Below are 40,704 nucleotides of genomic sequence, written 5' to 3'. Positions count from 1 at the left end.
TTCCTGATCGCGGTGCCGACCGGTGTGAAGTTCTTCAACTGGATCGGCACCATGTGGAAGGGGTCGCTGTCCTTCGAGACACCGATGCTCTGGGCCACCGGCTTCCTGATCACCTTCACCTTCGGTGGTCTGACCGGTGTCATCCTGGCGTCGCCCCCGATGGACTTCCACGTCTCGGACTCGTACTTCGTGGTGGCCCACTTCCACTACGTGGTGTTCGGTACGGTCGTCTTCGCGATGTTCTCCGGCTTCCACTTCTGGTGGCCGAAGATGACGGGCAAGATGCTCGACGAGCGGCTCGGCAAGATCACCTTCTGGACGCTGTTCATCGGCTTCCACGGCACCTTCCTGGTGCAGCACTGGCTGGGCGCCGAGGGCATGCCGCGCCGGTACGCCGACTACCTGGCGGCCGACGGCTTCACCACCCTGAACACCATCTCGTCGATCAGCTCCTTCCTGCTCGGCCTGTCGATCCTGCCGTTCCTCTACAACGTGTGGAAGACGGCCAAGTACGGCAAGAAGGTCGAGGTCGACGACCCGTGGGGTTACGGCCGTTCGCTGGAGTGGGCGACCTCCTGCCCGCCGCCGCGGCACAACTTCCTCACCCTGCCGCGGATCCGCAGCGAATCCCCGGCGTTCGACCTGCACCACCCTGAGATCGCCGCCCTGGAGCAGCTGGAGCACGGCCATGTCGCCGCTGCTGTCGCGGGCAGCAAGGAGGCCGGCAAGTGAAGATCCAGGGCCGCATGTTCGTGTGGCTGAGCGTCTTCGTCCTCGCCATGGCGATCGTCTATGGCGTGTGGTCGAAGGAGGCGGCCGGCACCACGGCACTCTTCATGGCCTTCGGCCTGTGCATCATGATCGGCTTCTACCTGGGCTTCACGGCCTCGCGGGTGGACGCCGGTGCCCAGGACAACAAGGAGGCCGACGTCGCGGACGAGGCCGGCGAGGTGGGCTTCTTCAGCCCGCACAGCTGGCAGCCCCTCGCCCTCGGTGTCGGTGGCGCGCTGGCCTTCCTCGGTGTCGCCGTCGGCTGGTGGCTGCTGTACTTCTCGGCGCCCATCATCATGATCGGCCTCTTCGGCTGGGTGTTCGAGTACTACCGCGGTGAGAACCGCACCCAGTAAGCACGCGCCGAGCGCACCGGGAGCCCGGACCCTCCGTCAGGAGGGTCCGGGCTCCCGCTCTTTCCGGCGGCTCCCGCCTTCGGCGCAGCGCCCGTCCCCCGTCCGGGTCAACCGCCGCGCCGAGCCGGAGAACATCTCATAGCGTGACAATATGAGTCTTTCTCCGTGCGCCCGTACCGTCGCCGGCTGCGCCCTGCTGGTGACCGCCCTCGGCGCGGGCGTCACCGCCTGCAGCTCGGACGGCAACCCGCTGTCGGCCAAGCCGTACGACGCAGCGGACCAGGTCTCCTTCAACACCCCCACCGAGAAGGGGAAGCAGGCCGACCCCGACAAGCCCCTCGAGGTGGTCGCCCGGAGCGACGACGACCGGATCACGGACGTCACCGCCCAGGACGCCACGGGTCGCCATGTGGCGGGCGAACTCGACGCCGACGGGCACCGCTGGCACAGCACCTCCCCGCTGGCCGCCAACGCCCACTACACGGTCCAGGTCAGCACCGAGGACGAGGACGGCGCGCCCGGCCGCGAGGTCCTCACCTTCGACACCAGCAAACCCACCACCCAGCAACGGCTGAAGGTCACCTTCGGCCCCAAGGACGGCGAGTACGGCGTGGGCCAGCCCGTCACCGCCCAACTCGACCACGCGGTGAGGGACAAGGCCCAGCGCGCCGTCGTCGAGCGCGCCCTGCGGGTCGACTCCGTGCCCGCCGTGCAGGGCTCCTGGTACTGGGTGAGCGACAAGGAGCTCCACTACCGGCCCAAGGACTACTGGCCCGCCCACGCCACCATCCAGGTGCACAGCAACCTGGACGGCGTCCGGATCAGCGACCGCCTCTGGGGCGCCGCGGCCGAGCCCCTGAAGCTCACCACCGGCGACAAGATCCTCGCCCTCACGGACGCCTCCGCCCACCAGATGACGGTGTACCGGAACGACAAGGAGATCGACCAGATCCCCGTCACCACCGGCAAACCGGGCTACGAGACCCGCAACGGCGTCAAGGTCGTCCTGGAGAAGCAGTACTTCGTACGCATGCGCGGCACCACGGTCGGCATCGCCGAGGGCACCTCGGACTCGTACGACCTCCCGGTCTACTACGCCACCCGGGTCACCTGGTCGGGGGAGTACGTGCACGCCGCGCCCTGGTCGGTGGGGTCCCAGGGGTACGCGAACGTCAGCCACGGCTGCACCGGCATGAGCACCTCGAACGCCGAGTGGTTCTTCGACAACGTCCGCCCGGGAGACCTGGTGAAGGTCGTCAACTCCAACGGCGAGGAGATGGAGCACTTCGGCAACGGCTTCGGCGACTGGAACATCACCTGGAAGGACTGGACCAAGGGCAGCGCCCTCACCAACACCACCCCGACCACCCCACCGGCGGACGCGGCGAGGGTCCAGCCGGCAGCCCTGTGAAACGCCCTCCAGGGCAGCCAGCCAAGGGGCGCGGGGAACTGCGCGAACGGCCCCCACCGGCCCACACTCGCGCTCACACCGCGCCCCACCCCCTCCTAGGCGCTCAGCAGCCTCTTCTTCCGCAACAAGGACGCCAGCGCCCCCGCGAACTCCACCGGCTCCACCGGCAGCGTCACAGCGGCGTCCGCCCGGCTCCACGTGGCCAGCCACGCATCCTGCGGCCGCCCGATCAGCAACAGCACCGGCGGGCACTCGAAGACCTCGTCCTTGATCTGACGGCACACCCCCATGCCCCCCATGGGCACGGCCTCGCCGTCCAGGACGCACACGTCGATCCCGCCCCTGTCCAGCTCGGCGACGACCGCCTGGGGCGTCGCGCACTCCAGGAACTCGACGAACGGCACATCGGGGGCAGGACGCCGGCCGGCGGCCAGCCGCACCTGCTCGCGGGTGTTGGAATCGTCGCTGTAGACCAGCACCGTGGCGGTCGGCTGCATTGTTCCTCCGAGACGTCAGCGTCGTACGGACAGGACCGATGCGCCGGATGCTACCCCCAGGAACTCCCCGCCAACACCTGTGGGAACACCGCTTCGATGGGCCATCCGGGCAGTACACACGGGGCGGACACTCCGAACGGCACCCCCCGGAGTGAGCGCGAGATAAGCGACCGACATAATGTCGGTCGTGGCGACAGCAACGACAGTAGATACCGGGCACGCGCACCCGTCGGTCAACCGGCCGAACCTCACCAGCGTCGGAACCATCATCTGGCTGAGTTCCGAGCTGATGTTCTTCGCGGCCCTCTTCGCGATGTACTTCACCCTGCGATCGGTGACCGGTCCGGCGCACTGGAAGGAGATGGCGAGCCATCTCAACATTCCGTTCTCCGCGACCAACACCACGATCCTGGTGCTCTCCTCCCTCACCTGCCAGCTCGGCGTGTTCGCCGCCGAGCGCGGGGACGTGAAGAAGCTCCGGGGCTGGTTCATCCTCACCTTCATCATGGGCGCGATCTTCATCGGCGGTCAGATCTACGAGTACACCGAGCTGGTCAAGAAGGACGGGATCTCGCTCTCGTCCGACCCGTACGGCTCGGTCTTCTACCTGACCACCGGCTTCCACGGCATGCACGTGACGGGCGGCCTCATCGCCTTCCTGTTCGTCCTGGGGCGCACCTACGCGGCGAAGAGGTTCACGCACGAGCAGGCGACCGCGGCCATCGTCGTGTCCTACTACTGGCACTTCGTCGATGTCGTCTGGATCGGCCTCTTCGCCACGATCTACCTGATCAAGTAGCCGGGGCCGGCTCCACGCGCCGTAGAAGCGCACTTTCCAGAAGCATCGACGCAGAAGATCCTGACACCGGGGTAATCCGTGAAAAAGCTCTCCGCACGACGACGCCATCCGCTGGCGGCGGTCGTCGTCCTACTCCTCGCGCTGGTGGGCACTGGGGGGGCCTACGCCTTTCTCGCGCCCGCGGGCAAGGCTCAGGCCGACGAGACCTCCCAGTCCCTGACGATCGAGGAGGGCCAGAAGCTCTACTCGGTCGGCTGTGCCAGCTGCCACGGCACCAAGGGTCAGGGTTCGTCCGACGGCCCCAGCCTGGTGGGCGTGGGCGCCGCGGCCGTCGACTTCCAGGTCGCAACCGGCCGCATGCCGGCCGCCACCTCGCAGGGCCCGCAGGTCGTCAAGAAGAAGAACATCTACACCCAGGCGCAGATCGACCAGCTCGCGGCGTACGTCGCCTCGCTGGGTGCCGGCCCCGAGGTCCCCACCTCGGAGCAGTACGGCTCGGACGGTGCCGACATCGCCAAGGGTGGTGAGCTCTTCCGCACCAACTGCGCGCAGTGCCACAACTTCGTGGGCGCGGGTGGCGCGCTGACGAAGGGCAAGTTCGCCCCGAACCTCGAGGGCGTAGCCCCGAAGCACATCTACGAGGCCATGCAGACGGGCCCGCAGAACATGCCGTCCTTCCCCGACACCACGCTGACGGAGAAGAACAAGAAGGACATCATCGCGTACATCGACGCGGTCAACAGCCCCGACACGGAGAACCCCGGCGGTCTCAACCTGGGCGGCCTCGGGCCGGTCAGCGAGGGTCTGTTCGCGTGGATCTTCGGTCTCGGTGCCCTGATCGCGGTCGCCGTCTGGGTCGCCGCTCGGACCGCAAAGGCCAAGAAGTCATGAGTAGCCAAGACATTCCAGAAGAGAACCTGCCCGCTGAGCAGGACCACGCGCACGGCGCCGTGAGCGTGGCGGACGAGAAGGATCCGTTCGCGGACCCGGGTCTGCCGCCCCACGAGCACCGGATCCAGGACATCGACGAGCGGGCCGCCAAGCGGTCCGAGCGCGTCGTGGCCCTGCTGTTCACGATCTCGATGCTGGCCACCGTCGGCTTCATCGCCTCGTACGTGACGATCCCGCACGACAAGTCGATCTTCGTCTTCCCGCTCGGTCACATCAGCGCGCTGAACTTCGCGCTGGGCATGACCCTCGGTACGGCGCTGTTCTGCATCGGCGCGGGCGCGGTCCACTGGGCCCGCACCCTGATGTCCGACGTGGAGGTCGCCGACGAGCGCCACGCGATCGAGGCCTCCCCCGAGGTCCGTGCCAAGGTCCACGAGGACTTCCGGCAGGGCGCCAAGGAGTCGGCGCTCGGCCGGCGCAAGCTGATCCGCAACACGATGTTCGGCGCGCTGACCCTGGTCCCGCTCTCCGGTGTCGTGCTGCTGCGCGACCTCGGCCCGCTGCCCGGCACCTCGCTGCGGCACACGGCGTGGTCGAAGGGCAAGCTGCTCGTCAACATGAACACCAACGAGCCGCTGCGTCCCTCCGACGTCGCCGTCGGCTCGCTGACCTTCGCCAAGCCCGAGGGCGTCGAGGAGGACCAGGAGGACTTCCAGAACGTCATGGCGAAGGCGGCCCTGATGATCATCCGGCTGCAGCCGGACAACATCAAGGACAAGCGCGAGCTCGAGTGGTCGCACGAGGGAATCGTCGCCTACTCGAAGATCTGCACCCACGTCGGTTGCCCGATCTCGCTGTACGAGCAGCAGACCCACCACGTGCTCTGCCCGTGCCACCAGTCCACCTTCGACCTCTCCGACGGTGCCCGAGTGATCTTCGGCCCGGCCGGTCACGCCCTGCCGCAGCTGCGCATCGGTGTGAGCGAGGAGGGCTACCTCCAGGCGCTCGGCGACTTCGAGGAGCCCGTCGGTCCTGCATTCTGGGAGCGCGGATGAGCACTTCAGAAAACTCAGAGTCCCGCGCCCGCGGGAAGGCACCGGCCGGCGAGCGCGTCGCCGACTGGGCCGACGGACGGCTCGGGATCTACTCCCTCGCCAAGTCCAACATGCGCAAGATCTTCCCCGACCACTGGTCGTTCATGTTGGGCGAAGTGTGCATGTACAGCTTCATCATCATCATCCTGACGGGTGTGTACCTGACGCTGTTCTTCCACCCGTCGATGAACGAGGTGGAGTACCACGGCAGCTACGTCCCGCTCCAGGGCCAGCTGATGTCCGAGGCGTTCAACTCGACCCTGCACATCTCCTTCGACGTGCGCGGTGGTCTGCTCATCCGGCAGATCCACCACTGGGCCGCGCTGATCTTCCTCGCCGGCATGTTCGTGCACATGATGCGCGTGTTCTTCACCGGCGCGTTCCGCAAGCCGCGTGAGATCAACTGGCTGTTCGGCTTCCTGCTGTTCGTCCTCGGCATGTTCACCGGCTTCACCGGTTACTCGCTCCCGGACGACCTGCTCTCCGGCACCGGTGTCCGCTTCACCGAGGGCGCGATCCTGTCGATGCCGATCGTCGGCTCGTACATCTCGTTCTTCCTCTTCGGCGGCGAGTTCCCCGGCCACGACTTCGTCGCCCGGTTCTACTCGATCCACATCCTGCTGCTGCCGGGCATCATGCTCGGCCTGATGGTGGGCCACCTGATCCTGGTCTTCTACCACAAGCACACGCAGTTCGCGGGTCCCGGAAAGAGCGAGAAGAACGTCGTCGGCATGCCGCTGCTGCCGGTCTACATGGCCAAGGCCGGAGGCTTCTTCTTCCTGGTCTTCGGTGTCATCGCGGTCATCGCGGCGACCACCCAGATCAACCCGATCTGGGCCATGGGCCCCTACCGCCCGGACCAGGTGTCCACCGGCGCCCAGCCCGACTGGTACATGGGCTTCGCCGAGGGTCTGATCCGCTACATGCCCGGCTGGGAGATCAACCTCTGGGGCCACACCCTGGTCCTGGGCGTCTTCATCCCGCTGGTCCTGTTCGGTCTGGTCCTCGCGGCGATCGCGGTCTACCCGTTCCTGGAGTCCTGGATCACCGGCGACAAGAGCGAGCACCACATCCTGGACCGCCCGCGCAACGCCCCGACCCGCACCGGTTTCGGTGTCGCCTGGGTCACGGTCTACATGGTCGGTCTGATCGGTGGTGGCAACGACCTGATCGCCACCCACTTCCACCTGTCGATCAACGACGTCACCTGGTTCGTCCGGATCTTCTTCTTCGCCGGACCGGTGATCGCGTTCATCGTCACCAAGCGGATCTGCCTCGGCCTCCAGCGCCGGGACCGCGACAAGGTGCTGCACGGTCGCGAGACCGGCATCATCAAGCGGCTCCCGCACGGTGAGTTCATCGAGGTCCACGAGCCGCTCTCGCAGGAGCAGCTGCACACCCTCACCGCCCACCACCAGTACGAGCCGGCCCAGGTCGGCCCGGCGGTGGACGAGAACGGTGTCGAGCGCAAGATCAAGGGGTCCGAGAAGCTCCGCGCCAAGCTGAGCAACGCCTACTACGGCGAGGACAACCAGATCCCGAAGCCGAGCGTCGAGGAGTACAAGGAGATCACGAGCGGCCACGGCCACCACTGATCGACGGCGTCGCCACGCCACGGTCGAAGGGCCCCCGTCCGTACACCGGACGGGGGCCCTTCGCGGTGCCCGCGGCTGGATAGGGTGAGTCCAGAAACCGTCTTTCCGCCGGTACGACACTCAGGAGCGGCCTTATGAGCGCTGTGACCCCCGCTGGAGGCGACACCGCGGCGGGCCGTTCCTGGCCCGGGGTGCTGAACGCACTGCTGTACGGCCAGGACCAGAGCGCCGACGCGACGGCCTGGGCGATGGACCAGATCATGCGCGGCCAGGCCACCGACGCCCAGATCGCGGGCTTCGTGGTCGCCCTGCGGGCCAAGGGCGAGACGGTCGACGAGATCAACGGGCTCGTCCGCACGATGTACGAGCACGCCAACGTCATCGAGGTGCCGGGCCGCACCGTCGACATCGTCGGGACCGGCGGCGACGGCGCCAAGACGGTGAACATCTCCACGATGTCCGCGCTGGTGGTGGCCGGCACCGGCGCGAAGGTCGTCAAGCACGGCAACCGGGCGGCCTCGTCCGCCTCCGGTGCCTCGGACGTCCTGGAGAAGCTGGGCGTCAACCTCGACCTGACCCCGCAGCGGGTCGCCGAGGTGGCCGAGGAGGCCGGCATCACCTTCTGCTTCGCCGTCAGGTTCCACCCGGCGCTGCGGTACGCGGGCGCCGCCCGCGGCCAGCTGGGCATCCGCACGGTCTTCAACATCCTCGGCCCGCTGACCAACCCGGCGCGGGTCCGGGCCCAGGCGGTCGGCGTCGCGGACCCCCGCATGGCCCCCGTGGTCGCGGGCGTCTTCGCGGAGCGCGGCAACTCCTCCCTGGTGTTCCGCGGCGACGACGGCCTCGACGAGCTGACGACGACCGCCACGTCCCGGGTCTGGACCGTCCGCGACGGCAAGGTCACGGAGGAGACGTTCGACCCCCGTGACGTCGGCATCGACCTGGTCCCCGTGGAGGCGCTGCGGGGCGGCGACTCCTCGTACAACGCGGCGGTCGCCCGCAGGCTCCTGGACGGGGAGACGGGCCCGGTGCGGGACGCGGTGCTGCTCAACTCGGCGGCGGCGCTGGTGGCCCTGGACCCGGGCCCCGGCACACTGGCCGAGCAACTGCGGGCCGGCATGACCAGGGCGGCCGAGTCCATCGACTCGGGCGCAGCCAAGCGAGCACTGGAGCGCTGGGCGGCGGCGACGCACAAGTAGGGGCACGGCTCCGGGGCTGGGGCACGGTACGGCACCGCCGGACCGCGCCGGCCGCCGCTGATCGCCGTTGCGGCGGAAAGAATCCCGAGCGTCAGCGCTCTTTGCTTCCCGCCGCAACGGCGTGCAACCAGGCACTGCCTTGTCGGCGGTGCCGAACCGGCCTCGTGCCCGTCCCGTCATCCGGACAGGAGTTGCGCGTCCGCGATCAGTTCACCTAGGTTTCTTCCCAGGTCATGAGTGACAGTCATGAGGCCCCGGCCGACTGTCCGGCAACCCTCCGTCCGTGGCGGGGTGCCCCGGGTGAAGACCAGGCCGTAGGCAGCGAGGTCTACGGCAAGCGCGGACCCCTCGTACACCAGGGGTCCTGGTCGTCGAGGAGTCTTCCGTGAGCAAGCGAATGCGATAGGGCCGCAGAGCCCCGCCTCCGCATCCCCCGCAACCCTCCTTTTCCTTTCCCGCCGTTGCTCGAGCGCGTCCGCTCGCACGGTGGATTCCAGCTGCGCTCACGGGAGTTCGCCATGTCTGTCTCCACCGCCGCCTCCACCCGTACCGTTTGTGCCCCGCTGCCCGTTCTGGGCCGGGACGTCACCGTCCCGCTCGTCACCGGCGGCGAGGTCGGCTACGCCGCTCTCGACTACGCGGCCAGCGCCCCCGCCCTCCAGCGGGTCTGGGACGACGTGGCGGCGTACGCGCCGTACTACGGCAGCGTCCACCGCGGCGCCGGATACCTCTCCCAGCTGTCCACGGACCTCTTCGAGAACGCCCGGAAGACCGTCGCCGAGTTCCTCGACTGCCGCCCCGACGACCAGCTGGTCTTCACCCGCTCGACCACGGACTCCCTGAACCTCCTGGCCCGCGCCCTCCCCGCCGACTGCCAGGTCTTCGTCTTCGAGACCGAGCACCACGCCTCGCTGCTGCCCTGGCAGGACGCCCGGGTCAGCTACCTCGACGCCCCCCGCACCCCGCGGCAGGCCGTGGCCACCCTGGAGCGGGCCCTCGCCGACCGCGACCCGCACGGTCCGGCCCTGGTCTGCGTCACCGGCGCCTCCAACGTCACCGGCGAACTGTGGCCGGTGCGCGAGCTGGCCGCCGCCGCCCACGCGCACGGCGCCCGGATCGTCCTGGACGCCGCCCAGCTCGTCCCGCACCACCGGGTCTCCGTCCGCGACCTCGACGTCGACTGGGTCGCCTTCTCCGGCCACAAGCTGTACGCCCCCTTCGGCTCCGGTGTCCTGGCCGGCCGCGCCGACTGGCTGCGGGCCGCCGAGCCGTACCTCGCGGGCGGCGGCGCCAGCCGCAAGGTCACCCGGCGCGAGGACGGGGGAGTGGCCGTGGAGTGGCACGAGAGCGCCGCGCGGCACGAGGCCGGGTCGCCCAACGTGATCGGCGCCTACTCCATCGCCTCCGCCTGCAAGGCGCTGACCGAGGCGGGCTGGGACACCCTGGTCGCCCGCGAACAGCAGCTGATCGCCGGGGTCCGCGCGGGCCTCGCCGAGATCCCCGAGGTCAAGGTGCTCTCCCTGTTCGGCGACGACGCCCCGCGCGTCGGTGTGATCAGCTTCGTGGTGGAGGGCTGGAACAGCTCCCACTTCGCCGCCGCCCTCTCCGCCGAGTACGGCATCGGCGTCCGCGACGGCCTCTTCTGCGCCCACCCCCTGGTCAGGACCCTGCTGGGGTCCGACCCGCAGACCCAGGGCGAGTGCGGGGCACCGGAGGCGGCACCGGGCGAGAAGTCGCTGAACGCGATCCGGGTGAGCTTCGGCGCGGGCACCCCGGACGAGCACGTGGAGCGGTTCGTGAACGCGGTGCGGGAACTGGTGGCCGACGGCGCCAGGTGGACGTACCGCACGGAGAACGGCCGCTGCGTCCCGGCGGTGTGATCAGCGCCCCGTAAGGGGCGCGGGGAACTGCGCGCTCAGCCATGGCGGACCCGCAGGGGACCACGATGCTTCGTGCCCGGCTACCGGCCGGTGGGGGCTTGTCGCGCAGTTCCTCCCCCAGCCTTCGGCCGGGGGCACCCCCAGCGCCCCTTGCGGGGCGCGTTGCGGCCGACGGCGCCTGTTAGCTGTCCAGGCCGATCGCGAACGCCGCCTCCAGGTCGTGCTGGGAGTACGTGCGGAACGCGACGTGCGTGTCCGTGGCCTCCACGCCCTGGATCCTGCTGATCCGGCCCGGGATGACCTCGGCCAGGTCCTCGTGCTGGTGCACCCGGACCATGGCGATCAGGTCGTACGTACCGGTGACGGAGAAGACCTCGCTGACGCTCTCCAGCGCGGCGATCTGTTCCGCGATCTCGGGGATCCGGTCCACGCTGGTCTTGATGAGGACGATCGCGGTGATCACGGCTGGTTCTCTCCCTCGGGAGCCGGAGCTGGGGCTGATCTCACTCTAGTCGTACGGCCATACCTCACCCAGGCGTAGCCGAAGCCGAGGCCGAAGCCGACCAGGTGGGCGAGGTAGGCCACGCCGGGACCGGAGGGGGCCCGGTCCAGGGCCAGCCACTGCAGGGCCGCCCAGAACGGCAGCACCACCCAGGCCGGGAACCGCAGCGGCAGGAAGAAGAGGAACGGCAGGAGACTGGTCACGCGGGCGCTGGGGAACAGGTAGAGGAATGCCCCGAGGACCGCCGAGATCGCCCCGGACGCCCCCACCAGGGACTGCTGGGACGTGGCGTTGGCCACCGCGTAGCCGAGCAGCGCGAGGTAGCCGCAGCCGAGGTAGAAGAGGGTGAACTCCACCCGGCCCATCCGTTCCTCGGTCATCGCCCCGAAGACGAAGAGGAAGAGCATGTTGCCGAGCAGGTGCACCCAGCTGCCGTGGATGAACAGCGCCGTGGCCGGGGTGAGCAGCTCGCCGGCCGGACCGTCGAACAGATCGGCCGGAACCACCCCCCAGCCCCGGAAATACGCCCGCTGCGCCGTCGCCAGGGCCGCCCCGGTGCCGTAGGAGGTGGTGAGGCCGGAGGCGGGCCCGAGGACGAAGACCAGGCAGCACACGGCGATCAGGGCGTACGTCATGGGTGCGGACGTCCCCCGCAGGCCCCGCAGGGTCCGGGCGGCCGTCGTGTTCCAGTTGCCGATCATGGACATAGAGCATGGCGTAACGGGACGCAACCACGCAGATCGCCTCGCCGCCGTGGACAGGGCGGCGTCGGGCAGCCACCAGGCCGTAGGGTACGAGCCACACGCGTCGGGACGGCGCGTCACGGACACTAGAAGGAAGCGAACAAGCCACGATGACGGTTCCCCTGCCGACCGCCTCCACGCGGTGGCGCTGCACCCTCTGCGGCAACCTCACGCGCTTCGACGTGACCCGCTCGTCGAAGGTCGTCGAGTACGTGCACCTGGACCTGGCCGGTGAGCCCAGCGTCGAGGAGCGCGAGGTGGTCAGTGAGACCATCGAGTCGGTGCGCTGCCGCTGGTGCAACGCGGTGGACCAGGTGGAACTCGTGGACAGGCCGGGCGCCGGCTCCTGAGACCGGGAGCGGCACCGCACAGGTGATGGGGTGTGACGGATGGTGGAGACCACGGGCGGGGGGCCGGGCGACGGCACCGCCGAGGTGCTTGACCGTCCGTTGCCCGACGGCGTGCGACGGCGGGTCGTGCAGATCGTCTCGGACGGGTTCGGCGGGCTGACCGTCGGCGAACTGCCCGCGCAGCTGCGGCAGTACGCCCGGTTCGCTCCCAACCGCCGGGCCAAGTTCGCCGGCAACGCCATGGCGGCCGCGCTGGAGACGGACCCCCTCTTCCGGCAGCGGATCGGGGAGAAGCTGAGAGAGGCCCAGCCGGAACTGACCGGCGCCCTGGACTCCGGCTCCCCGCCCCCGGCCGCGGACCCGCTCGACGTGGCGGCCGCGGCCTACGTACTGCGCCCCACCGACTGGGTGAAGCTGGTGACGGCGGCCGGCGAGGAGGCCCAGCGGGCGGACGCCGAGCGGGCCGGCGAGGAGAGCCGGGCCGAGCTGGAGCGGCTGCGCGAGGACCTGGACCGGGCCCGGGAGCTGACGCGGACCGAGACGGAGCGGCTGCGCGCCGAACTGGACGCGGCCAAGAAGGAAGCCGAATCGCTTCACCGCAAGCTGCGCGCGGCCGTCAGCGACGTCAGGCGCGGTGAGGCCGCGCTGCGCAAGATGCAGGGCGAACTGGAGACGGTGCGGGCCGAGGGGCAGAGCCAGGTGTCCGCCGCCGAGAGCGAGAGCCGGCGGCTCAAGGCGAGGCTCGGCGAGGTCGAGGCCGCCCTGGAGGCGAGCCGCCGGGCCGCCCGCGAGGGGCGCAGCGTCGAGGACATGAGGGTGCGGCTGCTGCTCGACACCGTGCTCGACGCGGCCCAGGGCCTGCGCCGCGAACTGGCGCTGCCACCGGTGTCGGTGCGCCCCGCCGAGACGGTGGACGCGGTCGAACCGGGCCGGATGACCCCGAAGGACATCGCGGCGCGCGCCCTGTCCGAGCACGACCCGGCCATTCTCGACCAGCTCCTCGCCCTGCCGCAGGCGCACCTGGTCGTCGACGGCTACAACGTCACCAAGACCGGTTATCCGCAGATGCCGCTCGAGAAGCAGCGGTTGCGGCTGCTCGGCCAGCTCTCCCAGCTCGCCGCGCAGACCGGTGCCGAGGTCACCTGTGTCTTCGACGGCGCGGAACTGGCCGCGCCGGTGCTGCTCGCCCCGCCGCGCGGGGTCCGGGTGCTCTTCTCGAAGCCCGGTGTCACCGCCGACGAGCTGATCCGCCAGCTGGTGCGCGCCGAGCCGCCGGGCCGTCCGGTGATCGTCGCCTCGACCGACCGCGAGGTCGCCGACGGGGTCGCGAAGGCGGGTGCGCGGCCGGTGGCTTCTGCGATGCTTCTGAAGCGACTGTCCTGAAAGGGCAACGTGCATATGCAATGCCCGAATTGACCGAACAGTCACGCAACGTAGCGTCAATCCGGCATCACGGCAGGTTAGTTATGTGCAAAGAGTGCGTTGCGTGACCAGATTTTTGGCTCCTGGGTTTGAACTGATCACAGGAGGGTCACTAGGGTCTGGGCTCGAACCTCCACACGGGTGATCACTCAAACGAAGGAGCCCGTCTCCGTGGCGTCCCATCGTCGACCCAAGCAGCCGAGCCGTGCACGCGTGACCGTGCTCACCACCGCAGCCGCGGCGGCCGTAGTCCTCAGTGCCAACGCCGCCAACGCGGCGCCCGGCGAGAAGCCGAGCAAGGACGAGGTCAAGGCGAAGGTCGACAAGCTCTACGAGGAGGCCGAGCAGGCCACCGAGAAGCTGGACGGCGCCAAGGACAAGCAGCAGAAGCTGCAGAAGGAGATCTCCACGATCCAGGACAACGTGGCTCGTGGCCAGGAGGATCTCAACAAGCTGCGGGACAGCCTCGGTTCGCTGGCCACCGCGCAGTACCGCTCCGGCGGCATAGACCCCTCCGTCCAGCTCTTCCTCTCGTCGAACCCCGACGACTACCTCGACAAGGCCTCCACGCTCGACCAGTTGAGCAGCCAGCAGGTCGAGGCCCTGAAGAAGATCCAGGACAAACAGCGCGAACTCGCCCAGGAGCGGGCAGAGGCCTCGGACAAGCTCAAGGACCTCTCCGCCACCCGTGCCGAGCTGGCCAGGCAGAAGACCGCCGTCCAGGGCAAGCTCGCCGACGCGCAGAAGCTGCTCAACACCCTGACGGCCAAGGAGAAGGCCGCGCTCGACAGGGAGCAGGCCCAGGCCGCCAGCCGCGCCACCGCCCGGGTGGACCTCGGTAACACCGGCTCCGCCTCCGGCCGGGCCGCCGCCGCCTTCGCCGCCGCCCAGTCCGTGATCGGCTCGCCGTACGTCTACGGCGCCTCCGGCCCGTCCTCCTTCGACTGCTCGGGTCTGACCTCCTGGGCCTACGCCCAGGCCGGCGTCACCATCCCGCGCACCTCCGAGGCGCAGGCCAACGCCGGTACCCGCATCTACAGCGAGAGCGACCTCAAGGTCGGCGACCTGGTCATCTTCTTCGGCGACTACCACCACGTCGGCCTGTACGCGGGCAACGGCCAGGTGCTGCACGCCCCGCACACGGGTGCCGTCGTCCGCTACGAGGCGATGAGCGACATGACCTTCGAGTTCGGCGTCCGGATCTGACCACCCCATCCGGTCACCGCGACACCCGTACGGCCGAAGATCAACTCGCTGTGGCGCCCGAACGGGGGAATCCTGTCAGCGTGATCTGACCTCCGCCCCGCCCTGACCTGCGTCAGAGGCGGGGCTCCTCGTTGTGCCCCCGTGGCGGGTCTTTGGCCGTGGTGTCCCGGCGCGGCTAGCATCGCCGCGTCCGAAGACGGAAATCGTCGGACCTACCGCCGGACGGGCGGAATGTCAGGCCTGTGGAGGCTGCGCGAGACCGACCCGCAAGGGTGGGCCGCGGCCCGTGAAGCAGGAACCCGCGGTGGTGCCGCCGAGCGGCGCGGACCGGAATTCCCCGCCCGCCGGGCGGGGGAGGGCGTCAGTGCCGGCGCGTTCCCCCGGAACCGGGGAGGACCGCCGGCCTCCGACGATCGGAAGGAGTGCGGGCTCCCTTGGGGTCTCATCGCCGTCTCGCACCGTCCGGGTTCAACCGGGGCGCCGGTGCCGCCCTCTGTGCGCTGTCGGCCGCGGCCGCCGCCCTCGGCGCGGTACCCGCGAGCGCCGCCCCGCGGACCGACACCCGGGCCGAGGTGGACCGGTTGTACCAGCAGGCCGAGGAGGCGACCCAGGCCTACGACAAGGCCGACGAACAGGCCGGCAGGCTGCGCCGGGAGGTGAACGACTCCCAGGACCGGATCGCCCGCCAGCAGCAGCGCATCAACACCATGCGGGAGGCGCTCGGTTCGCTGGCCGGCGCCCAGTACCGCGCCGGGGGCCTCGACCCCACCGTGGCCCTGCTGTTCTCCGACGACCCCGAGGAGTACCTCGACCGGGCGTCCCTCCTCGACCGCATCGACGTCCGCCGGGCCGGGCAGCTCGGCGCACTCCGGTCGGCGATGCGCGAACTCGCCCAGGAGCGCGCCGAGGCGGCCGGGAAACTCGCCGAACTGGAGCACAGCCGCCGCGCGGTCGCCTCCCACAAGGCCGTCGTGGAACGCAAGCTCGCCCAGGCCCGGACCCTGCTCAACGCGCTGCCCACCGAGGACCGCGCCGCCTTCGAGCACGCCTCCCGCGGTGACGGCCGCGCCGACCTGGCCGACCTGACCGGCGTGCTCCCCCCGGACGCCCGCGCGGCCGCCGCGATCGCCGCCGCCCGCTCCGCCCTGGGCAAGCCCTACGTCTGGGGCGCCAGCGGCCCCTCCGGCTTCGACTGCTCGGGCCTGATGCAGTGGTCGTACGCGCACGCCGGGATCCACCTGCCGCGCACCTCGCAGGAGCAGCGCTACGCCGGCCACCAGGTCCCGCTCTCCCAGGCGCAACCCGGTGACCTGGTCGTCTACCGGTCCGACGCCAGCCATGTGGCGATGTACGTCGGCAACGGCCAGGTCATCCACGCCCCCTACCCGGGCGCCCCGGTCCGCTACGACCCGGTCGGGATGATGCCGGTCTCCTCCGTCACCCGGCCCTGAATTCCGCGCCCCGCCCCGTACGATCGGAAAGTGGCTGGTCGTTGGCGGGCGTGGCGCTCAGGGGCGGTGGGGCTGTGTCTGCTGCTCCTGCCGCTGACCGGATGCGGTGGCGGACAGCCGTCGGCCGGGACGGCGACGGCGCAGGTGCAGCGGGTCCTGGACCGGCGCGCGGCCGCCGTCCTCGGCCACGACCGGCGCGCGTACGGCGAGACGGGCATCGTCGGTTCGTACGCGAACCTGCGGGCCGTGCCGCTCGCGCAGTGGAGCTACCGGGTGACCGCCGTGCACCGGGACGGCGCCGAGGCCACCGCCGACGCCCAGCTCAGCTTCCGGATCCGGGGCTACGACGCGGCGCCGGTGACCACCGCACGTACGCTCACCCTGGACCGCACCGCCGACGGCCGGTGGTACGTCACCCGTGACCGGGCCGCCGAGGAGACCGGCCAGCAACTGTGGGACCAGGGCACGGTACGCACAGTCCGGGGCACCCACAGCCTGGTCCTCGGCGTCGGCCAGTCCGAGACCGCGCTGCGCGGCTACGCCCGCCTCGCCGACACCGCCGTCCCGGAGGTCACCAAGGCCTGGGGCGGGGACTGGACCCGGCGGGTGGTCCTGCTCGTGCCCGGGTCGCTGAACGCCATGGCGCGCCTGCTCGGCGCGCCCGCCGCCAACTACCGGGGCATCGCCGCCGTCACCACCGGCGAGGTGGGGGGCTCCGGGCGGACCCCGGCGGACCGGGTCATCCTCAATCCGGAGGCGTACGCCGTCCTCGCCCCGGTCGGCCGGCAGGTGGTCCTCACCCACGAGACCACCCATGTCGCCACCCGCGCCCACACCACGTCCGCCACCCCGCTGTGGCTCTCCGAGGGCTACGCCGACTGGATCGGCTACCTCGACACCGGCCGCACCCCCACCGAGGCCGCCCCGGAACTCACCCGCGCCGTCCGGTCCGGGCAGGTACCGGCGGGCCTCCCGGCGGACAAGGACTTCGGCTTCACCGACGACCCCACCAAACTGGCCCAGGCCTACGAGGGCGGCTGGCTGGCCTGCCGGATGATCGCCGCCCACTGGGGCGAGGAGCGGCTGGGCGCCTTCTACCGCGCTGTCGGCGCCCACCCGGCCCGCGCGGGCGCGGTGGAGGACGCCCTGCGCAAGGAGCTCGGCACCACCCTGCCGGCCTTCACCGCACGCTGGCGCGCCTACCTGACGGCTCAGCTCGGCGACTGAGTGAGCTGCTCCGGCGCGGCGCCCCGCCGGACGGGCACCGGCGGGGACGGCACCTCGGTCACCGTGGACCGCCACAGCACGCGCGCCGCCGTGCCGGTCGCCGCGACCAGCAGGCCGTCGCGCAGGAGCAGCAGGGTGACGCCGTACCAGTCGCTCACCACGACGTGCGAGAAGCCGATCGGGAACTCCAGGACCGTCACGAAGGCCGCCAGCAGGACCAGCACCGCCGGCCCGGTCATCCGGCCGGCCCGGAAGCACAGGCAGACGGCGGCCAGGCCCACCAGCCACACCAGGTACTGCGGGCTGATCACCCGGCTGGTGACCGTGAACATCAGCACGGCGGTGAACGCGGCGTCCGCGAGCGTGTGGGAGCGGAAACGGGCCGCCGACAGCCGCCACAGCAGCAGCCAGCCGAAGGCGAGCACGGTGAGCAGCAGGGCCGCCGAACTCACCGCCCGCACGTGCGGGCCGAGGAATTCGATCGAGCCGTAGTGGAGCTGCACCTCGCCGTGCCAGCCGAAGTGCCGGGCGACGTGGAAGACCAGCCCGCCCAGCGACTCCACCTCGGTGCCCCGGTCCCGCTGGAAGGTCAGGAACGCGAAGGCGCCCGGCACGGTCACCGCGAACAGCGCTCCGACCGCGCCCGCCGTGAGCGCCGCCCACGCCCAGGCCCGCCGCCGTACCGCACCCACCAGGAGCAGCGCCGGCCACACCTTGACCATCGCGCCGAACCCGGCCAGCGCCCCCATGATCCGGGGACGCCGGGCCCCGGCGAGCAGCGCGGCCACCGCGACGGCGGTGACCATCAGGTCGTAGCGGCAGTACACGGTCGGGCCGAGGAGCGGGACGCCGAGCACCCAGACCCAGGCGCCGCGCAGCGTACGGCCGGGGCGCGGCCCCGTGCGGAGCAGCAGGGACAGCACCACCAGGTCGGCGAGGAGGGCCAGCACGAAGAAGGCGGTCGGGTAGGCCAGGAAGGGCAGGAGGCCGGGGGAGAGGATCGCCAGGGCGGCGGCCGGCGGGTACTGCCAGGTGACGTCGCCCAGCGGGAACGTCCCGTGCCGCAGGACCTCGTACCAGCCCTGGTAGATCACGGACACGTCGGTGGTGACGTCCGCGCCGGGGAGGACGAACACCTTGAGGACGAACAGCAGCAGCACCAGCCGGGTGACCCCCCAGACGCCGAGCAGCGACGCCAGGGCACGCTTCACGCCCTTCGTGTCCACCTGAGCCCCTGTCCTTCGGCGTGCCGTGTCCGGTCGGGCCACATGATCTCGCGCCGGCCTGTGCGGGAGCCATGAGGCACGGCCGGACACGCGGTGCGGGTAGGGTCTGCGGCGATGCACAAGACCCTCATCGTGACGAACGACTTCCCGCCCCGGCCGGGCGGGATCCAGGCCTTCCTGCACAACATGGCCCTGCGGCTGGACCCCGAGCGGCTCGTCGTCTACGCGTCCACGTGGAAGCGGAGCCGGGAGGGCGCCCTGGCCACCGCCGCGTTCGACGCGGAGCAGCCCTTCACCGTCGTACGCGATCGTACGACGATGCTGCTGCCGACGCCCGGGGCGACCCGGACGGCGGTCGGGCTGCTCCGGGAGCACGGGTGCACGTCCGTGTGGTTCGGGGCGGCGGCTCCGCTCGGTCTGATGGCGCCGGCGCTGCGCCGGGCGGGGGCCGAGCGGCTGGTGGCCACCACACACGGGCACGAGGCCGGCTGGGCCCAGCTGCCCGCCGCCCGGCAGCTGCTCGGGCGGATCGGCGAGACGACCGACACGATCACCTACCTGGGCGAGTACACGCGGTCCCGGATCGCGACCGCGCTCAGTGCGCGGGCGGCGGGCCGGATGGTGCAGCTGCCGCCGGGTGTGGACGAGAAGACCTTCCATCCCGGGTCCGGGGGCGCCGAGGTGCGGGCGCGGCTGGGGCTGACCGACCGGCCGGTGGTGGTGTGCGTCTCGCGGCTGGTGCCGCGCAAGGGGCAGGACACGCTGATCCGCGCGATGCCGCGGATCCTGGCCGCCGAGCCGGACGCGGTGCTGCTGATCGTCGGGGGCGGCCCGTACGAGGGCGACCTGCGGCGGCTGGCCCGGGAGACCGGCGTCGAGGCGTCGGTGCGGTTCACGGGGGCCGTGCCGTGGGCCGAGCTGCCGGCGCACTTCGGGGCGGGCGACGTGTTCGCGATGCCGTGCCGGACCCGGCGCGGCGGGCTGGACGTGGAGGGGCTCGGGATCGTGTACCTGGAGGCCTCGGCTACCGGGCTTCCGGTGGTGGCCGGGGACTCCGGGGGCGCGCCGGACGCGGTGCTCGACGGGGAGACCGGGTGGGTGGTGCGGGGCGGGGTCGTGGAGGAGGCCGCCGAGCGCATCGTGGTGCTGCTGGGAGACGCGGAGCTGCGGCGGCGGATGGGGGAGCGGGGGCGGCAGTGGGTCGAGGAGAAGTGGCGGTGGGATCTCCTTGCGGAGCGCCTGAAGGAGCTGCTCTAGAAGGGCGGGTCGCGGTTCGGCTGCGGGCCCGTCGTGGCTGGTCGCGCCGTTCCTCCCCCCAGCCTTCGGCCGGGGAGACCCCCAGCGCCCCCCCTTTCGGGGCGCGTTGTCACTAACTTCGCCGTAGGGCTAGGCGGAAGCGGAAAATCCGCACATGCTGCGCGCATGGCAGCAAAACTGATGCAGCGTCAGCTGACGAGACGTCACATTCTGGGCATGATCGCCCTCCAGACCGCCGCCGCGGCCGGTCTCACCCGGGTCCAGCTCCAGTCGGCGCAGGCCGCCGAGGAGGCCGCCGCCGTCGACAACGCGCCCGCCATCGTGGTCGGTTCGGGCTACGGCGGGGCCGTGGCCGCGCTCCGGCTCGGGCAGGCCGGGGTACGCACCCTCATGATCGAGATGGGCCAGCTGTGGAACACGGCGGGCTCCGACGGAAAGATCTTCTGCTCGACCGCCGCCCCGGACAAGCGGTCCATGTGGTTCAGGACCCGCACCGAGGCACCGCTCGCCACCTTCCTCTGGCTGGACGTCGTCAACAAGGACATCACCGCCTATCCCGGCGTCCTGGACCGGGTGCACTACGACGACATGTCCGTGTACGTGGGACGGGGCGTCGGCGGCGGGTCCCTGGTCAACGGCGGGATGGCGGTCACGCCCCGGCGGTCGTACTTCACCGAGCAGTTCCCGACCGTGGACGCGAGCGCGATGTACAACACGTACTACCCGCGCGCCCGCGCCATGCTCGGCGTGAACTCCGTCGACCCCACCTGGTTCGAGTCGACCGAGTGGTACCGGTTCGCCCGGACCTCGCGGAAGGCCGCCGCCAACACCGGGCTCACCACCACCTTCGTACCGAACGTCTACGACTTCGGGTACATGGCGCAGGAGGCCGCCGGCACCGTCCCGAAGTCCGCGCTCGCCCAGGAGGTCATCTACGGCAACAACCACGGCAAGAAGAGCCTCGACAAGACCTACCTCGCCGCTGCCCTGGGCACCGGCAACCTGACCATCCACACCATGGAGAAGGTCAGGGCGGTCACCCGGGCCGGCGACGGGTCGTACGTGCTGAGCGTCGACCGGATCGACACGACCGGGGCCGTGGTCGAGAGCAAGCAGTACAGCTGCACCTACCTGTTCCTCGGCGGCGGCAGCCTCGGCACCACCGAACTGCTCGTGCGGGCCAGGGACACCGGGACGCTGCCCGCGCTCGACTCCAGCGTGGGCAGCGGCTGGAGCACCAACGGCAACACCATGCTCGGACGTGCCAACCACGTCTGGGACACCACCGGCGCCAACCAGTCGACCATGCCGGTGATGGGCATCGACGACTGGGCCAACACCGACAACCCGGTCTTCGCGGAGATCGCGCCGCTGCCCATCGGGTTCGAGACCTGGGTGAGCCTGTACCTGGCGATCACCAAGAACCCGCAACGGGCCACGTTCACCTACGACTCCGCGAGCGACGCGGTGAAGCTGGGCTGGACCGCCGCCCAGAGCGCGGTCTCGGTCGCCATGGCCAAGAAACTGTTCGACCGGATCAACGCGGCCAACGCGACGATCTACCGGTACGACCTGTTCGGGTCGTCGAGCAAGGTGTTCGCGGACGACTTCTGCTACCACCCGCTGGGCGGCTGCGTCCTCGGACAGGCGACCGACGACTACGGCCGTGTGAAGGGCTACGCGAAGCTGTACGTCACGGACGGCTCACTGGTCCCCGGGAACATCGGCGTGAACCCGTTCGTGACCATCACCGCGCTCGCCGAGCGGACGATGGAACGGGTTCTCGCCCAGGACTTCTGAGCCCCGCCGAGCCGCACGGGCCGTCCTACTTCTGGTAGATGGCCTCGATCTCGTTCGCGTAGTCCTTCGCCACCACGTTGCGCTTGAGCTTCAGGGACGGCGTCAGGTGGCCCGACTCCTCCGAGAACTGGGAGGACAGAATGCGGAACTTCCGCACCGATTCCGCCTTCGACACCGCGGCGTTGCCGTCGTCGACCGCGGCCTGGACCGCAGCGTTCAGATCCGGGTCGTCACGCAGCGACGCCGCGGTGGCACCCGCCGGCTTGCCGTGCTCGGCCGCCCAGCGGCCCAGGAACTCCTCGTCGATGGTGATCAGCGCGCCCACGAACGGCCGCCCGTCGCCCACCACCATGCACTCCGCGACCAGCGCGTGCGCGCGGATCCGGTCCTCGATCACGGCCGGGGCGACGTTCTTGCCGCCCGCGGTGACGATGATCTCCTTCTTGCGGCCGGTGATCCTGAGGTAGCCGTCCTCGTCCAGGGTGCCGATGTCCCCGGTGTGGAACCAGCCGTCGGCCAGCGCCTCGGCGGTCGCGGCCTCGTTGTTCCAGTAGCCCTTGAACAGGTGCTCGCCGTGCAGCAGCACCTCGCCGTCGTCCGCGATCCTGACCACCGAACCGGGCAGCGGCTGACCGACCGTGCCGATCTTCTGCCGGTCCCAGGGGTTGAACGCGGTCGCCGCGCAGGACTCGGTCAGGCCGTAGCCCTCCAGGACCGTGAAGCCGATGCCGCGGAAGAAGTGCCCGAGGCGCTCGCCGAGCGGGGCGCCGCCGGAGATGGCGTACTCGCCCCTGCCGCCGAGCACCGCCCGCAGCTTGCTGTAGACGAGCTTGTCGAAGGTCCGGTGCTTGATCTTCAGGCCGAGGGACGGGCCGGACGGCGTGTCCAGCGCCTTGCTGTACGCGATCGCGGTGTCCGCCGCCTTGTCGAAGATCTTGCCCTTGCCGTCGGCCTGCGCCTTGGCGCGCGCCGAGTTGTACACCTTCTCGAAGACCCGCGGGACGCCGAGGACCAGCGTCGGCCGGAAGGAGGCCAGCTCGTCGGTGAGGTTCTTGATGTCCGGGACGCAGCCCAGCTTGATCGGCGCCATCATCGGGGCGATCTGCACGAGCCGGCCGAAGACGTGCGCGAGCGGGAGGAAGAGCAGCACGGAACACTCGCCGGTGCGGAACAGCGGGCGCAGCCGCTCCACGATGTTCCCGCACTCCGCGAAGAAGCTGCGGTGGGTGAGGACACAGCCCTTGGGACGCCCGGTGGTACCGCTCGTGTAGACGATGGTCGCCGGGTCGTCCGCCTTCGCCTGCGAGCTGCGCTCCTCGACGGTCGCGTCGGTGACGCCCTGGCCGAGCCTGCCCAGCTCCTCCAGAGCGCCGGCCTCGATCCCCCAGACGTGCTTGAGCGCGGGCAGCGTCTCGCGCACCGACTCCACGGCGGCGGTGTGGCTGTCGAGTTCCACGATGCAGGCGGTGGCCCCGGAGTCGCTGAGGATCCACTGCACCTGCTCCGGCGAGCTGGTCTCGTAGACCGGCACGGTGACCGCGCCGGCACACCAGATCGCGAAGTCGAGGAGCGTCCACTCGTAGCGGGTGCGGGACATCAGGCCGACCCGGTCGCCGGGCTGGATCCCGGCGGCGACGAGGCCCTTCGCGGCCGCGTGCACCTCGGCGAGGAAGGCGGTGGCGGTGACGTCCTGCCAGACACCGCCGACCTTGCGGGCCATCACGGCGACGTCCGGATGCTGCGCGGCGTTTCTGCGGACGATGTCGGTCAGATTTCCGTCCGCGGGGACCTCGTACAAAGCCGGAAGGCTGAACTCGCGCAAGACTGCTGCTCCTCATAGGGCGCCGGCGCCACGACGTTGTGCGATGCGACGGTGCGGTCCACGGCTCGGGCAGGTACTCAGGGCTTCGCCGCGGGCCGGAAGATCCGCTGGTTGAAATCCTGAGCACGACTGGACTGCCCGGACGTTACCCGCCGGTATGGCTTCTTCGACAGGGGGTCCCGGCGAGATGTTCGCTGCGTCACACAGGTGGGTGTTCCTCCGCGTACGGTAGTCCACGGCCTTAGTGACTGACCAGTAACCGCAGGTCCGCCCATCGCCTGTTCACAAGTGCATTGCCCGACCTACCCTTGATCACCATGGCAGCCACACCCCCCGGCATCCGAAGGACCCGCGTCCACGTGGTCAGCGACGTCCACGGCAACGCCCGTGACCTGGCCAGAGCCGGCGACGGAGCCGACGCCCTGATCTGTCTCGGCGACCTCGTCCTCTTCCTCGACTACGCCGACCACTCCCGCGGCATCTTCCCCGACCTGTTCGGCGTCGAGAACGCCGACCGCCTCGTCGAGCTGCGTACCGCCCGCCGCTTCGAGGAGGCCCGGGAACTGGGCGCGCGGCTGTGGGGCGGGATCGACATGGACCGGGCGAGCGCGATCGAGAAGGCGGTGCGCAAGCAGTACGCCGAGATGTTCGCGGCGTTCCCGGCACCGACGTACGCGACCTACGGCAACGTCGACATGCCGCAGCTGTGGCCCGAGTACGCGGGGCCGGGCACGACGGTCCTGGACGGGCAGCGGGTGGAGATCGGCGGGTGGGTGTTCGGCTTCGTGGGCGGCGGCCTGCGCACCCCGATGCGCACCCCCTACGAGATCTCCGACGAGGAGTACGCGGCGAAGATCGAGGCGGTCGGCGAGGTCGACGTGCTCTGCACGCACATCCCGCCGGAGGTGCCCGAGCTGGTCTACGACACCGTGGCGCGCCGTTTCGAACGGGGCAGCCGCGCGCTGCTGGACGCCATCCGGCGCACCCGGCCGCGCTACTCCCTCTTCGGACATGTCCACCAGCCGCTGGTGAAACGCATGCGGATCGGGGCCACCGAGTGCGTGAACGTCGGGCACTTCGCCAGTGCGGGGCGGCCCTGGGCGCTGGAATGGTGACAGCCCGGACACGGGGGTGAAGTCGGCTGGTCGGGCGCGCGGTAGCCTTCACGCTGCACAGGCGTGCGCACGCGCGTTCAGCGACCTCTTCATACCGGCCCGCATCCGGAGGAGCCACGGCGATGGCGGAACACACCAGCTCGAGCATCACGATCGAGGCGGCCCCGGCCGACGTCATGGCGGTGATCGCCGACTTCGCCCGGTATCCGGACTGGACCGGTGAGGTGAAGGAGGCGGAGGTACTGAAGACCGACGCCCGGGGGCGGGCCGAGCAGGTCCGCCTCGTCATGGACGCGGGTGCGATCAAGGACGACCAGACGCTGGGGTACACGTGGACCGGTGACAACGAGGTCTCCTGGACGCTGGTGAAGTCGCAGATGCTGCGGTCGCTGGACGGGTCGTACCTGCTGAAGCCGGTGGGGGCGGGAGCGACCGAGGTCACGTACTCGCTGACGGTGGACGTCAAGATCCCGATGCTGGGGATGATCAAGCGCAAGGCCGAGAAGGTCATCATCGACCGTGCGCTGGCGGGGCTGAAGAAGAGGGTGGAGGCGGGGGAGTAGCCGTTCGGCCGCGGGCGGGCGCGCGCAGCGGCACCATGCCCACGCCGGTGAGTCCGTTACGGTTCACCCTCATGCGCACCATCCTGATCACCGGCCCCGGCGGCAGCGGTCGTACGACGGTCGCCGCGGCCACCGCCCTGCGCGCCGCCGCCGAGGGCACCCCCACCCTCGTACTCGGCGCCGACCGCACCGACACCCTCGGCGCGGCCCTGGGCACGGCGACAGGACCGGAACCCACCCGGGTCACCGCCACCCTCACCGCCTGGCGCCCCGACGCGGCCGCCCGCTTCCGCGAGGACCTCACCGCCTTCCAGACGCGCGCCGCGAACGTCCTCGACCTGCTCGGCGCCTCCCGCCTGGACGCCGAGGAACTCACCCCCCTCCCCGGCGCCGAGGAACTGTCCCTCCTGCGGGCCCTGCGGGACGCGGCCCTCTCCGACCGCTACGACCTGCTCGTCGTCGACCTGCCGGCCGCCCCGCGCGCCCTCGACCTGCTCGCCCTCCCCGAGGAACTCCGCCGCTACCTGCGCCGCCTGCTGCCACCGGAGCGGCAGGCCGCCCGTGCCCTGCGGCCCGTCCTCGGCCGGCTCGCCGGCGTCCCCATGCCCGCCGACTGGCTCTACGAGACCGCCGCCCGCTGGGACGTGGAACTCGCCGCCGTCGAGGCCGTCCTCGGCGACCGCCGCACCGCCGTACGACTGGTCGCCGAGCCCGGCCCGGCGGGCGCCGACGCCGTCCGCGCCGCCCGCCTCGGACTGGCCCTGCGCGGCCTGCCCACGGAGGCCCTGGTCGCCAACCGCGTGCTGCCCGAGGACACCCCGCTGCACGGGCTGGTCGCCCAGCAGCACAAGGCCCTGGCGGAGTGGGCGGAGGTCCACCCGGTGACCCCCGTCGCCCACCTCGGCCGCGACCCGCGCGGCACCGACGACCTCGCCGCGCTCGCCGTGCCCGGCGTCAACACGGAGGCCGCCCCGGTCGAGTGGCCCGTCGCCGACCTGATCGAGGCGGACGGCGTCCTGGTCTGGCACATCCCGCTGCCCGGCGCGATACGGGACGACCTCGACCTCGTCCGGCGTGGCGACGAGGTCGTCATCACCGTCGGCGGCTTCCGCAGGATCGTCGAGCTGCCCTCCGCGCTGCGCCGCTGCACGGTCGCCGGGGCCGCCCTGCGCGACGGCGAGCTGCGGCTGCGCTTCGCGCCCGACCCGGAGCTGTGGCCGCGCTGACGGTGAAACCGGTACGCCCGTTCGGGTACCGTCGTAGGGACGAACCGTAGTCAGGAGTCCGTCATGAGCGAAGAGCAGCCCACAGCCGGCGCCTCCGAGGCCGCGGACGAGGCACGGGCGACGGACGCCGACGCCTGGGCCACCGCGTGCGCCGAGGACCTGGAGGCGGAGAAGGCCCGCCGACGCACCCAGTACGGCCCCCCGCCGGGGTCGGCCGCCGAGGAGCTGCGCAAGCTCGTCGACGCCGTCGCCGACAAGCTCTCCGGCCTCCAGACCCCGCTCCTCGGGGCGGTCGCCGGGCCCGCCGCCCAGCAGGTGGTCCGGCAGGTCGTGCAGCAGGCGAAGAACGCCGTCGAGCCCGTCATAGAGCGCAACCCGGACGTCTTCGACCACCTGGCCGCGGCCGGCGGCGAACTCCTCGCGGCCTACCGCTCCGCGGTCCAGGCCCAGGAGACCCGCTGGACCTCCGCCGACCGCAGGGACACGGGCGAGGGCACCGCCCCGGGCGAGCGCATCGACCTCGACTGAAAGCCCTCCGAGGCCCTGTCGCCGGGTTCCCGTCCGCCGGGCTCCGGGCGGACGACGGGAGCCCGGCGACAGGGCCTCGGGTACGGTTGGCCGTAGCGGGGCTCGACCGAAACTGAGGGATTCATGGGACTCACCATCGGCGTCGACATCGGCGGCACGAAGATCGCGGCCGGCGTGGTCGATGAGGAAGGCAACATCCTCTCGACCCACAAGGTGCCGACCCCGGGTACGCCCGAGGGCATCGTGGACGCCATTGCTTCCGCCGTAGAGGGCGCCCGCGCCGGGCACGAGATCGTCGGCGTGGGCATCGGTGCCGCCGGTTACGTGAACCGGCAGCGCTCCACGGTCTACTTCGCGCCCAACATCGACTGGCGCCAGGAGCCGTTGAAGGAGAAGGTCGAGGCCCGCGTCGGCCTCCCCGTGGTCGTGGAGAACGACGCCAACGCCGCCGCCTGGGGCGAGTACAAGTTCGGTGCCGGCAAGGGCCACCGCAACGTCATCTGCATCACCCTCGGCACCGGCCTCGGCGGCGGCATCATCATCGGCAACAAACTGCGCCGCGGCCACTTCGGGGTCGCCGCCGAGTTCGGGCACATCCGGATGGTCCCGGACGGGCTGCTGTGCGGCTGCGGCTCGCAGGGCTGCTGGGAGCAGTACGCCTCCGGCCGGGCCCTCGTCCGCTACGCCAAGCAGCGCGCCAACGCGACCCCCGAGGCCGCCGAGATCCTGCTCGGCCTCGGCGACGGCAGCCCCGACGGCATCGAGGGCAAGCACATCTCCATGGCCGCCCGCCAGGGCGACCCGGTCGCCGTCGACTCCTACCGCGAGCTCGCCCGTTGGGCCGGCGCCGGTCTGGCCGACCTCGCCTCCCTCTTCGACCCCTCGGCCTTCATCGTCGGCGGCGGCCTCTCGGACGAGGGCGAACTGGTCCTCGACCCGATCCGCAAGTCCTACAAGCGCTGGCTGGTCGGCGGCAACTGGCGCCCGGTGGCCGAGGTCATCGCGGCCCAGCTGGGCAACGAGGCGGGCCTGGTAGGAGCGGCGGACCTGGCGAGAGAGCCGGACCCGATCATGTAACGCCCCGGATGTCCGGGATGCGGCAACCGCAACCCCTCAGGGCGCGGGGAACTGCGCGACCGGCCACAGTGCACCGGCCGGCCGCGCACCCGCCTCGCGCCCCGAGCGGTTGGGCGTACAGTTGATCCACATGGCGCCGCTCCCCAACTCCCACACGGAACCCGACGGTTCGGCCGTCATCCGGGTCCTCAGCTACAACATCCGCTCCCTGCGCGACGACACCGACGCCCTCGCCCGCGTCATCAGGGCCTGCGCCCCCGACCTGGTCCTCGTCCAGGAAGCCCCCCGCTTCTTCCGCTGGCGCAAGAAGCTCGCCCGCCTGGCCTCCGCCTGCGACCTGGTGATCCTCACCGGCGGCGCGACCGCGGCCGGCCCGGCGATCCTCTGCGACCTGCGCGCCACCGTCGAGCGCACCGAGGACGTGCTGCTCCCGCTCACCCCCGGCCTGCACCGCCGCGGCCTCGCCACCGCCGTCGTCCGGTTCGGTGGCGTCCGCCTCGGCGTCACCAGCTTCCACCTCAGCCTCCAGCAGGACGAGCGCTACGAGCAGGGCGGCATGCTTCTGGACCGGGTCGCCGGTCTGGGCGTGGAGCACGCCGTCGCGGGCGGCGACCTCAACGACCGGCCCGACGGCCGTACCTTCCACCGCCTGGCCGACGCCTACCAGGACTGCCATGTCACCGCCCCCTGGGGCGGCGAGTTCACCTCCTGGTCCACCGACCCGCACCAGCGCATCGACGCGATCTTCGCGACGAAGGGCATCGAGGTGCTCGGCTGCGGCGTCCCCGTCGACCAGCCGGGCGTCACCGAAGCAGACCTGAGGGCGGCCACGGACCACCTGCCCGTGCTGGCCGCCCTCCGGGTGCCCGCGTCCTGAGCCAGGGCCGCCGGACGGAGTCCGGCGCAGCCGTCCGAAGCCTGTGAGGCCCCCGGGGCCGAGCAGTGCGAGGGTGGCGTCAGGAGGTACTGCCTGAGGGCGGCCACGGACCACCTGCCCGGTGCTGGCCGCCCTCAGAATTCCCCCGTCGTAGGGCGACGCTCAGACCACCGCGCCCCGCCCGGGGTCGCCGTCCTCGTCGTCGTCCGTCTTCATCCGGGTCACCAGCGTGACGAACCCGCCGAGGAACCCGCCGATCCCCAGCGTCGCCAGCCACCAGGTCATGTCCCAGCCCAGCAGCACCGCGATCAGCAGCAGCACGGGCCCGCCCACCACACCCAGCCAGGCGAACCTGGCCGTCGTGTCGGCGGTCGGCAGCGGCGGCGGTTCCGGCGGTACGAAGTGGCCCTCGTCGTCCTCGTCGAAGTCGTCCTCGGACGCCTCGGGCGCCGTGTAGTCACGCGGGCCCACCCCCGGCGCGAAGGAGACGGAGCTGCCCAGCGGTCTCGCCGGGGGCGTCTCCTGAGCGGCCTGGGGACCGGCCGCGGCCTCGTCCTCCTCCATCGGCGGCAGCGCCAGGTCCTGCACCGGCTTGAACGGCGTCGTACCCGGCGGATCCGGTGGTTCCTCGCCGTAGCCCGCGACGATCGCCGCCCAGGCGGCGGCCTCGTCGAAGGGCACTCCCTTCTCGTCCGGCTCGCGGTCCTCGCGGTCGGAGTCGTGCTCAGCCAACTGCGGCCGTCCCTTCCTTGCCGACACTGGGTGCGAGCCGTCCGATGAAGGTGAGGCTCTCCTCGAAGATCCGGTCCGCGTCGTGGTCCAACGTCGCCACGTGGTAACTCTGTTCCAGCACGACCTCCGTTACGTCCGTGGACGACACCCGGCTCAGGATCCGGGCGGAATCGACCGCCGGAACCACGTGGTCCCGGGTGCTGCGCAGGAGCAGCAGGGGCTGGGTCACCCGCGGCAACTCGCCGTCCACCGTACGGAAGAAGGTGCGCAGCGAGTGCGCGCAGTGCAGCGGCACCCGGTCGTACCCCACCTCCGCGGCGCCCGGCTTGGCGATGTCACTGGCGATGCCCCGCGTCGTGCGCACCAGGTGCCGGGCCACCGGAAGGGCGTACGCGGACAGGCCGTGCACCTTGTTCGCCGGGTTGACGATCACCACGCCGTCCACACCCGTCCCGTTCCTGGCGGCCAGCCGCAGCGCCAGCGTGCCGCCCATCGACAGGCCCGCCACGAACACCCGGGAGCAGCGCTCGCGCAGCAGCCGCAGCTCCCGGTCCACCTCCGCGTACCAGTCCTGCCAGCCGGTGACCTGCATGTCCTCCCAGCGCGTGCCGTGGCCCGGCAGCAGGGGCAGGGACACCGTCAGGCCGTGCGCGGCGTGGTGCTCGGCCCAGGGGCGCAGCGACTGGGGGGAGCCGGTGAAGCCGTGACAGAGGAGGACACCGACCTCTCCGCCGGCATGGCGGTACGGCTCGGCTCCGGGGAGAACCGGCACCTTCGCTCTCCAATTCGTGAGAGGGGGAACCACGGGGAACCAGTGAAACTGCGTGAGGTGGGAACTGCGGGAGGTGGAAACGACGACTTCCGATGTGCTTCACCGTACGCGACGGCACTGACACCGACCAGGGTCGTCGGGGCCATTCCCGGTGCTGCGGGTTAAGGTCTGATCCACGGAAACAGGAGGCACTCGGTTGTTGTACGGCGCGATGAAGGTCGCTATCGGGGGACCGCTCAAGGTCACCTTCAGGCCCTGGGTGGAGGGCCTGGAGAACGTCCCGGCCGAGGGCCCGGCGATCCTGGCGAGTAACCACCTGTCCTTCTCGGACTCGTTCTTCCTGCCCGCGGTGCTCGACCGCAAGGTCACCTTCATCGCCAAGGCCGAGTACTTCACCACGCCCGGCGTGAAGGGCCGCCTCACGGCCGCCTTCTTCAAGGGCGTCGGCCAGCTCCCGGTGGACCGCTCCGGGGCGCGCGGCGCGGGCGAGGCGGCGGTCAGGAGCGGCATAGAGGTGCTGGAGCGCGGGGAGCTGTTCGGCATCTACCCGGAGGGCACCCGCTCGCCCGACGGCCGGCTCTACCGCGGCAAGCCCGGCGGCCTCGCGCGCGTGGCGCTCGCGACCGGCGCCCCGGTCGTCCCGGTCGCCATGATCGACACCGAGAAGATCCAGCCGCCCGGGCAGGTGATGCCCAAGCTGATGCGTCCGGGCATCCGCATCGGCAAGGCCCTGGACTTCAGCCGCTACCAGGGCATGGAGCACGACCGGTTCGTGCTGCGCGCGGTGACCGACGAGGTCATGTACGAGATCATGAAGCTCTCCGGCCAGGAGTACGTCGACATCTACGCGACCGCCGCCAAGCGGCAGCTCGCGGAGGCCGCGAAGGCAGAGAAGGACGCGGCGAAGGCGGACAAGAAGACCACCGGGTCGTAGCACCGGGGTGGTGGCGCGGGGGGCGCGCCAGGGACTGGGGGGACCGGGGGAGATGACCAAGCGGGAACGAGTCGTGAGGATGTCGGTGGAGCAGCCGCTGTGGCGTGCGCTCACCGGCTACCGCGTGCTGACCCTGCTCTACGCGATCGGCCTGTTCGCCTCCGCCTACGAGGACTACGACCGGCCGGGCGTCGCCATCGCCTACTACGCGGTCCTGACCGTCTGGACGCTGGCCACCCTGCCCCGCGTACAGGGTGCGGTGGCCTGCACCAGGCGTTTCCTCGCGGTGGACCTCGCCGTCGCGCTCACCGGCATCGTGCTGACACCCTGGGTGGTCACCCAGGGCCACATCGACCGCGGCGGGCCCACGCTGCCGTCGATATGGACGGCCGGCTCGGTCCTCGCCTACGCCCTCAAGGGCGGCTGGCGCTGGGCCGCGTTCGCCTCCACCCCGGTGGCCGCCGCCAACCTCGTCGAGCGCGGCCAGCCGGCCCGCGACACCGTCCACAACGTGATCCTGGTCTGGGTCGCCTCCATCGCCATCGGCTACGTCGTCGAGGTGGCCCGCGCCTCCGAGCGCACCCTCGCCCGCGCCCTGGAGATCGAGGCGGCCACCCGGGAACGGGAGCGGCTCGCCCGGGACATCCACGACAGCGTGCTCCAGGTGCTGGCCATGGTGCAGCGGCGCGGCGCGGTCCTCGGCGGCGAGGCGGCCGAACTGGGGCGGATGGCGGGCGAGCAGGAGGTGGCCCTGCGCACCCTGGTCTCCGGCGGCCTGCTGCCCGCCTCCCGGGTCTCGGAGGACGAGGCCGAGGGCGCGGTCGTACGCCTGGTCGAGGAGCCGGACGAGTCGGGCCCCGTCGACCTGCGCACGCTGCTCGCGCGGTACGCCGGCTCCCGGGTCAACCTGGCCGAGCCCGGTGCACCGGTGGAGCTGCCGGCGCGCGCGGCACAGGAGCTGGCCGCCGCCGTCGGTGCGGCCCTGGACAATGTGCGCCGGCACGCGGGAGAGCGGGCGCGGGCCTGGATCCTGGTCGAGGACGAGCCCGACGCGATCGTGGTGACCGTACGGGACGACGGCCCCGGCATCCCCGAGGGCCGGCTCGCCCAGGCCGAGGGGGAGGGGCGGCTCGGGGTGGCCCAGTCGATCCGCGGGCGGCTGCGCGACCTCGGCGGCAGCGCCGAGCTGTTCTCGACTCCCGGGCAGGGCACGGAAGTGGAACTGAAGGTACCGAAGGTCTCCCCGGGGAAGGCGGAGCGACGATGAGCATCAAGGTGATGGTGGTCGACGACCACCCCATGTGGCGCGACGCGGTCGCCCGGGACCTGGCCGAGTCAGGTTTCGAGGTGGTCGCCACCGCCGGGGACGGCGACCAGGCGGTGCGCCGTGCCAAGGCCGCCGCGCCGGACGTCCTCGTCCTCGACCTCAACCTGCCGGCCAAGCCCGGCGTCCAGGTCTGCAAGGAACTCGTGGGCCACGACCCGGCGTTGCGGGTGCTCGTGCTGTCGGCGAGCGGGGAGCACGCCGACGTCCTGGAGGCGGTGAAGTCCGGCGCGACCGGCTACCTGCTGAAGTCGGCTTCGACGGAGGAGCTGTTGGACGCGGTGCGCCGTACCGCCGTGGGGGACCCGGTGTTCACGCCCGGCCTGGCCGGTCTGGTCCTCGGCGAGTACCGCCGGCTGGCCTCCGAACCGGCCCCGGCCGCGGACGCCGACGGGCCGGACGCGCCCCGGCTGACCGACCGGGAGACCGAGGTACTGCGGCTGGTGGCCAAGGGGTTGAGCTACAAGCAGATCGCGGAGCGTCTGGTCATCTCGCACCGCACGGTCCAGAACCACGTGCAGAACACCCTCGGCAAACTCCAGTTGCACAACAGGGTGGAACTGGTCCGGTATGCCATAGAGCGCGGCCTCGACGACGAATGATCCACAGGTGATGTGATCTTCGCGCTTGACGGCAAGTAAACCAACCGCCCACGGATTCACCGGAATTGCCCTTCCCGCCCATCCCTGTGTGACCTGGATCACCACTAGCGTGAGCCCCACCAGGCAACCGCGGCGAAGGGACATTTCCATGCGGGTCGGAGTACTGACCGGAGGCGGCGACTGCCCCGGGCTCAACGCCGTCATCCGGGGCGTCGTCCGCAAGGGCGTGCAGGAGTACGGCTACGACTTCGTCGGCTTCCGGGACGGCTGGCGCGGACCCCTAGAAGGCGACACCGTCCGTCTCGACATCCCCGCCGTGCGCGGCATCCTGCCCCGCGGCGGCACCATCCTCGGCTCCTCGCGCACCAATCCGCTCAAGCAGGAGAACGGCATCCGCCGGATCAAGGAGAACCTCGCCAAGCTGGAGGTCGACGCGCTCATCGCGATCGGCGGCGAGGACACCCTGGGCGTCGCCGCGCGCCTCACCGACGAGTACGGCGTGCCCGTCGTCGGTGTCCCGAAGACCATCGACAACGACCTGTCCGCCACCGACTACACCTTCGGCTTCGACACCGCCGTCGGCATCGCGACGGAGGCCATCGACCGGTTGCACACCACCGCCGAGTCCCACATGCGGGTCCTGGTCTGCGAGGTGATGGGCCGGCACGCCGGCTGGATCGCCCTGCACTCCGGCCTCGCCGGCGGCGCCAACGTCATCCTCATCCCGGAGCAGCGCTTCGACCTGGACCAGGTGTGCGCCTGGATCACCTCCCGCTTCAAGGCCTCCTACGCCCCGATCGTGGTCGTCGCCGAGGGCGCCGTGCCCAAGGACGGCGACGTCGTCCTCAAGGACGAGTCCCTGGACTCCTTCGGGCACGTCCGGCTCTCCGGGGTCGGCGAGTGGCTGGCCAAGGAGATCGAGAAGCGCACCGGCAAGGAGGCCAGGACCACCGTCCTCGGGCACATCCAGCGCGGCGGCACGCCCAGCGCCTTCGACCGCTGGCTGGCCACCCGCTTCGGCCTGCACGCCATCGACGCCGTCCGCGACGGCGACTTCGGCAAGATGGTCGCGCTGCGCGGCACCGACATCGTCCGGGTGCCGATCGCGGAGGCCACGGCCAAGCTGAAGACCGTCGACCCGAAGCTGTACGAGGAGGCCGGGGTGTTCTTCGGCTGAACCGGTGCCGGGTTGTGGGCAGGATTGCGCCCACAACCCGGCGTATCCCCGCAGGCGCAGGGAGCAGACGCTGCGGGGGCCCGGGTTCGCCGGTGGGCAAGGGCCATCCCCGTGGCCGGGGCGGCCGCAGCGCATTTATGGCAACGTCTGCCCAAGCTGCCCAATCACGGTTGACGGAGGAGCGAGCCGCTCAGCAGTTCGGCCACGATCGCCCGGCCGTTCAGCGTCAGAACCGACTCCGGGTGGAACTGGACCGACGCGAAGCGGGCCGCGCGCAGGGCGTGCACCTCGCCGTTCGCCGCCCGGCTCACCTCCACCCCGTGCGCCGCCAGTTCACGGGCGGTGTCCTCGTCGCAGCGGGCCGTGAAGCTGTTGTAGAAGCCGACGGTCTCCGTGCGCCCGAACAGGTCAACGGTGGTCTGCGCCCCCTGGTGGGGGACCTCCTTGCGGACGATCTCCAGCCCCAGCTCCGCCGCGATCAGCTCGTGCCCGAGGCAGACGCCCAGCACCCCGTGCCGGTGCTCGCCCACCACCGACGCCGTCAGCTCCCGCAGGAACCGCATCTTCGGATCGGCCAGGTCGGACGGGTCACCGGGACCCGGGCCCAGCACGACGGGACCCGCGTGCGCGAGCACGGCCGCCCGCAGCCCCGGCTCGTCGTAGCGCCGTACGGTCACGTCGAGCCCGCCCGAGCGCAGCAGGTGCGCGAGCATCGCCGTGAACGTGTCCTCCCCGTCCACCACCAGCGCGTGCCCGGTCAGCTCCCCGGTCCGCTCCTGCATCCGCAGCCAGAACGGGGCGAGCGACGCCCGCCGCCCGTCCAGCGCGGCCCGCACCCGGGGGTCTTCCGCCAGCCGGGGGCGCCGCTCCTCGCCCCGCGGCCGTGCCGGTCGTACCCCCAGCGCGGCCAGCACCCCCGCCGCCTTGGCGTGGGTCTCGGCGACCTCGCCCGCCGGGTCCGAGCCGCGCACCAGCGTGGCGCCGACGGGGACCCGCAGGTGCCCGCGCGCGTCGATGTCGGCGGTGCGGATGAGGATGGGGGAGTCCAGGGTCTGGGCGCCCCCGGAGTCCCGGCCGAGCAGCGCCAGGGCGCCCGCGTAGTAGCCGCGCCCGCCCACCTCGTGCCGTTCGATCACCCGGCAGGCGTTCTGCACCGGTGACCCCGTCACGGTCGCCGCGAACATGGTCTCCTTGAGGATCTCCCGCACGTCCAGCGAGGACTTCCCGCGCAGCTCGTACTCGGTGTGCGCGAGGTGCGCCATCTCCTTGAGCCGGGGACCGACGACGACACCGCCCATGTCGCCGACGGTGCACATCATCTTCAGCTCCTCGTCGACGACCATCGACAGCTCCTCGATCTCCTTGCCGTCGGCGAGGAAGCCGAGGAGGTGCTCGGGGGTGGGGCCCTCGGCGGGATAGCGGTACGTGCCGCTGATCGGGTTCATGACCACCGTGCCGCCGGACGTCCGCACGTGCACCTCGGGGCTGGCCCCGACCAGCGTCCGGTCCCCGGTGTGCACGACGAACGTCCAGTACGCGCCCCGCTCGCCCGCCAGCAGCCGCCGGAACAGGGCCAGCGCGTCGGCGCGCCCGAAGCCCGGGATCTCCCCCTGGTAGGTCCGGCGGATCACGAAGTTCGCGCCCTCGCCCCGGCCGATCTCCTCGCGCAGCACCCGGCCCACGATCCCGGCGTACGCGTCGTCGTCGACGTCGAAGCCGCCGCGCTCCACGCGTACGTCGTGGGCGGGCAGGACGGCGAGGGCCTCGGCCAGCGGCACCCGGCCCACCCGCTCGGGGGTGAGCACGAGCAGCGGCGTCCCGTCGTCCCGCACGTCGAAGCCCCGCTCGCGGATCTGCCGGAACGGCACCAGGGCGAGGCCCTCCTCCGGCAGGTCGGCGAGCCGTTCCCGGGCGGTGACCGGCCCGACCATGACCTCCACCGTGTCCTCGTCGAGGCCGGGGGTGCGGCGGCGGAGCAGGGCGAAGGGGCGGTCGTCGTGGAGCAACTGGGTCAGGTCCATGGTGTTCCTCTGCGGTCCTCTGGCAGGTGGGAGAGGAACGACCCCGGAAACACCGAAGGCCGCCCCTCGGGCGGCCTTCGCGAAGTCTTGCGTACGCGCAGTCAGTGGGCCGCCGGAGAAGCGGTCCACCACCAGTTCTGGGTCGAGTGCGCGAACATGCGGAAAACCCTACCCCACCACCCGCCCTGTCCACAGGACAATCGTCGTGTCTCACCAGTCGAGCCGGAGGAAAATATGGCGACACGACCCCGTAATGTTTACGAGGTGACCGTGAACGCTAAGACCAGCGCGAGCGCTGGCAACACCTGGCGAGACCTGCCCGCGGCGCAGCAGCCCGAGTACCCCGACCCCGAGGCTCTGCGCGCAGTCGTTGCGGAGCTGGAGTCGTATCCGCCGCTCGTCTTCGCGGGCGAGTGCGACCAGCTGCGCGCCCGGATGGCGGCCGTCGCCAAGGGCGAGGCGTTCCTCCTTCAGGGCGGCGACTGCGCCGAGGCCTTCGACGCGGTGTCGGCCGACCACATCCGCAACAAGCTGAAGACGCTCCTCCAGATGGGTGCCGTGCTGACGTACGCGGCGTCCGTGCCCGTGGTGAAGGTGGGCCGGATCGCCGGCCAGTACTCCAAGCCGCGGTCCAAGCCGACCGAGACCCGCGACGGCGTGACGCTGCCGACCTACCGCGGCGACTCCGTCAACGGCTTCGACTTCGACGAGGCCTCGCGGATCCCGGACCCCGAGCGGCTGAAGCGGATGTACCACGCGTCCGCCTCGACGCTGAACCTGGTGCGTGCCTTCACCACCGGCGGTTACGCGGACCTGCGCCAGGTCCACGCCTGGAACCAGGACTTCGTGAAGTCCTCCCCGTCGGGCCAGCGCTACGAGCAGCTCGCCCGCGAGATCGACAACGCGCTGAACTTCATGCGGGCCTGCGGCACCGACCCGGAGGAGTTCAGGACCGTCGAGTTCTTCTCCTCGCACGAGGCGCTGCTGCTGGACTACGAGTCCGCCCTGACCAGGGTCGACTCCCGCACCGGCAAGCTGTACGACGTCTCCGGGCACATGGTGTGGATCGGCGAGCGCACCCGGCAGCTGGACGGCGCGCACATCGAGTTCGCCTCGAAGATCCGCAACCCGATCGGCATCAAGCTCGGCCCGACCACGACGGCCGAGGACGCGCTGCGGTACATCGACCGTCTCGACCCGGACCGCGAGCCGGGCCGGCTGACCTTCATCGTCCGGATGGGCGCGGACAAGGTCCGCGACAAGCTCCCCGAGCTGGTCGAGAAGGTCACCGCGTCGGGGGCCACGGTGGCCTGGGTGACCGACCCGATGCACGGCAACACCTTCGAGGCGGCCTCGGGTCACAAGACCCGTCGCTTCGACGACGTGCTCGACGAGGTCAAGGGCTTCTTCGAGGTGCACAAGACCCTCGGCACCCACCCGGGCGGCATCCACGTCGAGCTGACCGGTGACGACGTCACCGAGTGCGTGGGCGGCGGCGACGAGATCTTCGTCGACGACCTGCACCAGCGCTACGAGACGGCCTGCGACCCGCGGCTGAACCGCAGCCAGTCCCTCGACCTGGCGTTCCTGGTCGCGGAGATGTACCGGGACCAGTAAAGGTGCTGAGCGACTGCTCTGGGGCGCGGATCACACAGGATCCGCGCCCCTCGCACTTTTGCGGCCCTCCGGCGATGGGTAAGGTTAGGTTTGCCTCACCGGAAAGCGGGGTGGCAGTAGGAAGAACCGTCCCCCTGGGAGGTGGAACCGCGTGTACGTCTGCAGCTGCTTCGGCATCACCGAGGCCCAGGTCAAGCAGCACGCGGCGGACGGCGCCTGCACCCCCCGCCAGATAGCCTCCGCCTGCAAGGCGGGCACCGACTGCGGATCGTGCGTACGCCGGATCCAGTCGATCCTCGGCCGCGGCGCCTGCCCCCGCCGAGACCTCGCCGACCAGGGCCGCCCGGCCCTCACGGGGCTGGACGAGGCGGCCTAGTCAGCTGCTCTCGGGCTGCTCGATCAGCTGGGCGATGTAGAGCGCCTCGCCGAGCTTCTCCAGCAGTTCCAGCTGGGTGTCGAGGTAGTCGATGTGGTGCTCCTCGTCGGCGAGGATGTCCTCGAAGATGTTCGCGGACGTGATGTCGCCCTTCTCGCGCATCACCTTGATCCCGCGCTTGAGCCGGTCGATCGCCTCCACCTCGATCTGCCGGTCCGCCTCGAACATCTCCTTCACGGTCTGCCCCACGCGGACGTGGAACAGTCGCTGGTAGTTGGGCAGCCCCTCCAGGAACAGGATCCGGTCGGTGAGCACCTCGGCGTGCTTCATCTCGTCGAACGACTCGTGCCGGGTGTACTTCGCGAGCTTGTACCAGCCGAAGTTCTCCTGCATCTTCGCGTGCAGGAAGTACTGGTTGATCGCGGTGAGCTCGCCGGTGAGCTGCTCGTTGAGGAATTCGATGACCTCGGGGTCGCCCTGCATCGCAGAGGCTCCTTCCGCATGGGTTCCGTACCGGACGGACGGGGACGTTTGCGGCGCATGATTGCACCGACGCGGAAGATCGTCCAGTAAGTGCGTACTTAGCGGGTAAGTCCGTTCTTGGCATGGATTGGTGCCTTTGAAGGCTCCTCGGCCGGTTCGCCTGGTCCGGTGCACCGCCCGTGGTCTGTCAGGATGGAAGGCATGGGTCATCCGGTGGGGCGCGCGTCCAGAGAAGCCGCAGGGTCCGGGCTTCCGCCGGGGCAGCGGCTCCAGCGCGGCTGGCCCGTCACCCACTACGGCCCGGTGCCCAAGTTCCGGCCCGAGCGCTGGGAGTTCAGGGTCTTCGGCGCCACCGCCGACGGGGACGCGCACACCTGGGACCACGAGCGGTTCACGGCCCTGCCGTACACCACCGTCGTCGCCGACCTGCACTGCGTGACGAAGTTCAGCATGCTCGGCGCGGAGTGGGGCGGTGTCCAGGCGCGGACCGTCCTGGAGCTCGCGCCGCCCGCCCCCGACGTCACCCACGTGATGGTCTGGGCGGAGTACGGCTTCAGCTCCAACCTGCGCCTCGCGGACTTCGCCGCCGAGCGCACCATCTTCGCCACCCACAAGGACGGTGAACTCCTCACCGCCGAGCACGGCTTCCCGGTGCGCCTGGTCGTGCCCCAGCTGTACGCCTGGAAGGGCCCCAAGTGGGTCCGCGGCATCGAGTACATGACCGCCGACCGCCGCGGCTTCTGGGAGGAGCGCGGCTACCACAACATCGGCGACCCCTGGAAGGAACAGCGCTACTCCTACCAGGAGGAACCGGGAGACGGCCCCGTGGTCTGACCCCGGTTCTGCCGTTGCCGTGAAGGGTTCGGGCTCGTTCCGGTAACAGCGGACACATACGGTGCCCAGAGCGCTACGCTGAGATCCTTGCCTGGCGGGAGACGCGCCGGGCGGACACGGATCCGAGGGGCCCATGGGGTTCCGCTTGTGATCCGTTTTCGGGGGCGAGCGGTCGGGGGACGACGGTGGGGCTGTTCGGAGAGCGGCATACCTTCATGGGGGGTCTCGGTCCGGGGGACCGGGAGGCACTGGCGGGCCTGGGCACCCGGCACGAGTACGCGCCGTACGACACGGTCGTCTCGGAGGGCGACCGCACCACGTTCGCGGTGGTGCTGCTCAGCGGCTGGTGCACGGTGTGGACGCCGACGGAGCGCGGCGGCCGGCTGATCCTGGCCCTCAGGAGGGCCGGTGAGGTCGTCGGCGACATGGCCGCGCTGGACGGCCGTCCGCGCAGCGCCTCGGTCAGCACCCTCGGCGAGGTGACCGGTCTGGTCGTACCGGGAGAGCGGTTCCGCCGGTTCCTGGCCGCCCGGCCGGGCGCCAACGCGCTGATGACGATCCAGCTCACCGAGCGGCTGCGCAGCGCGGACCACGAGCGCCGGGCGCTGGCCTCCATGACCGTGCTGCAACGGCTCGCCGAGCGCCTGGTCGAACTCGCCGACCGGGCCGGCCGCCAGGAGGGCGAGGCCGTGACCATACGGCTGCCCCTCGCGCAGCACGAACTGGCCGCGTCCGTGGGCTCCACCCGCGAGGCCGTCGCCAAGGCGCTGCGCCTGTTACGGGAGCAAGGTCTGGTCCGCACCGGCCCCGGCACCCTGGCCGTGGCCGACCTGGACCCGCTCCGCCTGCTCGCCGCCGGACAACCGCACGAGACCTGAGAACACCGAGTCCCGTGCTGTGTAAACGGCTACAGCGGCGACCGGCCGGCTCCGCGACCATCGCAGCCA

General features: G+C 71.0%; 40 protein-coding genes and 1 riboswitch. Of the genes, 30 read left to right on the top strand and 10 right to left on the bottom strand.

Annotated elements, in window-relative coordinates; all coding sequences use genetic code 11:
- From AB0958_RS03090 to AB0958_RS03080, 3 genes are all read left to right on the top strand, one after another.
- A partial coding sequence (locus AB0958_RS03090) for a cbb3-type cytochrome c oxidase subunit I (RefSeq protein ID WP_366888540.1) occupies positions 1-732 on the top strand: 732 nt, incomplete at its 5' end.
- Positions 729-1,127, top strand: a complete 399-nt coding sequence (locus AB0958_RS03085) for a cytochrome c oxidase subunit 4 (RefSeq protein WP_046727399.1) — start codon at positions 729-731, stop codon at positions 1,125-1,127. The genes AB0958_RS03090 and AB0958_RS03085, both read left to right, overlap by 4 nt.
- A 151-nt stretch (positions 1,128-1,278) precedes the next feature.
- The gene (locus AB0958_RS03080; RefSeq protein WP_366888539.1) at positions 1,279-2,538 is read left to right on the top strand and encodes an Ig-like domain-containing protein; all 1,260 of its coding nucleotides are present in this window, start codon (positions 1,279-1,281) and stop codon (positions 2,536-2,538) included.
- Positions 2,539-2,633: 95 nt separating this feature from the next.
- Here AB0958_RS03080 and AB0958_RS03075 read toward each other — a convergent pair whose 3' ends face one another.
- Positions 2,634-3,035 carry a hypothetical protein gene (locus tag AB0958_RS03075; protein ID WP_366888538.1) on the bottom strand — a complete coding sequence of 134 codons (402 nt, stop codon included), beginning with the start codon at positions 3,033-3,035 and terminating at the stop codon, positions 2,634-2,636.
- A gap of 178 nt (positions 3,036-3,213) precedes the next feature.
- Between AB0958_RS03075 and AB0958_RS03070 the strand changes: the two genes are divergently transcribed.
- The 6 genes from AB0958_RS03070 to AB0958_RS03045 all read left to right on the top strand — a co-directional run bounded on the left by AB0958_RS03070 (position 3,214) and on the right by AB0958_RS03045 (position 10,493).
- Positions 3,214-3,834: a heme-copper oxidase subunit III gene (locus AB0958_RS03070; RefSeq protein ID WP_358975917.1), complete on the top strand. Its 621-nt coding sequence runs from the start codon at positions 3,214-3,216 to the stop codon at positions 3,832-3,834.
- 78 nt (positions 3,835-3,912) lie between these two features.
- Entirely contained in the window at positions 3,913-4,725 is an 813-nt protein-coding gene (locus AB0958_RS03065) for a cytochrome c (protein WP_358975914.1), read from the top strand.
- Positions 4,722-5,780 (top strand): Rieske 2Fe-2S domain-containing protein, encoded by a 1,059-nt coding sequence (locus AB0958_RS03060; RefSeq protein WP_366888537.1) that lies wholly within the window; start codon positions 4,722-4,724, stop codon positions 5,778-5,780. Before AB0958_RS03065 ends, AB0958_RS03060 begins: the two co-directional genes overlap by 4 nt.
- A complete protein-coding gene (locus AB0958_RS03055) occupies positions 5,777-7,414 on the top strand; it encodes a cytochrome bc complex cytochrome b subunit (protein ID WP_358975908.1) in 1,638 nt (545 codons plus the stop codon). Before AB0958_RS03060 ends, AB0958_RS03055 begins: the two co-directional genes overlap by 4 nt.
- 134 nt (positions 7,415-7,548) lie before the next feature.
- Positions 7,549-8,613 (top strand): anthranilate phosphoribosyltransferase, encoded by a 1,065-nt coding sequence (gene trpD / locus AB0958_RS03050; RefSeq protein WP_366888536.1) that lies wholly within the window; start codon positions 7,549-7,551, stop codon positions 8,611-8,613.
- Positions 8,614-8,842: 229 nt separating this feature from the next.
- Positions 8,843-8,959, top strand: a riboswitch (SAM riboswitch).
- A gap of 172 nt (positions 8,960-9,131) precedes the next feature.
- Positions 9,132-10,493, top strand: a complete 1,362-nt coding sequence (locus AB0958_RS03045) for an aminotransferase class V-fold PLP-dependent enzyme (RefSeq protein WP_366888534.1) — start codon at positions 9,132-9,134, stop codon at positions 10,491-10,493.
- Between the two features lie 181 nt (positions 10,494-10,674).
- Here AB0958_RS03045 and AB0958_RS03040 read toward each other — a convergent pair whose 3' ends face one another.
- A complete protein-coding gene (locus tag AB0958_RS03040; RefSeq protein WP_366888532.1) occupies positions 10,675-10,956 on the bottom strand; it encodes an Lrp/AsnC ligand binding domain-containing protein in 282 nt (93 codons plus the stop codon).
- Positions 10,953-11,696, bottom strand: a complete 744-nt coding sequence (locus AB0958_RS03035) for a rhomboid family intramembrane serine protease (RefSeq protein ID WP_366888530.1) — start codon at positions 11,694-11,696, stop codon at positions 10,953-10,955. The genes AB0958_RS03040 and AB0958_RS03035 overlap by 4 nt, the downstream gene beginning before the upstream one ends.
- Before the next feature lie 152 nt (positions 11,697-11,848).
- On the opposite strand from AB0958_RS03035, the gene AB0958_RS03030 reads away from it, so the two are divergent.
- The 5 genes from AB0958_RS03030 (at position 11,849) to AB0958_RS03010 (ending at position 17,394) form a co-directional block, all read left to right on the top strand.
- Positions 11,849-12,088, top strand: a complete 240-nt coding sequence (locus tag AB0958_RS03030) for a hypothetical protein (RefSeq protein WP_132886322.1) — start codon at positions 11,849-11,851, stop codon at positions 12,086-12,088.
- 39 nt (positions 12,089-12,127) lie between these two features.
- The gene (locus AB0958_RS03025; RefSeq protein WP_366888529.1) at positions 12,128-13,471 is read left to right on the top strand and encodes an NYN domain-containing protein; all 1,344 of its coding nucleotides are present in this window, start codon (positions 12,128-12,130) and stop codon (positions 13,469-13,471) included.
- Between the two features lie 210 nt (positions 13,472-13,681).
- A complete protein-coding gene (locus AB0958_RS03020; RefSeq protein WP_366888528.1) occupies positions 13,682-14,716 on the top strand; it encodes an NlpC/P60 family protein in 1,035 nt (344 codons plus the stop codon).
- Positions 14,717-15,150: 434 nt separating this feature from the next.
- Entirely contained in the window at positions 15,151-16,167 is a 1,017-nt protein-coding gene (locus AB0958_RS03015; protein WP_366888526.1) for an NlpC/P60 family protein, read from the top strand.
- A 30-nt stretch (positions 16,168-16,197) separates the two neighbouring features.
- Entirely contained in the window at positions 16,198-17,394 is a 1,197-nt protein-coding gene (locus tag AB0958_RS03010; protein ID WP_366888525.1) for a hypothetical protein, read from the top strand.
- Here the strand turns inward: AB0958_RS03010 and AB0958_RS03005 are convergent.
- On the bottom strand, positions 17,379-18,620 hold the full coding sequence (locus AB0958_RS03005) for a glycosyltransferase family 87 protein (protein WP_366888524.1): 1,242 nt from the start codon (positions 18,618-18,620) through the stop codon (positions 17,379-17,381). The genes AB0958_RS03010 and AB0958_RS03005 overlap by 16 nt on opposite strands.
- Before the next feature lie 114 nt (positions 18,621-18,734).
- On the opposite strand from AB0958_RS03005, the gene AB0958_RS03000 reads away from it, so the two are divergent.
- A complete protein-coding gene (locus AB0958_RS03000) occupies positions 18,735-19,877 on the top strand; it encodes a glycosyltransferase family 4 protein (RefSeq protein WP_366888522.1) in 1,143 nt (380 codons plus the stop codon).
- Positions 19,878-20,042: 165 nt separating this feature from the next.
- Complete coding sequence (locus AB0958_RS02995; RefSeq protein WP_366888521.1) at positions 20,043-21,677, top strand: GMC oxidoreductase; 1,635 nt, start codon at positions 20,043-20,045, stop codon at positions 21,675-21,677.
- A gap of 25 nt (positions 21,678-21,702) precedes the next feature.
- On the opposite strand, the gene AB0958_RS02990 is transcribed toward AB0958_RS02995, so the two are convergent.
- The gene (locus AB0958_RS02990; RefSeq protein ID WP_366888520.1) at positions 21,703-23,499 is read right to left on the bottom strand and encodes an AMP-dependent synthetase/ligase; all 1,797 of its coding nucleotides are present in this window, start codon (positions 23,497-23,499) and stop codon (positions 21,703-21,705) included.
- A 317-nt stretch (positions 23,500-23,816) separates the two neighbouring features.
- Here AB0958_RS02990 and AB0958_RS02985 point away from each other — a divergent pair, with 317 nt between their 5' ends.
- From AB0958_RS02985 to AB0958_RS02960, 6 genes are all read left to right on the top strand, one after another.
- A complete protein-coding gene (locus AB0958_RS02985) occupies positions 23,817-24,614 on the top strand; it encodes a metallophosphoesterase (protein ID WP_366888519.1) in 798 nt (265 codons plus the stop codon).
- Positions 24,615-24,736: 122 nt separating this feature from the next.
- Positions 24,737-25,177, top strand: coding sequence for an SRPBCC family protein (locus tag AB0958_RS02980; protein WP_366888518.1), 441 nt, complete (start codon positions 24,737-24,739; stop codon positions 25,175-25,177).
- A 71-nt stretch (positions 25,178-25,248) separates the two neighbouring features.
- Positions 25,249-26,403, top strand: coding sequence for an ArsA-related P-loop ATPase (locus AB0958_RS02975; RefSeq protein WP_366888517.1), 1,155 nt, complete (start codon positions 25,249-25,251; stop codon positions 26,401-26,403).
- Between the two features lie 63 nt (positions 26,404-26,466).
- The gene (locus AB0958_RS02970) at positions 26,467-26,931 is read left to right on the top strand and encodes a DUF5304 domain-containing protein (RefSeq protein ID WP_366888516.1); all 465 of its coding nucleotides are present in this window, start codon (positions 26,467-26,469) and stop codon (positions 26,929-26,931) included.
- A 123-nt stretch (positions 26,932-27,054) separates the two neighbouring features.
- The gene (locus AB0958_RS02965; protein WP_132886312.1) at positions 27,055-28,008 is read left to right on the top strand and encodes an ROK family glucokinase; all 954 of its coding nucleotides are present in this window, start codon (positions 27,055-27,057) and stop codon (positions 28,006-28,008) included.
- A 130-nt stretch (positions 28,009-28,138) separates the two neighbouring features.
- Positions 28,139-28,885, top strand: a complete 747-nt coding sequence (locus AB0958_RS02960) for an endonuclease/exonuclease/phosphatase family protein (RefSeq protein WP_366888515.1) — start codon at positions 28,139-28,141, stop codon at positions 28,883-28,885.
- Positions 28,886-29,047: 162 nt separating this feature from the next.
- Here AB0958_RS02960 and AB0958_RS02955 read toward each other — a convergent pair whose 3' ends face one another.
- Both AB0958_RS02955 and AB0958_RS02950 read right to left on the bottom strand, forming a co-directional pair.
- Complete coding sequence (locus AB0958_RS02955) at positions 29,048-29,617, bottom strand: hypothetical protein (protein ID WP_366888514.1); 570 nt, start codon at positions 29,615-29,617, stop codon at positions 29,048-29,050.
- Entirely contained in the window at positions 29,610-30,389 is a 780-nt protein-coding gene (locus tag AB0958_RS02950) for an alpha/beta fold hydrolase (protein WP_366888513.1), read from the bottom strand. Before AB0958_RS02950 ends, AB0958_RS02955 begins: the two co-directional genes overlap by 8 nt.
- Positions 30,390-30,600: 211 nt before the next feature.
- Between AB0958_RS02950 and AB0958_RS02945 the strand changes: the two genes are divergently transcribed.
- The 4 genes from AB0958_RS02945 to AB0958_RS02930 all read left to right on the top strand — a co-directional run bounded on the left by AB0958_RS02945 (position 30,601) and on the right by AB0958_RS02930 (position 34,426).
- Positions 30,601-31,323 carry a lysophospholipid acyltransferase family protein gene (locus AB0958_RS02945; protein ID WP_366888512.1) on the top strand — a complete coding sequence of 241 codons (723 nt, stop codon included), beginning with the start codon at positions 30,601-30,603 and terminating at the stop codon, positions 31,321-31,323.
- A 52-nt stretch (positions 31,324-31,375) separates the two neighbouring features.
- Complete coding sequence (locus AB0958_RS02940; RefSeq protein ID WP_366888511.1) at positions 31,376-32,590, top strand: DUF5931 domain-containing protein; 1,215 nt, start codon at positions 31,376-31,378, stop codon at positions 32,588-32,590.
- Positions 32,587-33,249: a response regulator transcription factor gene (locus AB0958_RS02935; protein ID WP_366888510.1), complete on the top strand. Its 663-nt coding sequence runs from the start codon at positions 32,587-32,589 to the stop codon at positions 33,247-33,249. The genes AB0958_RS02940 and AB0958_RS02935 overlap by 4 nt, the downstream gene beginning before the upstream one ends.
- Before the next feature lie 148 nt (positions 33,250-33,397).
- Positions 33,398-34,426: a 6-phosphofructokinase gene (locus AB0958_RS02930; protein WP_366888509.1), complete on the top strand. Its 1,029-nt coding sequence runs from the start codon at positions 33,398-33,400 to the stop codon at positions 34,424-34,426.
- 164 nt (positions 34,427-34,590) lie between these two features.
- Here the strand turns inward: AB0958_RS02930 and AB0958_RS02925 are convergent, their stop codons facing one another.
- Together AB0958_RS02925 and AB0958_RS02920 are read right to left on the bottom strand one after the other, a co-directional pair.
- Positions 34,591-36,447 (bottom strand): anthranilate synthase family protein, encoded by a 1,857-nt coding sequence (locus AB0958_RS02925; RefSeq protein ID WP_366888508.1) that lies wholly within the window; start codon positions 36,445-36,447, stop codon positions 34,591-34,593.
- Between the two features lie 101 nt (positions 36,448-36,548).
- Positions 36,549-36,605 (bottom strand): trp operon leader peptide, encoded by a 57-nt coding sequence (locus AB0958_RS02920; protein WP_071659820.1) that lies wholly within the window; start codon positions 36,603-36,605, stop codon positions 36,549-36,551.
- 106 nt (positions 36,606-36,711) lie between these two features.
- Between AB0958_RS02920 and AB0958_RS02915 the strand changes: the two genes are divergently transcribed.
- On the top strand, positions 36,712-38,064 hold the full coding sequence (locus AB0958_RS02915) for a class II 3-deoxy-7-phosphoheptulonate synthase (RefSeq protein WP_366888507.1): 1,353 nt from the start codon (positions 36,712-36,714) through the stop codon (positions 38,062-38,064).
- A gap of 151 nt (positions 38,065-38,215) precedes the next feature.
- Positions 38,216-38,440, top strand: coding sequence for a (2Fe-2S)-binding protein (locus AB0958_RS02910; protein ID WP_366888505.1), 225 nt, complete (start codon positions 38,216-38,218; stop codon positions 38,438-38,440).
- On the opposite strand, the gene bfr is transcribed toward AB0958_RS02910, so the two are convergent.
- Positions 38,441-38,923: a bacterioferritin gene (gene bfr, locus AB0958_RS02905; protein WP_366888504.1), complete on the bottom strand. Its 483-nt coding sequence runs from the start codon at positions 38,921-38,923 to the stop codon at positions 38,441-38,443.
- A 201-nt stretch (positions 38,924-39,124) separates the two neighbouring features.
- On the opposite strand from bfr, the gene AB0958_RS02900 reads away from it, so the two are divergent.
- Together AB0958_RS02900 and AB0958_RS02895 are read left to right on the top strand one after the other, a co-directional pair.
- Positions 39,125-39,757 (top strand): sulfite oxidase-like oxidoreductase, encoded by a 633-nt coding sequence (locus AB0958_RS02900; RefSeq protein WP_366888503.1) that lies wholly within the window; start codon positions 39,125-39,127, stop codon positions 39,755-39,757.
- A 215-nt stretch (positions 39,758-39,972) separates the two neighbouring features.
- Entirely contained in the window at positions 39,973-40,635 is a 663-nt protein-coding gene (locus AB0958_RS02895) for a Crp/Fnr family transcriptional regulator (RefSeq protein ID WP_366888502.1), read from the top strand.
- The last annotated feature ends 69 nt before the right edge of the window (positions 40,636-40,704 follow it).

The sequence above is a fragment of the Streptomyces sp. NPDC006655 genome (assembly GCF_040703965.1).
In the GTDB taxonomy this organism is placed as follows: domain Bacteria; phylum Actinomycetota; class Actinomycetes; order Streptomycetales; family Streptomycetaceae; genus Streptomyces.
Note: the sequence above shows the minus strand (reverse complement) of the source record. Positions and strands in the feature narration are given on the sequence as shown.

Bases quoted from the DNA above. Each gene is read 5' to 3' on its own strand.
- AB0958_RS03080 (WP_366888539.1), top strand. From the start codon at position 1,279: ATGAGTCTTTCTCCGTGCGCCCGTACCGTCGCCGGCTGCGCCCTGCTG.
- AB0958_RS03075 (WP_366888538.1), bottom strand. From the start codon at position 3,035: ATGCAGCCGACCGCCACGGTGCTGGTCTACAGCGACGATTCCAACACC.
- AB0958_RS03070 (WP_358975917.1), top strand. From the start codon at position 3,214: ATGTCGGTCGTGGCGACAGCAACGACAGTAGATACCGGGCACGCGCAC.
- AB0958_RS03060 (WP_366888537.1), top strand. From the start codon at position 4,722: ATGAGTAGCCAAGACATTCCAGAAGAGAACCTGCCCGCTGAGCAGGAC.
- AB0958_RS03055 (WP_358975908.1), top strand. From the start codon at position 5,777: ATGAGCACTTCAGAAAACTCAGAGTCCCGCGCCCGCGGGAAGGCACCG.
- trpD (WP_366888536.1), top strand. From the start codon at position 7,549: ATGAGCGCTGTGACCCCCGCTGGAGGCGACACCGCGGCGGGCCGTTCC.
- AB0958_RS03045 (WP_366888534.1), top strand. From the start codon at position 9,132: ATGTCTGTCTCCACCGCCGCCTCCACCCGTACCGTTTGTGCCCCGCTG.
- AB0958_RS03035 (WP_366888530.1), bottom strand. From the start codon at position 11,696: ATGATCGGCAACTGGAACACGACGGCCGCCCGGACCCTGCGGGGCCTG.
- AB0958_RS03030 (WP_132886322.1), top strand. From the start codon at position 11,849: ATGACGGTTCCCCTGCCGACCGCCTCCACGCGGTGGCGCTGCACCCTC.
- AB0958_RS03025 (WP_366888529.1), top strand. From the start codon at position 12,128: ATGGTGGAGACCACGGGCGGGGGGCCGGGCGACGGCACCGCCGAGGTG.
- AB0958_RS03000 (WP_366888522.1), top strand. From the start codon at position 18,735: ATGCACAAGACCCTCATCGTGACGAACGACTTCCCGCCCCGGCCGGGC.
- AB0958_RS02995 (WP_366888521.1), top strand. From the start codon at position 20,043: ATGGCAGCAAAACTGATGCAGCGTCAGCTGACGAGACGTCACATTCTG.
- AB0958_RS02985 (WP_366888519.1), top strand. From the start codon at position 23,817: ATGGCAGCCACACCCCCCGGCATCCGAAGGACCCGCGTCCACGTGGTC.
- AB0958_RS02980 (WP_366888518.1), top strand. From the start codon at position 24,737: ATGGCGGAACACACCAGCTCGAGCATCACGATCGAGGCGGCCCCGGCC.
- AB0958_RS02975 (WP_366888517.1), top strand. From the start codon at position 25,249: ATGCGCACCATCCTGATCACCGGCCCCGGCGGCAGCGGTCGTACGACG.
- AB0958_RS02970 (WP_366888516.1), top strand. From the start codon at position 26,467: ATGAGCGAAGAGCAGCCCACAGCCGGCGCCTCCGAGGCCGCGGACGAG.
- AB0958_RS02965 (WP_132886312.1), top strand. From the start codon at position 27,055: ATGGGACTCACCATCGGCGTCGACATCGGCGGCACGAAGATCGCGGCC.
- AB0958_RS02960 (WP_366888515.1), top strand. From the start codon at position 28,139: ATGGCGCCGCTCCCCAACTCCCACACGGAACCCGACGGTTCGGCCGTC.
- AB0958_RS02945 (WP_366888512.1), top strand. From the start codon at position 30,601: ATGAAGGTCGCTATCGGGGGACCGCTCAAGGTCACCTTCAGGCCCTGG.
- AB0958_RS02940 (WP_366888511.1), top strand. From the start codon at position 31,376: ATGACCAAGCGGGAACGAGTCGTGAGGATGTCGGTGGAGCAGCCGCTG.
- AB0958_RS02935 (WP_366888510.1), top strand. From the start codon at position 32,587: ATGAGCATCAAGGTGATGGTGGTCGACGACCACCCCATGTGGCGCGAC.
- AB0958_RS02930 (WP_366888509.1), top strand. From the start codon at position 33,398: ATGCGGGTCGGAGTACTGACCGGAGGCGGCGACTGCCCCGGGCTCAAC.
- AB0958_RS02925 (WP_366888508.1), bottom strand. From the start codon at position 36,447: ATGGACCTGACCCAGTTGCTCCACGACGACCGCCCCTTCGCCCTGCTC.
- bfr (WP_366888504.1), bottom strand. From the start codon at position 38,923: ATGCAGGGCGACCCCGAGGTCATCGAATTCCTCAACGAGCAGCTCACC.
- AB0958_RS02900 (WP_366888503.1), top strand. From the start codon at position 39,125: ATGGGTCATCCGGTGGGGCGCGCGTCCAGAGAAGCCGCAGGGTCCGGG.
- AB0958_RS02895 (WP_366888502.1), top strand. From the start codon at position 39,973: ATGGGGGGTCTCGGTCCGGGGGACCGGGAGGCACTGGCGGGCCTGGGC.